Below are 57,671 nucleotides of genomic sequence, written 5' to 3'. Positions count from 1 at the left end.
GACGCGATCACAAGCATGCTGCTCCGTAACTTCGACCGTCCGGATGGGCGGTGGCGGCCGAACCGGCATGGCGGCAGAGAGGATCTGGAAGCGACAGCCTTTTTGCGGAAGTTGAATACGGTAGTACGGACGCAATTTCCCCATGCGCTTATGATGGCGGAGGAATCGCATGCTTTTCCGGGCGTGACGGTTCCGCCGGAGCAGGGAGGGCTAGGCTTCACCCATAAATGGAATATGGGCTGGATGAACGATACGCTGAAATATTTTGCCCATCGGCCTGAGGAAAGACGCAGCCATCACGGGCTGCTGACGTTCCCGATCTGGTATGCCTTTGACGAGAGGTATACGCTGCCGTTGTCCCATGATGAGGTCGTTCACGGAAAGAAATCCTTGCTGGACAAAATGCCGGGCAGCTACGAGGAGAAGTTCTCGGGTCTGCGCCTGCTGCTTGGCTATATGATGACCCACCCGGGCAAAAAGCTGCTGTTTATGGGCGGCGAATTCGGCCAGTTTATCGAATGGCGCGATGAGGCGGAGCTGGACTGGCTGCTGCTCGAATATGAGCAGCACCGGAAGCTGCACGACTTTGTCCGCACATTGAATCGTTTATATATAGAGCAGCGATCGTTATGGCAGCTAGACTCCTCGCCGAAGGGCTTCGAGTGGATCGACTTCCGGGACGAAGAACAAAGCGTTATCGTGTACAGGCGCAAAGGCAGAGCGAATGGGGAATCGCTAATCGTCCTCTGCAATTTTCATACGATCGCCCATACGCGGTACCGGATAGGAGTCCCGAGCCAAGGCGGCTATAAAATATTGCTGAACAGCGACAGCGCTGCTTACGGAGGGTTCGGGTTCAAGGAACAAGAAGCCGCGGAAGGGGCAGTCTTCCGGTCGGAGCCTGTTGTCTGGCATGGCCGCAAGCATAGCATTGAGCTTCCGCTTCCGCCGCTCTCGGTCGTTATATTGAAGCGGGAAAAGGAATCGCGGGCTGCCGTCCGCCTGGAGCAGGAGCCGCAATCCCTGCATAAGGAGCTTGCTCTTCCGGTACCGGGCAGCAAGCGCATAAGCCGGCAGAGGGAACGGACTGCAATGGTATAGAAGCTGGAAGCAAAGGGGAGAGGGAACTTGAAGGTATTGTTCGTGGGGGCGGAATGCGCCCCGTTTCTGAAGACTGGCGGGCTAGGAGATGTGCTTGGCGCGCTGCCTGCCGCACTTAAGCCGTTAGGAGTTGAAGCGCGCGTCATGCTGCCGCTCTACACTTCCATACCGGAGCGCTACCGCTCGCGGATGAAAACCATTGCAGAGATTCGGGTATCGGTCGGCTGGCGGTACGCGTATTGCGGAATCAGAGAGCTGGAGCAAGACGGCATTATCTATTATTTTCTCGATAATGAACAGTATTTCAAAAGAGGGTCCGCGTACGGCCATGACGATGACGGGGAGCGCTTTGCCTTCCTGTGCCGTGCGGCGCTGGAGGCCCTCCCCGCAATCGGGTACTGGCCGGATTTCATCCATGGCCATGACTGGCATACCGGCATGATTCCGGCGCTGCTGCGCCACCATTACAGCTGGCGCCAGGAATACGCGGGCATTAAGACCGTATTCACCATTCATAACCTGCAGTATCAGGGCAATTACCCGCCGCATGTATTAGGCGATTTGTTTGGCTTGCCGCCTCATTATTTTACGTATGATCATGTGGAGTTTCACGGATCGGTCAGCTTTATGAAGGCCGGCATCCAGCTGTCTGACCGGGTTACAACCGTTAGCCCTTCATACGCTTGGGAGATTACGACGCCGGAATACGGCTGCGGGATGGAGGGCACGCTGCGCGGCAGAGGGGACAGCCTGGTCGGCATCGTTAACGGAATTGACGACGTATTGTACAATCCGGCATCCGATACGCAGCTGCAGGCCCGATACTCGGCTTCTTCCCCGGAGGCCAAGCTTGTCTGCAAAACCGCTCTCCAGTGGGAGCTTGGCCTGCGCGAGGATGTTGAAGTTCCGCTAATCGGCATGGTTGGCCGGCTGACGGATCAGAAAGGGCTTCCGCTTGTACTGGAGCGGCTGGACGAGCTGATGTATACCGAAAATGTCCAGCTTGCCTTGCTTGGAACGGGGGATCCGCATCTGGAGCATCTGTTCCGCGAAGCAGAGCATCGTCACAAAGGAAGGGTTGTCTCTTATATCGGCTTTGACGACGGTCTCGCCCGCCGGATTTATGCCGGCTCGGATTTATTTCTGATGCCGTCGCAGTTCGAGCCTTGCGGAATCAGCCAGCTGCTTGCTTTGCGCTACGGCAGCCTGCCAATTGTACGGGAGACGGGAGGCCTGCGCGATACGGTGCATAGCTATAATGAATACACGGGGGAGGGCAACGGGTTTTCTTTTGCCCCCTATAACAGTTGGGACATGCTATACACGGTACGAAGGGCTTTAGCCCTGTGGAGGGACCAGGAGGTTCGCCAAAAGCTGTTAAACCGTGCTTTGCAGGGAGATTACAGCTGGAGCCGTTCGGCGCGGCAATACAAGGAGTTATACGAGGAGCTTTTGCCATAATAAATAGGGGGCCGGATTCTTCCGGCACCCCATTTGTATTTATTCGATTTTACGCCAGACAATCCGGTAGCCGTTAGGCTCGAGCCCGATAACAAGCTGGCCGTCAGGGTTGTCGATCGGCTCATCGGTTAAGGCATCGCGCCATCCGCCTTCGTTCATCGGATGCGACAGCTCGGCCGGCTCATCCGATCGGTTCATCCAAATCGTGAAATGCTCCTTGCCGTCCAGCCGCTCGTAAATAAGCGAGCCGCTGTCTTCTGCCGCCAACAGGATGCGGAAACGGCCGCTCCGAAGGGCGGCACGTTCCTTCCTTAGCGCGATTAGCAGCTTGTAGAAATCAAACAGCTCCCGGTTCTGCTCCTCCTCATTCCATACCATGCATCTGCGGCAATCCGGATCCTCCCCGCCTTCCATGCCAAATTCATCGCCGTAATAAACGCATGGCAAACCCATGGAGGTCATCATATAAACGACCGCTTGCTTCAGGCGCTTGGTATCGCCGCCGCATCGGGTCATAACGCGCGGGATATCATGGCTCGACAGCAGATTGAACAAGGTCTCGTTCGTCTGCTGAGGATACCGCATAAGCAGCCGGTTCATTTTCTCCGCGAATCGGGCCGGCGAGAGGGTACGGTCGGCGAAAAAGCTGAGCACCAGCTCCGTATACGGATAGTTCATAACCGAATCGAACTGGTCGCCTAGAAGCCAGCGCAACGAATCGCTCCATACTTCCCCAACAATAAAGGCTTCTTTATTAGCATCCTTAATGGCCGTACGGAAATCGCGCCAGAAGTGATGGTCGATTTCGTTCGCCACATCCAGCCGCCAGCCGTCGATTCCCGTTTCTTTCATCCAGTTCACCGCGATTTCGATCAGATATTTTTTCACATCCGGATTGGCTGTATTCAGCTTGGGCATATTGCCATAGAAGCCGAAGGTATCATAGTTCGGTATGCCGTCCTGAACCTCTACGGGGAAGCCGTTTAGATGGAACCAGTCTTTATATCCCGATTGCTCGCCCTTCTCCAGTACATCCTGGAAAGGAGAGAACTGTTCGCTCGCATGGTTAAACACGGCGTCCAGCACCACGCGAATGCCATGATCATGACAGACCTGGACCAGCTTATTGAGGAGCTCCTTGTCCCCGAAATGAGGATCAACCTCCCGGTAATCGATCGTGTCGTATTTATGATTGGAGGGCGAACGGAAGACCGGCGTCAAATAAACGGCGTTAACGCCCAGCTCGTTCAAGTGTTCGATGCGGTTCATAATCCCTTGCAGATCCCCTCCGAAAAAGGATTCTCCCTCCGGCTGCTCTCCCCATGGGCTAGTGCCTTCCGGATCGTTTGTCTTGTCCCCATTCTCGAAGCGATCGGGGAGAATCTGATAAAAGATCGCTTCCTTCGCCCATTCTGGGGCTTCGAACAAATCTATGGAATGAATGTAATGCGCTTCGAAATAACCGCCAGCCGGCGTAGGCTCCTCCTCGGAGAAGCCGTCTTCCGTCAGCCAGATTGTTTCTTCACCGCTATGCAGCCGGAAGCCGTAGCTGAATCGTTTGAATTCCGGCCGGATAACGGCTTCCCAATAATCATGCAGGCCATCGGCCGCAATGAGATCCATTTCGACTTCCTGGTAATGATGATCCCAATCATATTTATCTCCTGCGATTGCAACAACCCGCTCGACATCGCCGCGTTTGGTTTTAAGACGAAGATGGAACGTTTCCGGATCGTAGGCATACGCCCATCTGTGGCTGGGGGAATGATAGATGCTTTCTTTTTGCAAAACGGGTCATCTCCTTTTCTTTGCACTCCATTCAATCCTAATTAACCGCGAAGTAGCGACTCTGCACCGTCAATATAGACTGAGGTCCCGGTAATATGGCTTGCCTCGTCCGAAGCTAGAAACAGGACGAGATTCGCAACCTGCGCAGGCTGCCCGGGCCCATCCTCAAGCGGATGGCCGCCTTCCGGGAACTCCACGGGGATCCGAATCTCTTCAAGCTCCGGCTTGGGCTTTGTGGATTGATCGATGTTCGTCGAGATGGCCCCCGGACAAATCGCATTGACCCGGATGCCGTATTCCGCCAGTTCCAGGGCTGCCATGCGCGTAAAAGCGGTCTGGCCGGCCTTCGAGCTGCTGTAGGCGCTGAAGCCGAAATTCGAGAACACGCGGTTGCCGTTGATGGAGCTCGTTATGATAATACTGCCGCCTTTCTCCTTCAAAAGCGGGATCGCGTGCTTGACGGTCAGGAATGTCCCGGTCAGATTTACGTTGATCGTGGCTTCCCATTCTTCTTTGCTCATATGCTCAATGGGGGATATGGTGCCGTTAATGCCCGCGTTGGCAAAAACGATATCCAGCTGCCCGAAAGCGGAGATCGCCTTGCCGTATGCTTCGGCCATCGAATGCTCGTCCGAAATGTCGGCTTCGACGGCGATGGACTTGGCTCCGAACGCTTCAGCCTCGCGGCAGACGACGGCCAGCGTCTGCCGGTCCCGGTCAAGCAGAACAAGATTCGCGCCTTCCTCTGCGAACCGGATCGCGGCAGCTCGTCCGATGCCGGCACCGGCACCGGTTATAAGGGCAACTTTTCCTTCAATACGCTTAGTACTTGAGTAACGGGACATGTACATCTCTCCTTTTATGGCTTTTGCTAGTTAGTACACGGAATCCCGCCATCGTTAAACATTCAAAGGCTATTAAGGACGAAAATGGAGGGAAGTTTAAAAAGCCGCCCTCCATTCTAATTTTTTTGTGTTCGCGCCCGATAAGCGCTGGGTGTTGTTCCGTGCCATTTTTTAAAATGCGATGAGAACGCCTCGGGATGCATATCCAACTTGTTCGGCAATCCAGCTAAATGTGTATCGCCGCCCGCAACTCATGGATCTCCTTTCTGCTTGAGATTGTCATCCCTATTTAGTTAATAAAAAGGTATGTATAACTATTTTATTTTATAGGAAGCGAGAGATTTCCCTGCCATAATGAGAGCGATGCAACAGATCTTCATTGTTACAGGGGCTAATAGGCTAATGATAGGGTAGGGAATGAGTGGATGCTACATATCATTGGAGATTAATCGGGAGGCGGGATAAAAGATGAATATTAAATTTGGAATCCAATTGTACACATTGAGAGACCTGACAGTACATGACTTTAAAGGAACCTTGGAGAAGGTAGCCGCGCTTGGCTATGAAGGAGTAGAGTTTGCAGGCTACGGTGGAATGGAGGCCAATGGATTAAAAGAACTGTTAGATCGTTTGGGAATGGAGGCTGCAGGCAGTCACGTCAGGTATGAGAGAGCGTTAACATCGCTGGATGAAGAAATCGCGTATAACAAAAGGATAGGAAATCGAAATCTCATTATTCCTTATTACGACGGAAATAAGTTTAAAGAAGATAAAGAACGCGAGAAATTTTACGCTAATCTAAAAACGATGGGTCAGAAATGTGCCGAATCCGATATGCAGCTGCTGTATCACAATCATGAATTTGAGTTTACTATTCAACTAGATGATAAAACCATGTTTGATCATTTGTTTGAGAACGTGGATAACAAGCTGCTTCAAGCTGAGTTGGATTCATGTTGGGCATACCGTGCCGGATTTGACCCGGCCGCGGTTATTAGGCAATACAAGGATCGGATGCCATTGGTACACTTGAAAGATATGCGGAGAAGTAACGATGGACAAGTAATAACGGTAGAGCTTGGGCAAGGTGAAGTCAAGCTGAACCCCATTGTAGATGCCTCTATAGAATCTGGTGTCCAGTGGCTGATCGTCGAACAGGATGAATGTCAGGACGAGCCTCTCGCAAGTATCGCAACCAGCATGAAATGGATAAGAAACCACTACGGTTCAACAACACGATAAATTCCTATCAATCTCGAAAAAGTTGCATATCTAATGCCGCCTTCATTATTTAAGATGAAAGGGCAAGAACAAAAGTCCTAAATAATCAGGAGGGTTAAAAATGAAAGCAAGAAACAAAAAACTTGCGCTTGCGGTTCTTACGGTTACGCTTGCTGCATTATCCGCGTGTAGCAACACTAGCACAAATTCACGCCAGCCGGGAAATGCAAAGACAGAAAACAACCAAACTGAAACGAATTCTAACGATGGCTCTCTCACGAAGTATGCAAATCCCGTCACGTTAACAACCGCCAAAGTGTTAGAGGGAGATGTGAAGTTTAAAGAAGGCGAGAGCATAGACAATAACATCATTGATAAATCGATTGAGGAAGATCTGAATATTAAACTGAAATATCTGTGGACGGCTTCAAATACGGCAGAATTGACGGAGAAAATCAGGCTTGCCCTGTCAGCTAACCAAGAACTTCCGGATATGCTTGCGATTACGGACCCCCTTCTCATGAGCCAGTTGGTTCAGTCCGGCAAATATCAGGAAGTAGATACGGTTTTCGAGAAGTATGCCTTAGATAATTGGAAAAAGGGCTATGAGAGTTATCCGGAAGTTTGGAACGGAGTTACGTTTCAAGGCAAAAAATACGGGCTGCCGATGTTTAATATGGTTGGCCGGGGCAATGTCATGTGGATACGGGAAGACTGGTTGAAAAAATTGAATCTGAAGGCGCCAACGACAATATCGGAGCTAGAGTCCGTTATGGACGCCTTTACGAATCAGGATCCTGACGGCAACGGGAAAAAAGACACTTATGGTTTGGCAGTAACGCTAAAAGATATGGGAGTGAACAGCACGTGGCTTGGCAGCACGGATTTTGCGTTTGCGGCAGACGGTGTGGTCTCCTCTGATAACGTCTGGTTAAAGAAGGATGACAATACCGTGTACCAGCCTTTGCTTACACCGGAGGCGAAAGGCGGTCTCGGTAGACTGCAGCAATGGATGAAGAAAGGATATTTCCCGCAAGACAGCGGAATTTACGATAATATGAAGGCCGCTGAGCTATTCACGAGCGGCAAGGCAGGCATTACTTTTGGAGCCTACTGGTTATCCATCTGGCCGTTTCCGGATCTGAAGAAGAATGTAGCGGGTTCGGAATTCAAGGCATATCCGTACCCGACCGGAGAGGGCGGCAGCTATAAGGTAGCGATGGAAAGTCCTACAAACGGAGTGAATATTATGATTCGGAGCAATATCGAGCATCCTGAAGCCGTTATTAAATATTTGAACTGGTTCTTTAAAAACTATCTGGATCCGGACAAAGGATCAAAATATGAGTATGGCTTGGCAGAAGGTTATGATTGGGCTGTTGTCGACGGGCAGCCGACCAATGACAAGAGCAAGGTGCCAAATTATATGGATGCCGTACGGATTAGTGTTCCGAAAGATTTCCAACTTCCCGATGCGTGGATGGAAATGCTGCGAAAATTTACTGCCGGAGAAAAACCGGTTACCCCGATGGAAGTGAAACAATACGGCGGGGAGGACGCGAAGAGTCTCGAAGCGGCAAAGATCTTGTTAGACGATATCGACTCAGGACGACAATTGAAGCCGATCATCGGCATTCCGGTTACGCCTTCGATGATGACAAAAAACGCGATGCTGGATAAAATGCGCAAAGAAACGCTGACCAAAATCATTTATGGGGAAGCGTCCGTAGATTCGTATGATAAGTTTTTGGACGATTACGACAAAGCTGGCTATGGGAAAATAAAAGAAGAAGTAAACGAATGGTATCAGTCAAACAGTAAATAAAGGGTGGGCGAAGCTTGCGTATCATTTGCGAGCTTCGCTTTTTTGCTTATGTATTTGTCATCTACGCCACAAACTTCTATTAAAATCCAAAAGCTTGCATATATGGCGTGCGCGCTTCTCTTCTATAATTTCTAATGTAAGCATTTACATTTTTAGCGGGGAGGTGAAATGTAGGCAAGGATTAATAAGAAGTTAAATCATAATGAGAGGGTGTAACTCAGTGGTTTTTACAAAGTATAAAACGGTATTATTAGGTCTCGCAGCAGGAATGGCCTTTTTGACAGCTCATAATCAAGAAGCTGCAGCTGCGCGAGATCCATGGCTTCAGCCTTTTACGCAAACGAGTATCTGGAATATGCCTATCGGCTCAAACGCCGATTACCAGTCGGGAGGACATTTTCCGGCTGGCAGTTATGTCCATGCCGATCCCGAGTTTCACTTGAAAACATCCGCGGCGGATCCAGAGCGCAATATTTACGGTGTACCGAATTGGACCAGTCGGTGCAGTGATACAACGAATTCACAAGGTACAATTAATGTGCCCGACGATTTCATTGTTCCCGATGCCATAACGACGGGAGGAGTATATGAAACGCCAAACAACGTTGCGGCCTTTCTGAAACCGGACGGCCGGACGCTTATTCAATTGGAGCCGTTGACCCGCTGTACTGTTGGAGGTAATGTGTTTGGGTACCGATGGGCAGAGGATTTGGATATCCAAGGCGAGGGCATTGGAGGCACTCACTGGGGTTCGGGATTATCCGCCATTGGCGGGTCGATTCGTTATGGGGAACTGACGGGAAGCGCGCCAATTAAGCATGCTTTAAAGTTAAATGTATGGGGCAATTATCTGTATTATAATACTACCGATGCAACAAAAGGTTATCGATGGCCAGCGGACCGTTCCGATGCCGGCGCGCCAAATACTTACCATGGTACTAGCCCCAAAATTGAAATGGGAGCATTAATGGCCATTTTACCTACTGCTTCAGAGTCGTCACTTGGCCTACAGACAGAGGCTGGAAAGAAACTGTTCCATGCTCTTCAGGATTACGGCGCATATATTGCGGACGATACGGGTTGGGACGCTTATGCGTTTAGTCTTTCGAGAGAAGCGATGTTCGAATTCGAGGAAGTTTACGGATATTCTTTTAACCAAGGATCATCCGCAACGGGCGAAGCGAAGAAGTACTTTGATGATTTTAATAAATTAATAACGAGTCTTTACGTGGTGGATAACAATAGCGCTTTAAATGTCGGGGGAGGCGGTACCAGAAGAGCCCCTCTAGCGGACGCAACATTTGGCGCAATGGATAGCACAGCGCCAACAGTGCCGACTAATGTACAGATTACAGGAAAAACAACGAATTCAATCTCGCTTAGTTGGAGCGCAAGTACGGATAATGTCAAAGTCATGGAGTACGAGATTTATAATGGCAGTCAGTATCTGGGCTCTACTTATGGCAAGACACAGTATACCGCTTATAACCTAAATCCTAATACCAGCTATTCGATCAAGATCCGGGCAAAGGATACGGGGCTGAATCGATCGGCGTTTACCAACGCAATTAACGTGAGCACCTATGATGGATATTCGGAGAACTTCAATGATGGCAATGCACAGAATTGGTCATTGGGGTCAGGAACCTCCGTCGAATATCAAAGGTTGAAAATGACGAATTGGGGCGGGACAAACGAAGGTATTTACGACGGACGCAGCTTTACTGCGGGACAAACCGGCAGTAACGTGGTTTACCGGGTAAAGCTGCAAACGGATGGCGGAGACAACTTTGGCAAAACTCGCGTTTATTTTAATTACCAGGATAATGCCAATACCTATTATGTGCAATTGGGTGGCGGAACGAGCAACACGGTTGAGTTGTGCAAAGTTGTTGGTGGCGTAGTAACGACTTTAGGCACTTATGGAGCCTACGAAATTAAAAATAACGGATGGCCTACTATTGAGATCCGATATGAAAACGGAGGATACATTACCGTAAAAGGGATTCGCTCCGGTAACGCCACAACCCTATTTAATCGAGTACAAGACGGCTCGCTCATATCCGGGAAATTTGGCGTTGGCGTACTCAATACACAATCTTTTGCAGAAGACGTAGAGATTATCATAAACGAAGGTGTAACGGGGGGGAGCGGCGTTTCCCCATATTCTGAAGATTTTAATAGCGGTGCCGCAACAAATTGGATGCTTACATCAGCAGTAATCGATAATCAGAGATTGAAGCTTTCCAATTGGAGCGGCAGTTCTAGCGGTATCTACACAGGGGCATCTTATTCAGGCAGCTATACGTATAAGGCAGCCTTGCAGACCGATGCGGGCGATAATAATGGAAAGACGAGGCTTTATTTTAATTATGAGGATGCGAATAATACGTATTTTGTGCAATTCGGAGGTGGGACGACCAATACAGTAGAATTGAAAAAGGTAACCGGCGGGACGGAGACAACGCTGGCAACCTATTCCGGGAGCTATACGATTAAAAACTGGGACTGGCCAATCATTGAGGTTACTTACTCTAATGGAAGCATTACTGTAAAAGGGAATAGAGGCGGGACTGACACAATCTTGTTCGCTAATGTGACGGATTCCTCCCTTTCTTCAGGGAAAATAGGCATTGGTGCGCTATATGCGCAGTCCTTTGCAGATTCGGTCAGCGTGCAATAGATCAAAAAGAATAGACAGGTTGTAAGAACAGACAGGTTGTTCCTGTCTGTTCTTTTTTATTTACATATACTTGTTTTCATCTAGTGAACAAAACGTTATGAATGACGAAATCCTTTTCTATAAGCTGTTTTTGCAATTCCCTATAATTAATTAATATAAGACCTCAATAAGTTATAGCTAAAGGAGAGAACTCTAAGATGAGCACGAAATCGATTGCCGATCAATCTGGGAAGCGAATGAGGCAGTTATCTTTTCGGAGGAGCAACGGAATTTTGTACCTTATGTTGCTGCCGGCGGTTATCCTAACCTTTATTTTTTCGTATTTACCAATCGGAGGGTTAGTAATGGCTTTTCAGGAGTACCAGCCATGGCTCGGTTTCGACCACTCTCCATGGGTAGGGCTGGATCAATTCCGTATGATCTTCCAGTTCCCGGACGCCGTGCAAGTTATTTGGAACACGATTGTTATAGCCGGATTAAAAATTATATCAGGCTTGATTGTGCCTTTTATTTTCGCGCTGTTATTAAATGAAGTGAGGGTAAATGCTTTTAAGAGAACGATTCAGACGCTTGTCTATTTGCCGCATTTCCTGTCATGGGTCATTCTCGGGGGAATCCTGGTCGATATATTGTCGCCTTCCGGCGGTCTTTTCAATAGGCTTCTTGAGGCGCTCGGGATGCAGCCGGTATTTTTCCTAGGCAATGGCAACTGGTTCCGCGTGACGGTAGTCATTAGCGATATCTGGAAGGAGTTTGGATTCTCGACCATTGTTTATTTGGCAGCATTGGCGGGAATAAATCCATCGCTTTACGAGGCTGCCGAAACGGATGGAGCCAATCGTTGGCAGCAGACTCTATTCATTACGGTGCCTTCGCTTGTTCCGATGGCGATTGTACTTGGGACATTGTCTCTCGGCAATATTCTTAATGCCGGGTTTGACCAGATATTTAACCTATACAGTCCGCTTGTTTATACAAAAGGAGATATTATCGATACGTATGTTTACCGAATGGGGATACAAAGCGGCCAGCTGAGCTTCGGAACGGCATTTGGCCTTTTCAAATCGCTGGTTTCGACGGTGCTTATCGTTATTTCCTACCGTCTGGCCTATAAATACGGCAATTACAAGATTTTCTGACAAGGAGCGTCGGCATGTACTATAAAACAAAGGCTTACCGTGTCTTTAATGGCTTCAACATGATCTTCATAGGCTTGCTGGGACTTGCTTGCATTCTTCCGCTTGTTCATATCCTTGCCGTTTCTTTTAGCGAGAAGGCGGCAGTAAGCGGGAATTTGGTTAATTTCTGGCCGATTGGATTTAATCTCGATGCCTATGCAAAGACGATGGATAACAAACAGTTTCTCATTTCGCTTTGGATTTCCATCGAACGTGTTATCTTGGGAACGGCGGTTAGTATGGGGGTCGTCATTCTTGCAGCCTATCCTTTATCGAAAGACAGAGGAGTATTTAGAGGAAGAATGGCGCTTATGTGGTATTTCGTCGTCACCATGCTGTTCAGCGGCGGATTAATTCCGTCTTATATCTTGATTTCGAAGCTGCATTTAAATAATTCCATCTGGGCGCTTATTTTGCCTGGAGCCGTAAGCGTCTGGAATATGATTCTGCTGATGAACTTCTTCCGCAATGTTCCGCTGGAATTGGAGGAGGCTGCTCTCATTGACGGCGCAAATCATCTTCAGACGTTATGGAAAGTCTATCTGCCAATTTCAAAGCCTGCGCTGGCTACTTTGTCCTTGTTCACACTTGTTGGCCATTGGAATTCCTGGTTTGATGGACTCATTTATATGACACGCCCGGATAATTATCCGCTGGCTACCTATTTGCAAACCATCATTGTTAGCCATAATTTAAAGGATTTAATTACAAACGTGAATGATGTGGAGAAGTTAACGCAACGCTCCGTACAGGCTGCGCAAATTTTTATTGCAGCTATACCTGTCCTAGTCGTCTATCCGTTTTTGCAAAAGCACTTCGTTAAGGGAATGGTAATTGGCGCGGTTAAGGAGTAATTCACTGATTGAAAAAAGTACGCAATAACAGGAATAGGAGCGAGTTGTTAAATGACAACCTTAACTTTAATCAAGACGAATTTTTATTCCGTTTCCATTCATGAAGAAGCGGACAAGCTCTGGACGCTTCATTCGTTGCCAAGTGGGGAATGTATTGATTTTGAAGCGCCGCAAATCGAGTTGAACGGCGAAAGGATAAAGTGTCGGATATTATCCGTAACGAATATGTACGATTCCCCTCATCTTGCTGAAGGTATTAAGGAATATACATTCGATGGAGTCGTGGATAGTAATGCCATGCTTAAATTGCGTCTTGTCTTCCGAATTGCCGAACGCAGTCCAATTATCCGGTTTCGTTATGAATTGCATAGCTTGGTTCCTCAAGTGATGACGAAACGGACAGGACAGGAACAGCTTGTTTATACCAAAGTCTCTCTCAGCAAAATGCCCGTTGCCAGTGAGGTACGTTTCTCTGAATTTATTGAAATGGTGCACAGCTTCTGTTTGTCAGAGTTATCTTTAGGGGAGAGCGACTTTCATAACAATCGGAAAGTGATGGGGCCGCTGATTGCTGCCAATGGCGACAACGGCAGCTTCCTATTGGCATATGAGCATGGCTCCCAGGTGCCGGATGCTTTTCTTCATTTTGAGCTGGACGAACGGAGGGGACTTTCCTTAAATGCCGTCAAAGGCAATTATTTAGAGGGACAAATTCTGGACCACGACAACCCTTATTGCACAATATGGCTGCAAACGGCACTTGTGGAGGGGAATGAAGACCAGTTGGCTGAGCACTACAGGTTGTTTGCCTTGCGTGATTTCAGCTTGAATTCAGAAAGCCGCAAACCTTATATTTTCTATAATACTTGGAACATGCAGGAACGCTCCAAGCATTGGCATAAAGGAAAGTTTCTTGACCCTATGAGTCAGGAGCGGATTCTTGAAGAAATTGATGCAGCGCATGAGCTTGGTATTGAAGTATTTGTTATTGACGCAGGATGGTTCGAGAAGACGGGGGATTGGCAAGTGAACCGTGAACGGTTCCCGGATGGGCTGGATGTAGTCAAGCAACGGCTGGATCGTTATGGAATGAAGATGGGCTTATGGTTCGAACCGACTTCAGCCGCACTCTCGAGCCGTATGCTTGAGCGGTACAAAACAAGCCGAATGTCTCGCGGCGGAATATTAACTACTCCGCGCCCGGTGTGGGAGACCGAGGAGAGCTGCTATATGTGTCTGGTCAGCGAATACTGGGAAGGATTTGCCGAAGAACTGATACGCGTAATCCAAGAGACAGGGGCTTCTTATCTAAAATGGGATTGGATTGCCCAGTACGGATGCAGTGATCCGAACCATTGGCATGGCAATGACAGTCATAGCGAGGAGGAACGTTCAAATCGTTATGCTTTCTTGCTTGGCAGCTATATGACCAAAGTAGTAGACCGGGTTTGCGAGGTGTATCCGGAAGTAATCGTGGATTTTGACGTGACGGAAGGCAATCGGTATGTAGGGCTTGGATTTTTATCTTCAGGAAAATACTTTCTCATTAATAATGGTCCTTACTACCAGAATTATGATTTGCCAGGTGACTTAAATGACGGGAATGGGAATATCTTCTTTTATCCGGGACAGGCACGGGGATGGATTACGCGTACGCCGCTGAATTTGGACAAGTGGCTTCCTTCGGTTCTATTCTTAACCCATTACTATCCGGATGATCTTCCCGCTGGCAATCAATTGACATCGCTTGCTTCCCTTATGTTAGGGCATAACGGGATATGGGGAGAACTTGCGGGGGTATCCGTAAAGGGCAGGGAATACATGCGGCTATGGCTTGATCGGTATAAACAAATCAGGGACAGCATCACGATTAGTCCACCAATTGTTACCGGCGTTGTTGGAGGGAGCCCTGAGATTCACGAGAAAATTAATGAGGCTAACGGTAAAGGAATCGTTTCCCTGTTTGCTAGTTCAATAGGAACTTACAGCTATGTGACGCATCGCAAGGTGCATAGAGATGCCGCTGCATCGGCCGGGGTGAAATTGTCGTACACTGCGGAGGGACAGGCTTTCATAGAATTCACGGTTACCGAACCAGGCGCTGCGATCGTATTGTTTGGGATCCGTTGACGGTTGGACAGTCCGGCTTATGCCTGACTGTCCTTTTGTATCATAAATTAACTATTGCGGTACTCCTGAGGCGTTACTTGAAAGTGTTTCTTAAACATCTTAATAAAATAAGAGGTATTCTGATAGCCGATCCGTTCGCAGATCTCCTGGATTTTCAGATGGGTATTCTTAAGATAGTAAGTCGATTTATTCATCCTGAGCCTGTAAAGATAATCGCTTATGTTCTCGCCGGTCTCCAATTTGTAAAGTTTAGAGAGATAACCCGGATTTAAATAGACATGCTCGGCGATCGCCTGCAGAGATACATCTTCTGACAGTCTTTCTTCGACGAATTGCTGAACGCGAGTAATTATAGAAGTGTTTGTTGTAAGCTTGTCGGTTTCCATTTGCCGTTGGAGTAAATTCAGTATTTCCTCCGCCCAGCGATAAAATTGCTCGGGAGAGCGCCTCGCGTTCATATCCAGTTCAAGCGAATGCTGGCCTATTATATCCGCCAGCTGCTTCCCGTTCTTGTGAGATAAGTAATGAAAAGAAGAGAGTAAGAGATAATAAACCTCGTTTATGTGCTCTATGGAATTTGCCCAGCTTCCGAATAATTCAGAAACCATTGTTCTTAATTTCTCCGAAGCATCTTCCCATCGGCCTGCCTCTATTAAATGGGTGAGCAGGGGAGGTTCATACAAACTACGCAAGGATTGAATCCGGACACTTTCGGGTGACGTATTGACTGTCTTGAAGATACCAAATTTATCCCGGATTAGTTTGCGCATTTCATGCAGCATGGATTCATATAATTCATGCACTTCCCGCGGAAACTCTCCCGAATTGCTGAGTAGAATAGAGATATTCCCTTTCAAATAATGCTGTACATTATGCTGCAATTCCTCTGCCTTTAGTTCAATAAGCCGCTCCGTTTGAAGATAGGGGTCTTCGGATTTTTTCTGTTTAAGCAGGATAATGAGATAGTCGTGGTGATCCTTGCCCTGCCATAGCTCGAAGTCATTGGCCATCAATTCCCCGATTATATTACAAACGGCATATTCGAATAAGTGGATGCTTTCTTTATCGTAATCAATCAAATTGCCTTCCATTCGAATCATAAGCATTGAGAATCGGTCTCCGGAGGTATAGGGGATATCCAAAAGCTCCAGCTTGCCGGACAACTCGTTAGCCATACTTTTGCCTAAGAGCAGATCGTTCAACAAATTACTACGGAGCAACGGAAGATGCTGCCTGAGAGTATAGGAAGCCCGCTGCATGGAACTTACCTCCTGCCATTCCTCTTGAAGCCGGGCAATTAGTCGCTTAACCGCTTCTATTAATTCTTCGTCACGGACAGGCTTGAGCAAATATTCAAGTACTTGTGCCCGCAGGGCTTCCTTCGCATAATCAAATTCAGCAAAACCGGTTAATAGAATACATTTCGTCCGGGCTTTCACGGATCGGATTCGTCGAATAAGTTCCAGGCCGTCCATTCCCGGCATTCGAATATCACTAATTACAAGATCGATAGGAATCGATTGAAAGAGCTCCCACGCGTCCTGTGCAGAATAGGACGTATACACATTGGAGATGCCTAATTCTTCCCACGGTATTCGAATAGTCAATGCGTTCACGACAGATTCTTCATCATCTACAAGCAGCAGATTCATTGGTGTATCCCAGCCTTTACGTATTCATTAGGAATGTTGCCATCTTAATATGAACTGCATCCCGCCGGAGGTGGTCGAATGGATTTCAAGGCCTGAATTGGCGCCATACTGCAAAGCAAGTCTTTGATGAACATTCCAGACCCCGTATCCGCGGTTGTCATCATGTTCTTTGCTAAGGGTATCTCGCAGGGCTTCCAGCTTTTCTCTTGTCATGCCTCTTCCCGTATCTTCAATAATAATAGTATTCCAGTCATGTTCCCTGAAGCCTCGAATATGGATGGTGCCCCCCTCTGGCTGCGGTTCTATTCCGTGGATCACGGCATTCTCGACTATCGGTTGAACGGAAAGCCTTGGCAATGATTGCTTTAATAGATCTTCCTGAAGATCAATGTCGAACCGCAACCTCTTCATGCGCAGCTGCTGTATATTCAGATAGTTCCTGACAAACCTGATCTCCTCATCCACGGTAGCGTATTCTTTATCGGATTGGGTTGTATACCGGAAATATTCGCCTAGATTCAAGGACATGGCTACAACGGCTTCCTCATCACCCAATGTGGCCATATTCATAATGTAAAACAAACAATTATAAAGAAAATGCGGATTAATCTGCGATTGCAGCTGTTTGAGCTTAGCCTCTTTCGTATGCAACTGCTCAGCATAAACTTTTTCAATTAATTCTTGGATGTCAGCGGCCATATAGTTAAATCCTTCAAGCAGATAACCGAAATCAGAATCGCGGCGTTCCGGAATACGGACAGAGTAATCTCCGTTGCGGACCTTGCGCACCCCTTGAAGCAACTGTTTCATGGGCAATCGAATAAACCGGTATAACCACAGCGAAGCGGCAATGCCGAATACAACCAATGCCACGATAGATCCATAGAACAGATTGCGGCTTTTCGTTATGGGACTAAGGATTGCATGAATCGGGACAATATCAATCAGGTAGCAGTCCAGGCTTTGGAGCTTCAACGCGTTAAGCACGTAAGTGTCGCCGTCAAAAGCAACAATCTGGTTCGCTTTCACGTGATTAAGATTGTCGCCCAAATATTTTAACAGTTCATTGCTATATGGAGCCCCTTTTAAATTGTTCGAAAGAAACCCATGTCCAGGGTGATACAGCAGCGTTTCTCCATCTTGATTTCGGTTGTAGTTATCAAGCAAATCTCGAAGCGTATTCATTGAAAAGTAAATTTTCGTAATCTGCTGAACATTTCGAGCATCCGCCAAATAGGGATCGATAACGTAATGGGCGAAACGAAGAGCCTGGGTCCCATTAGCCGCAGGATTCAGTTCGAGAACCCAGGTCTTTTGTTCCAATAGCGGTAATTCTTCCAGATTTAGTGGATTGGCTTGTGCCAGAGTCTCCGGTACGACTCGTCCAACCTGCGGGTAATAGACAAGAATCCGGCTATCCCATTTGCTGGCTATTTGCTGAAGGCGCAATTTTTGTTCAACTGCATTAAGCGATGAAATCTCTACATACGACGAAAAGTCGGCTCCTACTTGCAGCGATTGAACCGAGTAGTCCCGGCTAATGACACTGGAGAGCATAACAAGACGCTGCGCTTCCTCCTCAATTTGACTATTAAAGAATGACAAACGATTCAGATTGAGCTGCTGAATTTGCGATTTAATAACATTTACGCTCGTATTATTGGAGTATCCGTATAAGATGACAATCGGACAGAGCAGAAGTATTAACATCACGAGAAGCTTGATGAAAATATTCGCTTTAACTGTTTTCATTCCTTGGCCCCCTGCAGAATTAGTGAATAAAAGAGTATGAATCTCCAAAATATTTTATTAGCATGAAGAACTGCATAAAGGAGCTGCTGTTATTTCTTTCTTTTTTTGTAGCAATGATGAGGGCATTATAGCAGAATTTTTTCAGATTGTGTGAAGATCTGACATGTATTTAGATTGCCGTTTCTTATGGTGAAACCAAGCTAAGAAAGATGAGGGAGAAGATAGATTAGATTCCTGAAGGCTTGATTCTTGTGTCGGGGCATCCTTAGCGGCATGATGACTTGAACGGGGATAATCGTAGGGGCGACCGTGATAGCCCATAGCTATAGGCTTTTTATGTTTTTATGTATGAACTTTCATGTCCGAGTTAAATGACACAAAAGTGTGCTCTTTGTATCTAATTTACACAAAAATAATTGCATTCCAGTGATTAACTTTTTTGTTAGGGATCGAGTCTTTTAATATTTGCCAGATAGGTATCGTAACATTTACGGTTTGGATGGGGATCCGCTTTTTCGTGACTAGCGGCATTTAATGAGTGGTGTCTCCATTAACACCAACTATACCATGCCAGTACGGGAACCGGGCGGAGGCTGGGGTATCACGATGAGAATAAAAGATCTGCCGTAATAATTAGTAGGTTTAAATAGATAAAATGTTCGTTTTAGTCAGCGGTTTTGGAGATTTGAGCAGAGCGCGATAATCGATACCGGCTTGCCGGCATTCCATAGTTTATTTTGAAAGCCGAGCAAAATTGCTCTAGAGACGAGTATCCGACCGTTTCCGCGATATGGCTGATTGTCATGGTCGTCGTGGTAAGAAAATGGGCAGCTGCGCTTAACCTGGCCATATTACGCTTTTGAGTAAACGTCATGCCGTAAAATTGTTTGATCGTTCTTTCCGTTTGTCTAACGCTTAAGCCCAATGTGCTCGCAAGCGCTTGTACGGTAATGAAGCGATACTGAGCCAGAAAGCTGTGTTCGATGGTGGCCAGTCGATTGTCGTCCCTCGTTTGCAGCGGTGTCGGCGAGACGGAGACGGCCGTCTGATCCCCCATATAATTCCGAATGAGCTTGATAACAATCTGTTCGAGAATGGTGCCTACATACCGGTGATATCCGATGGATTTGGAAGTCGTTTCGAATGAAAGCTGTTCGAACAGCGCCATCAAGTTTTGCGAATCTTGGCCGAACCAGAATGGAGTTTGCGCGAATGCTTCGGTCAAGATATCAAGTTCCCGATCCCGAGTAAGCTCGTGATCCAGCAGCTCGAAGCAAATACAGTATTCCGACATGGGATCCGATGGATTCGTGATCTGTTCATGGACGACATCAGGGCCTGTCATAAACAAGGTGCCGGGGATGATCGGATAACTGTGGCCGTTCGCAATCAACGTTCCTTGCCCGAGAGGAATAAAATGCATTTCATAGCTTCGTTTGCTATGGATGTGTTCCGGAAAAGAACGATAAAAAATGCCCAACTTGATATAGAGCACATTCAGTGCAAGCCCGCCGACTGTGATCTTCAGATTCGTATTTTCCAGGTGGATCGGCGGTAAATTCATGTTCCATTCGCTCCTCAGACCGATTATGTTCCCATTATAACAGATCTGCGAATTTGCGACATTTAGAGCGAGGATCTGTCGTTCTAGTGAATGCCGCTTTATAGGAGGTGATCGTTATAATAATAGTCAAACGAGGTGAAGGAGAATCATAGCATGATGAAAGATTCGAACTCTGTACGCCTGTACGAAAAAGGAAATTACGCCGGCACCTATACCGAGATTCCAGCTTCCAATCCCGGTCGGGCGTGGCGGGACGGAATGGTTAGCGGAAACGGAGAGAACGGGTACGTCACGTCCGGATCGCCGTATGCGGACACCTTTATTTTTCAATATATGTGGTTTAACTATCCTTCCAGAGAGCCGAGAGTGATTCCGGAAGAACTGACGGGGCAGCTTGCCGCGGCCAGGAGGAATGTTTTTCATCTTAACGATCAATGGAAGATTACTTTTCCGGACGGGACAACCAGGAAAAGAACCTTTTTGTACAGCTATCATCCGGGACATCAGCTCAGATTAAACGCCAAGAACAAGGGAAGCGTGTCCGGCTATGAAAGATGGACGAACTATGAGACGGCGGAAACCGGCGTCCGTTATTCCGACGAATGCGGCGAGTGGATCCGAACCTCGTTTACGTCCAGAGAAGACAATGTATCGATTACGAAGATCGCGCAATCGTCCGCCGGCGCCAAAATCAACATGATCATTTCCATCGATGACATATCGGGCATGTACAAAGCGCGGGACGGGGCGTCCGAGCTGACGGCGCTCCAATACAAGAAGCTAGTTGACCCGAATGCTACCTATATCGCGCAGGTTGCCCATTACCCGTCCTACCCGGGCAGCGAGCTGATCGACGGAGGATACGCCGGTCTGACCCGGGTTGTGGTCGTTAACGGAACCCAGAAGAGAGTGCTGCTCGCGGACACGAATGAACCAATGAATGTCGGAGAGGAACGGAATCCGGCGATTCAAGTGACCGATGCCGAAGCCGTCTATTTAATCACGCAATCGAACCGAACATTCGATATGGGCAAAATCGATGATTTTGCAGGCATGACGCGATACGAGGTCGTTGACGGTCTGTTCCAGAATACGAATGCTGTCGCTAAAAAATATAAGGACGTTTCCGGCAAATTCGATTACAATGCGGCCCTTGCGCCTCATGCGTTAAAACAAGCCGCGGAATTTAACGCCGTGCGTTTTTCTCTTGCAGGCGACGAGGACGACAAGATTGCAGACAATGTAACGCTGATCAACGCGCAGAAAGCATCCAAATCGAGAATCCATCATGCTTTTATGGAACAGGTGTACAACCAGGGACGCTATGCCTTGATTTGCTGCAGCGGCTCAAGCGCGCCGCGATTGTATGGCATGTGGACCGGAGAGTGGAATCCAGGCTGGCGCGCCATCTATACCCTTGACGCCAACGTGAATTTGCAGGTCTCTCCCATGAATACAGGCCATATGACGCATGCCCAGCTTGGGTATATCACTTTCTTCTTGAGAAATACGCCCGATTTTGAATACAATGCGCGAATGGCTTACGGGATGCATGATGCGCTTCAGGTGTCGGTCAATTCGGACATCGACCGCGGGATGCACGTGGAATACGACAATGACTACCCGTTTCAATATTGGAACGCGGGGGCAAGCTGGTGTCTGCTTCCCATCTTCGAGTATTGGCAGTGCTACGGCAACCAACAGATCCCGATCAACAATTATATGAGAATCCACGAACTGAAGCCTATTCTCAGCGTACGGGATGGGGGGCTGACGGATGGAGAATTCGAAAAGCTGCTCGAAAAGGGATATCTGGATTTGGAAAAAGATATTTTGCTTACGCTGTTGACCAAGCAGGCCAATTTCTGGGAGCAGTTATGTACGCCGGAGTACTATACCGATGTAAACGGCAAAGCGTGCTATGAGCAAGGCAAGTCGGTGCTAAATCCAGGCGAGAAATATCTGCTGATCCCTGCCTATTCGCCGGAGAATAACCCGATCGGTTACAACAGCACGCTTACGGCCAATGCCACCATGGATATTTCGGCTGCGCGGGACGGACTGCATATGGTCATAGCCGTGGAACGAGCGGTCAAACGCGACGGATACGAAGCAGCAGTCGACCGGTGGGAGTCATTGCTGGAGCTGCTGCCGGACTACAAGATGGACAAGGACGGCGCTTTGCGCGAATGGGCGATGAACGAATATACGGAGAACAACAACCACCGCCATTTGAGCCATCTCTACCCGGCATGGCCAGCATACGAGACGCAGAACGATGCGGAGCTCACGAAAGCCGCCATTACCGCGGTGGAGAACCGAAACAAATACAATACGTCGGACGCCACGGCGGGGCATGGTTGGATGCACAAGGCGCTGGTCTCTGCGAGATTAAAGGACGGCAACGAAGTAGCCGCTTCCCTTCTGCCGATGATGACGGATTCCGGTTATTACGCGTCGCTGATGACGGATCATGACACAAACAGAAGATGCGATACTTATTGCACAGATACCTTGTTCGGTACTATGGGAGCCGTTAATGAAGCGCTGCTATTCTCCAACACCGGTGAAATTGAGGTTCTTCCGGCACTGCCCTCGGAATGGCATTCGGGGTCCATTCATGGGTTAATGGCAAGAACCCGGATGGAGGTCCGAGCTTTAACATGGGATCTCTTATCCAAAACGGTGAGCGTTACCTTGAATTCCATTGCTAATTCCAATGAAATCAAATTAAAATTGGGCATCCCTTGGACAAAAGCCACGGTCAACGGAAGAGAAGCAGCGGCTCTTGAAGGGGGAGCCGGCAAACATCTTCACTTGTCGCTGAATTCCGGCATAGACGTTACAGTCGAATTTACATTATCCGATTAACGGGATAGATCGAGCTTGTTAGAGGAGGAGGCTAATGAGTAAGATTTGGCTTCGAAAGATGATCTGGTCATACATCCCGCTCTTTCTGATCGTTTTTTCTTTTTTGCTTTTCGTTTTTCTTCGGGTAATCGTGGACCAGAACCGAAAGAATGCGAAAGAGTCCAGCGAGGTATTCACAGCCCAACTGCTGCAGTCGGTCAATGTTTCCTTGAAAACGGTGGATCATATGGTGATCCGCGAGCTTCTGAACAGCAAGTTGCTGGCCGGTTATTTCGAAGACAGCGGAACCGGCAGCGTTTATTTAAACTATGAGGTTCTGGAGCGTCTCAACGAATTGAAGCGGGAAGTGCCGTTGATCGATTCCTTCTATTTGTACCGATACAGCGACGGAACCATTCTTTCGGGAAATATGCGGAAAAATATCGATATATTCGAAGACCGGGCGTTCGCTCGGTCCGTTTCCGGTTTCCATAACGGGCCTCTTTGGACCGATGTACGGGAGTATCGCGAACTCTCTTTCCAGAACACGAAGCGCGTCGTCAGCCTCGTTCATGAGGTTCCGGTCAGCTCCGGATCGAAAGGGATTATCGTGGTGAATATCGATACTTCTTCCATTCGGGCAACCGTATCCTCTCTTTACGACGAAGCCAACACTTACGTGAATATTTTTGGCCGGAACCGGCAACCGATTTATATCGGTAATTTGGAACCGGACCGCAAAGTAATGGCCAGCTTAACGTCCGATTACACCGGCTGGACTGTAGAAAGCGGGATGAACAGCGGACTGCTGGCCCAGTCAACATCGGCATTCTCCAGCGTTTGGTTTGCAGTCGGTGTACTTGTGTTTGTCGGCGGCCTTATACTCACCATCTATATTACACGGGCGAACTACAAGCCTCTTGAAGAGCTGGTGGTGAAGCTGAACCATTCGCTGTTCGACGGAAACGGCTCAGCAGGCAGCGTATCACTCGATGAGTTTGCCTTTATTGAATCCGCTATCAATAATTTTGCTGCACAGTCGAAGCTTGTAGAGAGGGAATTCAGCGAGACGGCCATCCTGAAACGCAAACATGCATTCAGCATTCTGATCCACGGCCATTACGAGAATGGAGAATTGTCGGAGACTCCTGTCGAGGACTTGCAATTGCCGGCATTCCATATGCTGAAGGCGATCGTGATCGAGGTCGACAATGCGGAGCAGGCATTCTTTACATACAGCGGCCGGGACCGCTCGCTATTCAAATTCGTCGTCAGCAGTGTTGTCAACGAAATGATTCAGCAGCCGGATACATCCGTCTGGCTGGAATGGACATCTCCTACCCATTTGTCCGCTGTTATTTTCCAGAATGGTCAAAAGGACCTCACATCCGTCTATGAATCGATTGTCGACTGGATTGCCAAAAATCTCAAGTTCACCGTTACCATTGGAGTCGGTCGTGCAACATCCCGTATTGAAGATATTCGTTCTTCCTATGAAGAAGCTTGCTCGATCCTGCATTTCAAGGCCGTGCTTGGTACGAACCGGATCATCCGGTACTCGGACGCCGAGCACCAGCAGCGTAAGAATGAGCATGAGCATCTTCGCGTGATTCACGAGATCTCGTCAGCCTTTCGCCTTGGGGAGGAGCAGTGGAAGACCCTATATTGGAAGCTCTTCAACAATATTCGCGCGGATAAACCTAGGAAAGCCGAGATCGTCAAACTATTAGATTATTTGCTTGCCTACCTGGGGCTTCATCACTCGAACGGGTCCAAGGAGGAAAACCAGATTGTCAGGCAGGCGCTCGAAGACGTTCGCGTCAAGATGGAGACATTCGATACGCTGAACGAACTGAGCCAGACGCTGTTCGCGGTGCTGGACGAATGCAGCAGACAGCTGCAGGAATTGCGCTCGCCGCGAGCCTACTATACCTTATTGCAGGACATCAAGGAGTGCATAGAGAACGAGTACGCAAACCCGAATCTGTCGCTCGATTTCCTGAGTGATAGATTTTCTGTCAACTCCAAATACCTAAGCAGATTATACAAAGAAACATTCGGCGAAAATTTCCTGGACTTCCTGGCTTCCGTAAGGATTGGGAAAGCGAAGGAGCTGCTTATCCACAGCGAGGTTCCGATCCAGGAGGTGGGCGAGAAAGTGGGATACCCCAATTCCGCGACCTTCCGCCGCGTGTTCCGCAAGATGGAGGGACTGCCGCCGCAGGATTATCGCAGTCGAATGCAAGAGTAGGAGCCCGATTGCCCGGAGGTGGACACAGTGATCAGAAGTCGAACGATTGTATTATCCGTAATGGTTACGGCTGCAATCGCGCTGATAAGCTGTATGATATGGATCATTCATGAAAGGGGCCTTTCGGCCGGCGGATCCCTGAATCGCGGCACGGAGACGGTCATCCGTAAACCGGGTGAATTCCCTATCGCCGACAAGCGCGTGAAGCTTGAGGTATTGGTGGGCTCCGACCTTACGAAAGAGGAATTGGAGAATAATTGGTTCACGAAATATGTGGAACAAAAGCTCGGCATTGATCTCCAGTTCGTTATTGCCAAAGAGAGCGAACTGGACAATGCGGAAGACATGTTGTTTGCAAGCGGGGATTACCCGGCGGTCATTCTCGACGGCAGTCTTACACCCGATGAACAGGTGCGATATGGACAGAGGGGCATCTTTCGCCCGCTGAACGGCTTAATAGACCAATATGGCGACCGTCTGAAGGAGATTTTCCGCCAAAATCCGGATTTAAAGAAGTCGATTACGGCTCCCGACGGAAATATTTACGCGCTTCCATCAGTAAATGAATGCTTCCATTGCTGGTATGCGCAAAAGCTGTGGATCAATACGTCGTGGCTAAATAAGCTGAACCTGGAAATGCCAAAGACGACGGAGGAGCTCTACCAGGTGCTTCGCGCCTTCAAGCTGAAGGATCCGAATGGAAACGGGCTCCAGGACGAGATTCCGCTCAGCGGAGCGATGAACAGCTGGCATACGGAAATCACGGGATTTTTGATGAGCGCCTTTATTTATAACACAGACACCAATTACTTCTATGTGCGTGACGGCACTGTCGGAATGGCTGCCATCCAGCCGGAATGGCGGGAAGGGCTTGCCTATATCCACAAGCTGTTCCGCGAGGGATTGATCGACCCGGAAGTATTCACCCAATCCCTTGACGGGCTAGTGGAGACGGCATCTCGCAAAGATAATGTGCTTGGCGCGGTCACCACGGGATATGCCCGGATGGTTTTCGATAGCAACACCGGCAGCCGGAGCGGCAATTATGAGGCTGTCCCGCCCTTGATCGGTTCTTCCGGTTATCAGACTGCCGGATACTTCAGCTCATTCGACCGCGCGAACTTTGCAATCACCGATAAAGCAACGGATGCCGAAGCGTCTGCCGCTCTGCGCTTGGCCGACTTCCTCATGACGGAAGAGGCGACTATCCGCAACGAGTGGGGGCCGGAGAACAAGTGGTGGCGGAAAGGACGGCCGGGGGAATACGACGAGCACGGAAGGCCCGCAAAATATTGGCTCGATCCCGAATTTTCCAGTTCGTCCGCACAGAACGACGTCTGGGCTCAGATGGGCCTGCTCTATCGGGATCGGGACCTGCGGGAGTCGTGGGCCGTGACGGAGAGTCCAGGTTCGTTCGTCGACTATGAGCATCGGCTTTATGAGGAGACGCTGCGGAAGTATGCGGGCAAGGAACCGGATGAGGTCTATCCGGACTATATCTTTATGGATACATCCTCAGCCGAGGAAGCCGCCCGATTGAAGGCTCCAATCGATGAATATATTCAAACAAACCTGGTTCAGTTCATTACGGGCGTGAAGGATACGGTTGCCGATTGGGACGATTATGTCACCGGGCTGAAGCAGTTGAAACTCGACCGGTACATGGAGATCCATCAGAACGCTTACGATGCCTATAAACAAAAATGAGAAAACCTCTATCGAGGCCTCTCGACGATGAGCGACCGCGTCAAATAGGTAGGTTTTATCGCCAAATAGAATTTCAGTTTTCGACTGACATCGAAACTTATAAATTCTATTGTGGTAAGAACAGGCCTTGGTTCAGAACATCCTTCTGGATCAGGCTTTTTTATGTTTTGAAGAATACTGATCGGTATGCGAAAAATGAGCGGTTCCTTAAATTCATACGAATGTAAGCGCTTTTAGAAATGTGCTCGGCAGTAGATTTCTGTCCGTTGACGGTCTCGGCCGGAGTTCGCTATCGTTAGGCCAGTCAGGTTGAATCTACCGCAAGGAAAGGGCGTGGTCGGGTAAATGAAAACCAGTGTTATGGATGCGCGCGGCAAGTACAAGAGAAGCGGATTGCCGTCCGCCAGGAGGATGTGGAAAGGGGTCAAACGGCATTGGCAGCTGTACCTGCTCATTATTGCTCCAATGGCTTATATTGTGATCTTTAAGTACATTCCCATGTACGGCGCGCAAATTGCGTTTCGGGATTACAGCGTCATTAAGGGATTTACGGGCAGTGAATTTGTAGGACTCAAGCACTTTCAATCGTTCTTTCAATCGCCAAACTTCTGGCTGCTGATCAAGAACACGCTCGGCATTAGCTTGTACTCATTGGCCGTCGGCTTTCCTGCTCCGATTATTCTGGCGCTGGCCCTTAATGAGATCAAGAGCATGACGTTCAAGAAGACCGTCCAGACGGTAACCTTCGCACCCTTTTTCATCTCGACCGTCGTTATGGTTTCCATGATCATTATTTTCCTCTCTCCGCGGCTCGGCTTCGTGGATTACATTGTTCGCGGGCTTGGTTTCGATTCTATCAACTTCATGGGCACGCCGGGTTATTTCAAGAGCATCTATGTCCTCTCCAATGTCTGGCAGGGAATCGGATACGGTGCCGTCATTTACCTGGCCGCGCTAGCCGGCATCAATCCCGAGCTGTACGAAGCGGCAAAGGTAGACGGCGCTTCACGATTGCAGAAGATACGGCATGTCGATTTGCCGGGCATAGCTCCGGCGGCAATCATCCTGCTGATTCTAAGCGTCGGCCAGATTATGAACGTCGGCTTCGAGAAGATTTACCTGATGCAGAATCCGCTTAACGTCAGCACTTCGGAAGTCATATCCACTTATGTGTATAAGATGGGTCTGCTTGGAGCGAACTTCAGCTTCTCGTCTGCCGTCGACCTATTCAACTCCGTCATCAACCTGATTCTGCTCATTACCGTCAATTCGATTGCCAAACGCATTTCCGATAGTAGTCTGTGGTAAAGGAGGAACGATATTCATGAACCGTGTAAACGCAATACGCGAATCGGTCCGCGACAGGATATTCCTTGGGTTTATTTACTTCTTTCTCTTCTGCGTGCTTGCCGTGGTCATTTATCCGCTCATTTTCATCCTCAGTTCCTCGTTCAGTTCGCCGCAGGCTGTCGTCAGCGGACGGGTCTGGCTGTGGCCGGTAGACATAAGTCTGATGGGTTATAAGGTAATCTTCTCTAATCCGGCCATTCTGACCGGCTATATCAATTCGTTCATCTATACCGTGCTTGGCGTAATGATAAACATTGTCATGACGGTGGCAATCGCCTATCCGCTGTCTAAGTCGACGTTCGTGGGACGTAATGCGATCATGATGATTCTCGTCTTCACCATCCTGTTCAGCGGTGGACTGATTCCGACGTATCTGACCGTCAAGGCGGTTGGCATTCTGGATACGAGGTGGGCCATGGTTTTGCCCGGAGCGTTAGCTGTCTTTCAGGTCATCGTTGCGCGGACGTTTTTCCAGTCTACCATTCCGAAGGAACTAGGCGAAGCGGCGGAGCTTGACGGGTGCTCGGATATCGGGTTTCTGTGGCGAGTCGTCCTGCCGCTCTCGAAGGCCATCCTGGCCGTACTGATCTTGTTCTACGCGGTAGGCAACTGGAATGCTTACTTCGACGCGCTGATCTATTTAAAATCACCCGAACTGTATCCGCTTCAGATCATTCTGCGCAACATCCTTATTCTTAATAGCATTGATGCCTCTTCCCTCGTGGACGCCAATCAGATGGCCGCAAGACAGGGGCTGCGCGATCTTTTGAAATTCTCGCTTATCGTGGTTGCGACGGTCCCTATTCTTTGTATCTATCCGTTCGTCCAGAAGTTTTTCGTCCAAGGGATCATGATCGGCTCTATCAAAGGGTAGCGGGAAATCGCGTAGAAGGGAGGTGAGGCCGAAAGCGGGCAAGAAAAACGGAAGATAGCAGAATGACGCAAACTGAGCAAAGGAATAAAAAGGAGGAGTCATCTTGGAAAAGAGACGAAAAATCGGAATGGCCGTCAGTCTCGCGTTGATAATCGCCCTGCTCCTGAGTGCATGCAGCGGGGGCAACAACAATACGGGAAATAGCGGAGGCGGCGGAGCCGCCAACGCCGAAGGCGAGCAGACTTTGGATGGCAAAGGCCCGGTTACGCTGGATGTATTCCTGTCATTATCTCCACGCATTGAGGATATAAAAACAAATGCCGTTACCAAGTATATCGAGAATAAGCTGAATATCAAATTCAAATTCGATGCTGCGCCGAGCGCGAGCGCAGGGGATAAGAAGAAGTTGATTATGGCCAGCGGCGATTACCCTTCCGTGTTCCTTTCCGGCGATTTCACGCAGTCCGAACAGATCGATTACGGCCAGCAGGGCGTGCTGCTTCCGCTGAACGATCTGATCGACCAGTACGGCAGTGAGATTAAAAAAGCGTTCGATGACGATCCTGATCTCAAAACGGCCATTACGGCGCCGGACGGCAATATTTACGCGCTCCCGCATGTGAATGATTGCTTCCATTGTTGGTACTCCCAGAAAGCATGGATCAACAAGGCGTGGTTAGACAAGCTTGGATTGCCTATGCCAAAAACGACGGACGACTTCTATAACGTTCTCAAGGCGTTCAAGACGGGGGACCCGAACGGCAACGGCAAAGCCGACGAGATTCCCTATTCCGGCGCCATTGGAACATGGCATGGCGTTCCTTCAAACTTCCTCATGAATGCGTTTATTTATGACAATGACGAGGACTTCTTCAACATGAAGGACGGAAAGGTTGATCTTTCCGCCAATAAGCCGGAATGGAGACAAGGCCTCGAATATGTGAACAAGCTGTACAGCGAGGGACTTATCGACAAGGAATCGTTCACGCAAAACGGTGACGCGCTTTCGCAGGTAGCCAACCAAGTTGGAGATAACGTGCTAGGCGTCATCGCCGGCGGCATTCCTAGTCTGTACTTCAGCCTTGCGGCCGACCAAACACGCCACAAAGATTATGTATCCATTCCTCCATTGACGGGTCCGAACGGCATCGCATATACGGCTTACTATAAATCGTATGGAAACGGGCAATTCGCCATTACGAACAAGGCGTCGAAAGAACAACAGATTGCGGCGATCAAGATGGCGGATTACATGTGGTCCGAGGATCATGCGATCACGAACGAATACGGATTGGAAGGAAAGTACTGGGAAAAGGCTCCTTCAGGAACCGTTGACGTCCGAGGCAGACCGGCGAAGTATAATCTTAAGCCCGAGTACTTCGATATGGTCTCTTCTACTACAAATAATGATACGTGGGATCAAATGGGCATCACGCGCCGGACGCGCGATATCCGCGAATCCTGGGTAGCTCCGAAAGATCCGATGACGCAGGAAGGGTATGAGTACAGACTGTTCCTCGAAACGCAGAAAAACTACGAGAACAAACAGCCGAAAGAGACCTTCCCGCTCGGTATCTTCATGGAAACGGCGGATGCCAAGGAAGTTAACCAATTGAAGCCGCAAATCAATGACTACATCCGCTCGAATATGGCGCAGTTCATAACCGGATCGAAGAAGCTTACGGACAATGAGTGGAACGCGTACGTGAAGGGCTTCGACGGCTTAAAACTGAAACGCTATCTGGAAATTTACCAGAACGCGTACGACAAAATGGCAAAGTAACGGAGATCATGCCTAGACAACCAATTAGGAGGTTTTTCATTTGCTGAAGACAGAAATTGCTAAGGGTCCCTACGAACCAACCTTTGATTCCTTGCGGACGTTCGAATGCCCGGACTGGTTCAGAGACGCTAAGCTTGGCATCTGGTCGCACTGGGGCGCTCAATCGGTCCCGATGTACGGAGACTGGTACGCGCGCAACCTTTACGTCGAAGGCTCTGAACAGTACCGCTATCATGTCCGGCACTACGGACATCCGTCGCAATTTGGCTACAAAGACATCGTGCAGCTGTGGAAAGCCGAGAAATTCGATCCCGAAGAGCTGATGGACTTGTACGCAGCGGCAGGAGCCAAATACTTCGTAGCGCAGGCGATGCACCACGACAACTTTTTCAATTACGACTCCAGGATCCATCGGTGGAATTCCGTGAACATGGGTCCGAAAAAGGATATCGTCGCGCTATGGAAGCAGGCTGCGGTGAAACGGGGACTGCCGTTCGGGCTGACCGAACATCTTGGCGCTACGTTCAGTTGGTTCCATTGGAACAAAGGGCAGGACAAGGAAGGACCGTACAAAGGCATTCCCTATGACGGCAATGATCCCGAGTACGAGGATCTGTACCTGCCGAACCGCGAGCATCACGACCCGGGCAAGAAAATGTACGATCTGGACCCGTGGTATACACCGAATCAATGGTGGCATCAGCGCTGGTTCGATATCGTAAAGGAAGTCATCGACCTGTATCAACCGGATCTACTGTACTCGGACGGCGTGGTGCCGTTCGTCAACACGTGGGACAAATCGGATTTTAATCCTGATCATCCTGATTACCAGACTGGGCTGCACGCAGTCGCGCACTTGTACAACACAAGCGCTTCGCTTAACGGCGGCGTAAACAGGGCGGTATATAACCAAAAGGACCGCAAGAAAGAGATTTACAGCATTGGCGTGATGGATATCGAGCGCAGCCAAGAGCCCGATATCAAACCGGAACCGTGGCAGACGGACACCTGCCTGGGCGACTGGTTCTATAATGTAAAATCCGTCTACAAGAAGCCGGGGCATGTCATCGAGATGTTTGTAGATATCATTGCCAAGAACGGCAATCTGCTGTTGAACATTCCGCAGAAGCCCGATGGCACGATCGACGATGAATGCAGGCACATCTTGAAGGAAATGGCGCGGTGGATTGAAGCCTGCGGGGAGGGGGTATATGGCACCCGGCCGTTCCGCGTGTCGGGCGAAGGCGGCACTCGCGTCGTTATCGATCACTTTAAGGAAGACAAGGCGGAGTGGACCGCGTCGGATTTCCGGTTCACGCAGAAAGGCAGCACGGTCTATGCGTTCCAGATGGCTGTGCCGCAAGACCGTCTTGCCGTAATCCGAACATTCGGCTCGGAGGAGAAGGTGAAGAACGTGCGGCTGCTCGGTGCCGGAGAAGTGCCGTTCCAGCAATCGTTCGGTGCGCTCGTCGTTTCGCTGCCGGAGTCACTGCCGACGGAATACGTCAATTGCCTTGCCATTGAAATTTAAACATAGGCTTGAATGGAGAAAAGAGCAACGAATGCGTTTGCTCTTTTCTTTTTGACCATAATAGAATTTATAAAATTTTGAGTCACAAAAACTGAAATTCTATTCTGGCGATAAAACCTTCCTCTACACGCGGTCGCTCTTCTTCGAAAGGCCTCGATAGAGGTTTTCTCACCAAGATTGAGTTCAAATCGCATCAGGATACGCTGCAGCGTGTTTTTGAACAGGTTCAAAAACCATCAAATCGGCGTTTTGATAAAACGAGAACTTGAACACTCATAGATATGCTATTAAAGTGAAAGGGAAATGGCTTCGAGGAGGAGAGAAGGGTGTTGCTGGCAAACGATCGACAGTGGGTCAGCGATGTTATCGCGAAAATCACGGCAAAAATGGACGTGGTGAGCGAAAGATCGCAATATAAAATTCCCTACACCACCATTAACGGTTCGCATGACCATCGACCGGATATGAAACCGGGCAGCGATCCGGCGGACGGAATCAGTTGGTGGACGAACGGTTTCTGGGGCGGCATGATGTGGCTGATGCACCACGAGACGGGCAATGAAAAATATAAGGACATCGCGGTTCGCTCGGAAGAGCTTCTTGATGAATGCTTCCATAGCTTTTTTGGCTTGCATCATGATGTCGGATTTATGTGGCTCCCGACCAGCGTGGCCAACTATAGAGTAACGAAGAACCCGGAATCGAGGAAGCGGGCGCTGCACGCGGCGAACTTGCTCGCCGGTCGCTTTAATCTCGCCGGGGGCTTTATCCGCGCGTGGAATGATCTGGAGGGGACGGATACCCGGGGCTGGGCTATCATCGATTGTATGTTGAACATTCCTTTGCTTTATTGGGCTACGGGAGAAACCGGGGATCCACGTTACAAGCATATCGCCATGCGTCACGCGGATACGGCAATGTCCGCATTTGTTCGGGCAGATGGCTCTGTCAATCATATCGTCGAGTTCGATCCATACGAGGGTTCGGTCTTACGCACCTACGGCGGTCAAGGCTATGAGGACGGCTCCTCATGGACTCGCGGACAATCCTGGGGACTGTACGGCTTCATGATGAGCTTCACGCATACTGGGAGACAGGAGTATTTGGATACGGCGAAACGAATTGCGCATTATTTTATCGCTAATATTCCTGAAAACGGTATCATTCCAATCGACTTCCGTCAGCCGAAGGAGCCGGCTTACGAGGATTCAACGGCGGCTGCAATCGCTGCATGCGGATTAATCGAGATTGCAAAGGCTGTTCGAGAACATGAAAAGGATTTGTATTTAAACGCCGCTCTGAAACTATTAAAGACGTTGGATGCTTCATGCTGCGATTGGAAGCTGGAGGTGGATCATCTCCTTATCAACGGTTCTGCAGCGTACCATAATCCGGATCGACATACGCCTATTATTTATGGCGATTATTATTTCATGGAGGCTATTTTCAAGCTGAAAGGAAACGATTTGTATTTATGGTAACGTATGATGAGCCTACGTTAGGAGGAGAACTTCGTGAGCTATTTAAAGATTTGGGATGCGCCAGCAGGGGCGGTTGGCCGGGATGATTTTGAGGTAAGCGTCCGCATCCCTGGAGGGAATTGGGAGCCGCTTTTCGTGTATGAAGCGAAGGTGGATATGCACAATGTTAGGCAGGCCTCCATGTCTTACTTTGACATGGAGGGAACGGTGGAGGTACGGGTCGAGAGCCGGAAGGGGCTTATTCACCAAGCTGTCATCCGACCGCTCTCGAAGCGGATCCCGTTCGAAGTGGAAGGTGCAGCCGTTACCTTCCGCTTGGAAGAACCGTGCAAACTGTCTATTGAAGTGAACGGGGACCGATTTGGCAATTTGCATCTTTTCGCAAATGCACCGGAGGAAAATCCGCCGAACCCGGATGACCCGAATGTGTTGTTCCTGAAGCCAGCCATTCACAGAATGGAGGATATTCAACGTTTGGCGAATCTTCCGCTGCCTGGGGGAGCGGCACCGGAGGTAATTTATTTCGGGCCAGGGATGCATTATCTGGAGGAGACGATCTTCCGCATTCCGTCCGGGAAAACCGTCTATATTGCCGGCGGCGCTATAGTTGTCGGTTCCCTTGTTTGCGATCATGTACAAGATGTCACCATACGCGGCAGAGGTGTGATATATTTATCTGACTTCCACCGATTCTCCGCCTTTCGGGGCGTTAGGATTATGTTCTCGCACCATATTTCGGTGGAGGGTATCGTGCTGCTCGATCCGCCGCATTACAGCATTTACATCGGCAAGTCCGAGCATATCCGGATCCGCGATTTCAAATCCTTCAGCACGCGGGGATGGTGCGACGGCATCGACATGATGTCCAGTTCGCATATAGAGATTGAGGATGTGTTCCTGCGGACGTCCGACGATTGCATTGCCGTATACGGTAGCCGCTGGGATTATAAAGGGGATTCGCGCTGCGTAAGCGTCAAAGACTCCGTCTTATGGGCCGACGTTGCACATGCAATGAATATCGGCGGACACGGGGACTACCGCCGGGGCGGTGACTTGATCGAGGATATCCAGTTCAGCAATATCGATATTTTGGAGCACCACGAGCCCCAGCCCGGTTATTGGGGGGCCATGAACATTAATGTTGGCGATAATAACACGGTGCGGAACGTCACCTATGACAACATCCGTGTGGAGGATTTTGAACTAGGCCAGCTTGTGGACATCCGTATCGTGTGGAATGAGAAATATAACCCTGTTGCCGGTAAACGCATTGAGAATATTCATTTCCGGAATGTGACCTATAACGGAAAAAATGAACATAAAAACCGCATTTACGGATTTGACCGGGAGCGGACCGTGGATGGTGTCACCTTCACCAATTTGCGCATTAACGGCGAGTTGATCCTGGATGCGGAGCAGGGGCATTTCGACATTAATGAGCATGCGTACGGCATTCAATTTCTAAAGTGACCAAAGGACGGTTCAGGGCGAATTGGGGGACTGGATTACAAGACCGGTTTCCCAGGTCGTTCTCCCAATAGATATAATGAGGGGGTAGCCAAATGAAAGTAGAACGTGTGGGGGGAAGGCTAACACGCCTCTTTAGAAGGGATACTTTATTAATAAAAATCTTATCGTCCTATTTCATAATTGTTATCGTTCTATTATCTGTTTTTTCCTTTGTCTTGTTTCGCACCTACAGCAATAAAAGTATAGAGCAAATCAGTCAAACCTCTGAAAATTTCATTTCGCAATCTTATTATATTGCAGATACAATGCTCATAAATGTCTATTATAACTTTTATCAGTTATTTAATAATAGTATGGATAATGATCTTAATTACGGTTTGTATGTTAATAAACCAGATCAATTTGCCATCAAGATGTATTAAAGAAATTAAAGCAATATGTGAAGTCAAATCCGCTTATCGGCTCCATTTATATTTATAATTCAAAGGCTGACAGGGTATTATTCAGTATATCCGAGGTAGGAGAAGGGATTCAGTCAACAACGGATTTTTTGGATCAAGATATAATTCGTATTCTGAGGAATAAGGAACATAACGTTTCGAATGAATATTTTACAAGAAAAGTGGATTATGTAATAAGTAATAACAATGTAAACGAAAATTTCTTGACCCTGGTTCTTGCAAACACTTCAAATACGGGTGAAGTTGAATCGTCATTAGTCATTAATTTAAATCAAAAAATACTGCAGCAGATGGTTACCAATGGAAGTGCCGGAGATCTCAATCAAGTATTGATCATGTATAAAAACGGAAATGTATTATCCCATGATGACACTTCCATGATTAATAAAAATCTTGCCAATGAAAGCTTTGCGAAACAAATCATGCAGTCCAACAATGAAAAAGGCAGTTTTACAACGAAGATTAACGGTAAGGAATCATTGGTCAGCTATGTGAAAGCAAAGCATTTAGGCTTAATATTTATAGGCATTGGCGAATATAGCAAGCTATTATCGTCGGCCTATTCCATGCAGAAGACATTATTGTTTTTAACCGTTATTTTTATGCTTGCGGGAATCCTTTTAGCTGTCTATTTTACATCAACCATCTATAATCCCTTCAGAAAATTGCTTCATAAATATAGACTGGATTCAAACCGTTTATTGAATGATAAGAAGAAGACCTTATTAAGTAAAATAGTTAATGGGGAACTGGACGAAAAAATCTTCGACAAAGAGTATAGGATGGAGTGCGGGGTAAGTCTGGACGCTCCGTTCTTTTTGACCCTTGTCCTTAAAATGGATTCTCTTGAAAAGGTTCTTTCAGGCAAATGGTCGAAAGACGTCAGATTGGTTAGATTCGCCATTATTAATATTGCATGTGAATTTTTTAGGGAAAAAGGCTTTAAGGTAGAGGGCGTTGATAACGGAAATGACTATGTCAGTATTATTTTAAATGTCAATCATAGAAATGACGAGCTTTTGGATAACCTGCTCGATACGGTAAAGGAAATGCAAGACAAAGTAGAAAAATATTTGAAGATCTCCGTATCTGCGGGAATAGGGGACATTGTAGAAGGGATTGAAGGAATAGGCAAATCCTTTCAAAATGCGCTGGCAGCTTCGAATTATCGAATTATATTCGGCCGAAAAGCAGTCATACAATATGGCGAAATCGCTCAGCGAAATGATAATGATCTCCAGGAATATCCTTATGATATTGAGAAGAGAATGATTGAAGCCATAAAAGAAAGCCATTTAAGAAAAATTGACGCAAGCCTTAATGAGTTTTTTGAAAGGCTTGCTTTATTTAGCGCGGATGTCATCCAAATAACGGTGCTGCAGTTAGCCGTGTTGCTTACAAGGACGCTAAGCGGTATCGCCAAGACGAGTATAGAGAATGGAGAATACAGCATAAAGGTACTGGTGTCCGAGATTCAAACCTGCGAAACGTTGGAAGAAATAAAAACGTATCTCTATTCACTCTGCTTCAAAGTTGTAGAGACCAAAGGCAATGATTCTAAAGAAAATGTAAAAACCGTGATTGCGAATAAAATTAGAGATTATGTCAGGCAGCATTATAATAGTATAAACCTATCAACGGATACAGTGGCCAAGTATGTAGAGCTGTCACCGAATTACGTCAGGTCTATTTTCAAAGAGATAACGGGTATATCCTTGTCGGATTATATTACGCAATGCAGGATGTCGGAAGCACAGAGGCTTTTAATTGAAACGAATGATCCTGTCAGCAGGATTGCCGAATTGGTTGGGTATCCAGAGAATAGCAAGCACTTCTTTACCGTATTTAAAAAACACTTTGGCAGAACCCCGGAAAATTATAGAATGAGTATCCAGAATGATGAGAGTCCAAAAGCAAACTTCGAATGGTAAAGCGGAACAGAAAAAGAACCGACAGCATCCACGCTGTCGGTTCTTTTTCTGTTGTAAACCGCCTGAGTTCAAATAGCATCGGGATAAGCTGCAGCGTGTTTTCGAACAGGTTTAAAAACCATCAAAGCGGCATTTTGATAAAACGAGAACTTGAAGACTCATGCAGGCGATATTAGAGTCAGAAGGGAAAAGGCTTTCCGTATTTCCACGACGCGAGCCGAGAGATTTTTTTAGCATACGGGGGGATGATCAATATGAATGTTGCTTTGAGCAGCAATAAAGCGGACAGCGTTGTTAAGAAGAGAAAAAAGAGCTTCCTATCAGATGTAAAACAAAATTTCTATTTGTATTTATTAGTTTTGCCAGGCATTTTATATTTCGTGATTTTCAAGTACCTGCCAATGGTAGGGATCATCGTAGCTTTTCAAGACTTTAATACGGTAAAAGGGCTTTTTAAAAGTAAATTCGTTGGTCTGAAAAATTTCGAGTATTTCTTCACTTCAAAGGATTGGCTTGTTGTAACCTGGAACACGTTGTATTTAAATCTGTTGTTTCTTATTACCGGTTTGTTTTTTTCGATCCTCATTGCCATTGTGCTGTCTGAAATCAGCTCCAAGTATTTTAAGAAGGTGACGCAATCGCTTGTCATCTTGCCGAATTTTATATCCTGGACATTAGTTTCGATGTTTGTTTTTGCGTTATTATCGACGGATGTAGGATTAATTAATTCCGTTTTAAAAGCGTTGGGCTTTATTCAGGAAGGACAGGAAATCAATTTTTATGCCAACCCGAGTCTATGGGCCGGAATACTGGTTGTTCTAAAAATATGGAAAACCGCAGGCTTCGGTTCCGTTGTCTATCTGGCTGCTATAGCGGGCATTGACCAGGAAATCTATGAAGCAGCCAAAATGGACGGTGCCAGCCGTATGCAGTGCATTACAAAGATTACTTTGCCGCAGCTTAAAACGACAGCAGTACTGTTGACCTTGTTTGGCATCGGAGGCATCTTTCACGGGGATCTTGGAATGATCTATGCGATTGTAGGCGATAACCCTTATTTGTATGACACGACCGATGTTATTGACACTTATGTATTCAGAATGCTGAGACAAATGAATGACATGAGCATGTCTACTGCGATCGGACTTTATCAATCCTTCGTAGGTTTTGTCATCGTCTATATAACCAATTATCTTGCCAAGAAATATGATTCGGATTCCGCTATTTTTTAAAAATATAAGAAAGTATAGGTTTTCATTATACTATGCTTATATTTCATTCGCGAAACGTATGCTGCTCCTCCAAGGGACGGCGCAGCCGTTTTCACTTGAGGAAGGAGATAAACAAATGAAAAACAGCTTGGAAAATAAAGCATTAGATCTATTTTCTTATCTGTTCATGGCTTTATTTTCAATATTTTGCATTGTGCCTTTTATCCTTATTTTCTCAAGCTCCATATCAGACGAAAAATCCGTACGATTGACCGGCTTTGCTCTTATTCCTAAACAATTCTCGTTATTTGCTTACGAGGTCATATTCCAGGATAACGCCATATTCAGCGCTTACAAGACAACGATCATTTTCACGGTTGCGGGTACGATCCTTTGCCTGATCATTACCAGTGCGATGGCTTATGCCATTTCCGTGAAAACGTTTACTCACAGAAACAAAATCGCCTTTTTCGTCTATTTTACGATGCTGTTTAACGGAGGTTTGATACCTACCTACCTTCTTATCTCCAAGTATTTAGGTTTAAGCGATAATATCTTGGTTTATATTTTACCGGCCTTGGTTAACCCGTTTAATATGTTTCTGTTAAGGAACTTCTTCAAGCAAATACCGGATTCGCTGGCGGAGTCCGCCAAAATAGACGGTGCGAATGACATCTATATTTTATTTAAAATCATCCTTCCGCTAGCAAAACCTGCATTGGCAACGATCGGATTGTTTTATGGACTCGGTTTCTGGAACGAATGGTTTACAGCCACTCTATTTATTTCCGATAAGGATCTGTATTCTTTGCAATATCTGATCATGAAGGTATTGAGAGAAGTAGACTTTGCAAATCAATTGAATCAAATGCAGGGAATTACAGTTGCTAATTATGTCGTTCCAACCAATACGGCCAAAATGGCTACTGCCGTAGTCACTGTAGGTCCCATCATTTTTGTGTATCCATTTCTGCAAAAGTACTTTGTTAAGGGATTAGTAGTTGGAGCTGTTAAGGGCTAAGCCCGCGAGAGCGGTTTAGTATATAGGATTGAATAGTAAAAGGGAGGACTAAAAATGAACAAAAAGTTTGTTGTATTACCGATTGCTGCAACCATGCTTGCCGCGTCAATCGCCGGATGCAGCAAGGCATCAAACGAGCCGAGTGAAAGCACTGCGCCTACCAGCAACACGGCAGAAAGTACAGCGCCCGCAACAAAGGATCCGGTTACGCTTAATATTCGTCTGTTCGGGACCGAAAACGGGATGTATCGCGATGTCGATCCCGTCATTAAGGAGTTTGAGAAACGGACGAAGGATACGCTTAATACGACCTTGAATCTTACCTTTACATCGCCTGCCGACTATGGTCCAAAGCATGAATTATGGATCGCATCGGGAGAGGACATCGACCTCTTTAACCCGTGGTCAAAGGATAAATTCGCCAGAGACGGCGCATTGGCGGATTTAAGCGAATACTTTAACAACCCCAAATATCCCGGGCTTCAGAAGGCTTTCTCAGAAGAGTATATCAATGATAATAAGATGAATGGCAAACTCTATGCCATTCCGCTTACAAACGCTTTCATGGATATGGAAGGTGTCTGGTATCGGAAAGATTTGTTGACCAAGTATGGAATGAAGGATATAAGCAGCTATGATGATTTGTATAACTTCCTTGAAAAAGTAAAAGAAAACGAAAAAGACATGACTCTGTTCGGGAATTATGGCAACACTGCATTCTTCAAGCTATTTACGGATATCAATGCACAACAGCTTGAAGGGAACGTATTTCCATTTATCGGCGGCTCAAATCCGAAGAAAAATTTCGTTTACGTTCAAATCGCAGATGATGGAAAATCCGTCGCGGGTGTGGCGGCTTATGGAGATCCGGCATCCGAATGGGCGAACATTAATCCTAAGTACGGTCTCGATTATTTGATGAACCAGTTTAACCAAGCGAAGCGGTTTAACCAATTTATTCCGGCAGATACCATGACTGCTGCGACTGGAACAGGAAAGCCTGCCGCTGCGGGATACGCAACATTAAATGGTTTCAAGGGAACGGAAGACGCAGCAAAAGCCATTGATCCAAATGCGGAGCTTGGTTTCTGGCCGATTTCCAAGAACAATCAAGAAATGACACCTGGAACACAATCTACGGATGGCAAGGCATGGAATTTCATTGCCATACCTGCTTCTTCTAAAAAAATTGATAGAGCAATGGAATTCCTGGATTGGATTTTCTCCAGTCAGGAGAACAATGACTTATTTACGTACGGTATAGAAGGTAAAAACTGGGAGCCTGTAGGAGATAATCAGTGGAAGATTCCGGATGGAGTCGATCCGACCAAAAATTACGCTTTCCCTGCCTTCGAGTTGACTTGGAATCCGAATTTCCATCGAATTCCCGCAGGATTGCCGGAGCAGATTCAACACTATTATGAATATCAATTTAAGCCGGATACCTATAAGAAAAATGTATTGGCAGGATTTACATTCGATCAAGAGCCTGTAAAAAATGAAATCGCCAAATGCACCACTGTTATGGATAAGTATCTTCCATTCTTATTGTCCGGTTTCGGCGACGTTAATGATAATTTGTCGAAGATGAATAAGGATTTGAAAGCTTCGGGCGTAGAAAAAATTAAAGAAGAATTGAAGAATCAAATCAATGCCTTCCTTGCTCAAAAGAAGTAAAACGCTCTGAGGCCCTATCGCAATGAATGAGGAGCACCTGTCGATTCTGGTAAATCAGATCGGTAGGTGTTCCGATCTCAAGATCGTTGCCGGCTATGTGAATCTAATATAAGTCAAAGGAGTTTTTTTTGAAAGCGCTTTATATTTCTTCGATATGAAAGGAGATTACTGATGAAACAAAAGGGAAAACGATGGCTGCCCTTTATTACAACCATTGTGCTGCTGGCACAGATGGTCCTTATCGTTCTGCCGGGTACAGTCAAGGCAGAAACAACATCGATTTTTACGGATTATTTGCCGACGATTACGCAGGTTACCGATGATGCCGGCTTTATCCATCCCGGAGTAGGACAGACCAAGGAGCTTCTTGACAATGTTAGGTCGAAGATAAGGGCAGGCGCACAACCCTGGACGTACTATTTTAATTCTATGTTGCTCCCAACACCCGAGGCTTCAAGAACGATTGGTTCAAGCAACAGCAGAGACGGTGTGACAGTACTCAACGATAATTTCGACAGTCAAGGTATTGAAGGAAGGTTTATTGCAGACGGCCTGAAGGCATATACACAGGCGCTGATGTATTATATAACCGGTGATGACGTATACCGTGCCAATGCAATGATGATTATCCGTATTTGGGAACAGATGGATCCTGCGAAATACAAGTACTATACAGATGCGCATATTCACGCAGGAATACCTCTTAACCGAATGCTCATGGCAGCTGAGATTCTAAGGTATTCAAGCACTCAAACCGAAGCGCTGGCTTGGACAGATCAAGATACTGCGAATATTACCAACAATCTTATTGTTCCGGTAACCGAAGTATTGCTGCATGATCAAAACCATTTTATGAACCAGCATAATTATCCGTTGATAGGAGCGATATCCGGTTATATCTTTACCGGCAACCGCGATAGATACAACGAGGCCGTGGAATGGTTTACCGTTAACCGTACAGCTAACGATCAAGGCTTTAACGGATCGATTAAGGCGCTGTTCCGGTGGGTTACGGAGGAACAGCAACCGGGAACGAAGGTCGGGGAAGGAACACCGGTAGAACCTCACGTTCAACATATGGAGATGGGCAGAGACCAAGCGCACGGCGGCGGCGACTTAACCAACGCGGCTATCATAACCCGTTTGATCCATGCCCAGGGAACCAAAGTAGATCCGGTAGTCGGAACCCCGTCTACAGAGGACAATGCAGTAGACATCATGGAGTTTCTGAATAATCGACTTTTAGCGGCAGCCGATTATTTCTGGCAGTTCATGCTCGGTTATGACACGCCATGGACACCGCAGGCATACGCCATTACGGGCGGCGACCCAGATAACATTGGTATGGGAGGATATATAAGAGATACCTATAATAGTATCTCAACTGGTTATAAGGGAAGATTTGGGACGGCTAACTTCTGGGATTTTTATTCCTACTATACGTATATCAAACATGAGGACGTATCCCAGCTTGCACCGCACTATTACGAAGCCTTCACCAAGAAACTCGTACCATCTGTAGGCGGATGGGGAAATAAGGATGCAGGAAATGATTTCTGGATCTATTTGCCACCGGAGGCGGAGGCTGACGCGGCGAAGTTTATTCCTCAGGATCAAACAAGCGGCACTACCTTGCATCTCGAGGATCGCTACACGAGTCTTGACAACAATACGGCTACTCTGCAAGAGGGCGATACCCGCTTCATCCGATTTCATGCAACGCAAGAAGGAAGTAAAATTGCTGTGCTCAGTTTTGGAGGCGTTGCAGGTTCAGGTACGGGACCCTTTGGATTCAAGATTCGTACCAATGGCGTAAGCACATTGGATGCGCTAGATTCGACCATTACCCTTCCGGATACGAAGGGGGCGTGGAAATATGTAACTCTTTCTGGGTCGTTTAGCGATTTTCTCTATATGACGGTAAAAGGAACGCCGGGTGTTACTGTCGATCTTGACTCCGTTGATACGGCGGCAGGTACGAATCTGACACCGCCGGTATTCAAAGCAGGAAGCTCGGATTTGAAGATTTATACCTATGTAGGAGCGTCCGTGAGTGTGGATTTGTCTGCTACGGATGCAAGCAGCACGGATGTGATTACGTATGAGCTTCAGAATAATTCCAAAGAGCTTCCGTTAGATACCCATACAGGCGCATTTACCTGGCAGCCTACAGAGGCAGGAAACTATACCGTTGTCCTCGCGGCAACGGACGGCACTACCGTTTCAGCCAAAAATGTTGACATTATCGTAAGCAGCGACCGTACTTCGGCAGTACAAGCCATCATTGCTTCCTATGATCAAAACCAAGCTTACGTGGAAGCAACGCTGGGCCATTTCCAAACGGTCTATAACGACACGTTGAGTGTGATTAACACTGCGTCCGAAGCGGAGTTCGATATGCAGTTGCAAGCTCTGAGGGCTGCAGTCGATGGTTTGGAATTAGTGACGCCTTTATCTGATCACGGAATGTTATGGTACAAGACTGTAGCTTGGTCCACCTTTGGTAAAGATGCCGTTTATGTAAATGATGGTGATTGGGAAAGCGGCGCTTGGTTTGGTCTGGCGCAGGGGTCACCGCCGCACTTGTACCATATACTGGATTTTGGTCCCGATTATAAGGTTTCAGCTACGAAGTTTGGGTTCAAGAGCAATATTTTCGTCGATCGTCTCGCCAACTCTACGGTATATGGATCCAATGATAAGATGAACTGGACTCGTCTGACACCTGGCGTCACCCAGTATACGCAAGCTTATCATACCCTTGATGTAGATCCTGCCTACCAAAACGAGAAATACCGTTATATCAAATTGGAAATGATCAAACCGCTGCCCGACGTACTTCATAATAGTGTGGTTAATCTCTTGGAAATGCGCGATTTCGACATCTATGGAACGCGTTACGAAATTGGCAACAAGCTTCAATCGGTTTCCTTAAGTTCGGATCAAGCTCTTAACGGCAGGGTTGCACTAGGCAATACCATTAAAGCAACCATCAAGGCCAAAGAAGCGATCAGTAACCTGACGGTTAAAATTCAAGGCCAGGATGCCACAGTCAGTACGACGGACCATATCAACTGGACGGCTACGGCAATTTTGACCGGACAAGATCAAACCGGCGATGTGAAAGTTAGTGTCAACTATACCAAGCAGGACGGAACGAACGGAGATACTCTGTATGGCACAACCGATGGTTCCAAGCTGTTCGCTGCCGATGATTCGGATTTGATTACGAATGCGGCCAGCCTCGCCAATTTGGTTGGTTATAGCTCGGCAGATGCGTTAAAACAAGCGAGTTATCTATTTGACAACAATGTAAGTACGAGTTCCGAGTTCCGGTTGAACGGCTCCGGAGCGGGAAGCTACATGACCTTTGACTTCAGGGAAGGCAATCAAGTGACGCTTTCGAATGTGGAACTGCTTGCAAGACAAGATCAAGTTGCCCGACTAGGCGGTGCAGAGGTTCAGGGCTCCAACGATAATACGACGTGGACGACTCTCACCAATGGAGCGGCATCTACCGCGGATTGGCAAATGTTGAACGTTAGCAATACGACAGCGTACCGTTATATCCGAATTTACAATGCGAATACGTGGTACGGCAATATGGCGGAAGTAAGACTCCATGGCGTTGTGAAGTCCCTGAGCAAGATCGCGTTGTCTTCGATCAGTTCGGGGCAGAGCGTCAAAGGCAGGATTGTTCCAGGCAGCACGGTCAAATTGGATTTCACATCTAAAGAAGCGATCAACAACGTCAATGTCACGATTCAAGGCCTGGCCGCGACGGTTACTTCTGCGGACCATATCAACTGGATCGCAGAGGCGACCTTGAATCAAGACGTGGCAACAGGCACAGTAAATTTCGCCATTAATTACAGCCAGCAGGATGGAGCGGTCGGATTCCCTATTCACAGTACTACAGACAACTCGACACTGTTCCTTGTTGATGAGTCGGATTTGATTGGCAATGTAACAAGTATCGCCAATTTAATTGACTCAACTGCAGGCAGAACCGCGGCAGCGACCCTGCAACAGGTGAATTATCTGTTTGACAACAATGCAAATTCGAGTTCCGACTTCCGTATTGGAAGCAACAACTCCGGCAACGGAAGCTATATCACCTTTGACTTTAAGGAAGGCAATCAAGTTACGCTTTCGAATGTGGAACTGCTTGCAAGACAAGATCAAGTTGCTCGAATAAATGGTGCAGTGGTTCAGGGCTCCAACGATAATACGATCTGGACGAATCTCACTGCAGCTGCGGTATCTAACCCGGACTGGCAAACCTTGAATGTCAGCGGCAATGTCCCGTATCGTTATATCCGAATTATCAATGGCAATGCGTGGTTTGGCAATATGGCCGAGGTGAGATTCCACGGAAAAGTTGAAAATCTGATTAGAATCCAATCGGCTTCGATCAGTTCGCCTCAAAGTATTGTAAACAGGATCGTCCCCGACAACACAGTAAAACTAGCGATAGTAGCCAAAGAGCCAATTAAAGACGTAAAAGTCGCGATTCAAGGCGAGGATGCAGTTGTATCTTCGACTGACAATATCAACTGGACGGCTACGGCGACCTTGAATCAAGGCGTGGCAGCAGGGCCGGTGAAATTCACCATTAATTACAACAAACAAGACGGAACGGCAGGGTATCCGGCTACTCAAACGACAGACAACAGTTCTCTTTACCTTGTTGATGAGTCGGATGTGATTAAAAATGTCACCAGCATCACAAATTTGATTGATTCCACTTCTGGAAGAACTGCCGCACAAACCTTGCAGCAGGTGAATTACTTGTTTGACAGCAATGCAAGCACGGGTTCCGACTTCCGTATTGGAAGCAACAACTCCGGAACGGGAAGCTACATTATCTTTGACTTTAAAGCTGGCAATCAAGCTACGCTTACGAGTGTAGAGCTGCTCGCAAGACAAGATCAATATTTTGCAAGAATCAACGGTGCAGTGATCCAAGGCTCCAACGATAATACGACCTGGACGACACTCACCAAAGCGGCGGTAGCTACTCGGGATTGGCAAGCCTTGGCGGTCAGCGGTAAAGTACCATACCGTTTCATCAAAATTGTCAATCCAAACGCTTGGTTTGGAAACATGAATGAAGTGAGATTCCATGGGGCAGTGAAAGCGGCGGACGTGACGCCTCCGGTCACAACGGAGGATGCTCCACAGGGTTCGGTTGTCGTAGGTACAACGATAAACCTCAACGCTACAGATGACAGCTCAGGTGTTGCGGCAACTTATTACACCCTTGACGGCGGCACGCAGCAAGCCGGGAACACGGTTACGTTAACCACCGATGGAGCGCATACGATCGCTTATTGGAGCGTAGACTGGGCAGGCAATGAGGAACAGCATCACACGCTTACAGTAAACATCGACGATGTTACTCCACCTGTTGTGGCCGGCTTGTATGCAGATATTACAGTGCCGACCAACAAAGATGTTACAGTGACGATCTACTATCCGCTTGACGCGGCGGTGAAGGAGTACAAAGTGGGCGATAACGGTGAATGGACCGTTTACACTGCTCCTGTAACGGTTTCCGACAACGCAACCGTGTATGCAAGAAGTGCGGATGCCGCAGGCAACGTCTCGGAAGCGGCGAGCTACACGGTCGGCAACATCTATAAGACAGCACCCTCGGACGCGGTCTTCACAGCTGACATTACAGACCCGACCAACGGCAATGTTACCTTGACGATCAGCTATCCGGACAACGCGACGGTCAAGGAGTACAAAGTCGGTGAGAACGGCACATGGAAGGCGTACGAATCACCCGTCACCTTATCCGACAATGTGATTGTCTATGCACAGAGCAAGGACATTGTGGGCAATGTTTCGAATGTGATCAGCTATACCGTCAGCAATATCGACAGGACGCCGCCCGAAGACGCCGTATTGTCCGCCGACATTACAGCGCCGACGAACCGGGATGTGACCGTAACGGTCACTTATCCGGTCGATGCTGCAGTGAAGGAGTACAAGATTGGCGAGGCCGGCTTATGGACCGCGTACGGCGCTCCTGTGGTTATCTCTGACAACAGTACGATATATGCAAGAGGAACGGATGCGGCGGGCAATGTCTCCAACATCACTCCATATGAGGTTGGCAATATCGACCGTATGCCGCCGGCCGACGCAATATTGGCGGTAGATACCACCGCCTTGATTAATCAAGGTGTCACCGTAATGATCGCCTATCCGGACGATGCGGCGGTGAAGGAGTATAAAGTGGGCGATAGCGGCCAGTGGACAGCATATACGGAACCCTTTGTTGTACAGGAGAATGTTACGGTATATGCGAGAGGAGCGGACGCTGTAGGCAATGTTTCGAATGTAACCAGCGCTGTAGTAAGCAACATTTGGAAGAATGCTCCTGTCACCACGGCAGCATTAAGCCCTGCTCAACCTAACGGCAAGAACGGCTGGTATACAACGGATGTTACCGTAAGCTTATCGGTATCCGCCGATCCAGCCGGAGGGGCTGTAATAACGGAGTACCAGATTAATGACGGCGAGTGGATGGTATATACGGGATCTATTCCTTCCTTTGGCGATGGGGTTTATAAGCTCGGTTACCGCAGCAAGGATAAAGCCGGCAATGTAGAACAACTCAAGACGATTGCGTTTCAAGTGGACAAGGCAGCTCCTGAATTAACGGCCCAGTTGGACAAGACGATGATTTGGCCGCCGAATCATATGATGATACCGATCAATGCCACTCTAGTTTCGAGCGACGACGGTTCAGGGATCGAATCGGTAGTGTTGACCTCCATCACGAGCAATTTTCCGGATAGCGGCAGAGGCGGCGACATTCAGGCCAATTTCGGCACAGATGCCACTTCATTCAGCTTGCGTGCGGAAAAAGGAAGCATCTACACGATCACGTATACGGCTACCGATAAAGCGGGCAACAAAAAGGCAGTAACGGCAACCGTAACGGTGCCTCATGATCAATCAGGCATTCATTGATTAGAACTCTTTTATCGGAGGAAGGCTCAAGAGCCTTCCTCCGATAGAGAGAGAGCGAATCGGGATGGTTGAGGGATTGGTAGGATTCTAGCACAAGCTTTAAGGAGACTGGTCGATTATAAAAACGCTTACAAATGCATAATCATCAAAGCCCCCAATCGAATCTTCGTTAAATTGGGGGCTTCTTCTTGAAAACGGATAGAGAAGGGGATAAACGCCGACGCTGCGGATCCGTATCCCGACGGACGAGTGGATGATTTCCGCATTTATGACCAAGCCCTTCCTGCTGACGAGATCGATGCCCTTGCGGGATTGTAACAGGCGGGATAGCAAGACCACGAGGATAACGAAGTGGTATTGAAGATGTACAACGATCAGGTAAATTCAAAGGCAAAGGATGGCTAGGTTATGGAAGTTAACTACCATTTATTATCGAAGAAGGGTGCTTGGGGGGATCAGGGGGATGGCACCTATGTCAATCCTGTCTTGCCCGGCGATTATAGCGATCCGGATGTCATTCGGGTCGGGGATGATTATTACGGCATCTCCTCTACTTTGCATTGCTCTCCGGGGATGGCGGTGCTGCATTCCAAGGATCTTGTGAATTGGAGCACGATCGGACATGTTGTTCAAGATTTGACAAGCATTGGCCCGGAATACAATTACGATCGCATGAATCGTTATGGCAGAGGGGTCTGGGCCGGCGCCATCCGATTCCATATGAATAAATTCTGGGTCTATTTTTTCACGCCCGACGAAGGATTGTTTATGAGCACGGCTTCCGATCCCGCTGGACCTTGGGTGCCGCTTCATAGGGTTTGGGAGGTCACTAGCTGGGATGATTGCTGCCCATTCTGGGACGATGACGGACAAGGCTACCTGGTTGCCACTCATTTTGCCGATAACTATAATATCCATTTAATTAAACTTAGCGAAGACGGCAAAGAGCTGCTGCATGACAGCGATAGGATTATCCATCAATACAAAGGGAGCGAAGCCAATAAGCTCTACAAAATAAACGGGGTTTACTATTTCTTCCACAGCGAGGTGCGAGCTCAGCAAGGCGGTGAAGCCCGAGTTGTCATGATGTTAAGGGCAAGGCATATTTATGGTCCCTATGAGGAAAAGGAAATTATTCATACGCACGGAAAGGAAATAGACCGGGAGCCGAATCAGGGCGGACTGGTCCAGACGGTTTCCGGGAAGTGGTACTTCATTAGCCATCAGGGAACGGGCGAATACGAGGGTAGACCGCTTCACTTGCTGCCCGCAACATGGGTGGACGGATGGCCGATCATTGGAGAAGATACGGACGGCGACGGAGTCGGAGAGATGGTATGGGGAGGCAGGAAACCGATTAACGGGCATCCCGCAACGGTTCTTTCGACCTACGACGATTTTGATAGGGCTGATCTTAAGCCTTATTGGGAATGGAATCATCAGCCAAGAGCAGATAAGTGGTCGTTAACGGAACGGCCCGGCTATTTGCGCCTGTACGCGTGCCCAACTATCGATAAGAACTTTTTTAAGGTTTGCAATGTCCTATCACAAAGAGCGTTTAGAACCGGTCAGAATGCGGCAACGGCAAAAATAGAAATCGGCTGCATGGCGGACGGGCAAGAAGCCGGAATTTGCCATTTTGCGCTAACCTATTGCACGATTGGCGTACAGCAACGGAACGGGACAAGGATCCTGAAGTTTAATCATTCGGGTACGGTAGAATGGGGTCATGAATTAAAGGGTTCTACCCTATGGTTAAGGTCTGTATGGAACGTAGACGGAATCAGCCGGTTTGAATATAGCGTCGATGGCGTACAATTCACGAGCTTTGGAGACGCGTATCAGCTGGGATGGGGGAATTACAGGGGCGACCGGATGGGGTTATACAGCTATAACTGCGAAAGTGAGCAGGGATATATTGATGTAGACCATTTCTATTATGAGGTTGCGAAGAGTGGAGAATGAATCAAAGGAGATTTCTTGCAATGAAATTACAATATAATCGTGCATCCGCTAAGTGGACCGATGCCTTGCCAACTGGCAATGGTCGCTTAGGTGCCCTGATGTTCGGCGGGCCGGAAATGGAACGTATCCAATTAAATGAGGATACCCTCTGGTCTGGCGGTCCCCGTAACACGGATAATGGGCAAGAAGGAGAAAATTCACTGCTGAAATTCTCTCTCATTCTGGAGGAATCTGCCGGGTATACTCTTCTGTTCCACTTCGAGTGGAATCAGAAGACATCATATTCGCGATAAAGACGGATGAGCAAGGAATTCTGACATTTGAGACGAACCCACAAGGCAGCTACCGGCTGAGACGATAGCTCTTTTCAAATTGCTTTCAGGTGTCACGCATTTTTCGTGATGGCTTTCGAACATACATTATCGAGGGAGTGGAGAAGGAATGAAATCGCCATTGTTTAGAGACCCCATCTATGACGGTGCGGCAGATCCTACAGTCATCTGGAATCGACAGACTAAGGAATGGTGGATGATCTATACGAACCGCCGGGCAACGCAGGAAGGCCCGAAATTCGGATGGGTGCATGGCACCGATCTCGGTGTTGCTTCTTCATCGGATGGCGGATCAACCTGGTTATACCGCGGAATCCTGGAAGGACTCGAAACAGACTGGGGTAGAAATACGTTCTGGGCGCCTGAAATCATTTGGCATGACGGGCTGTACCATATGTATGTCACATACGTTCACGGCGTACCGGAAGATTGGACGGGCAAGGCTCGAATTCGGCATTATACAAGTTCCGACCTTATTCGTTGGAAATTCCAGTCCACGCTTGGCATTAGTGAGGAGAACGTGATCGATGCCTGTGTGTACCAGCTGCCTAACGGCATGTTTCGAATGTGGTTTAAGCAATGGAATCATACCTATGCTGCCGAGAGCAAGGATCTGTATCATTGGCAGCCGATTGGTCCGGTGATAGCAGAAAGAGGCCACGAAGGGCCGAATGTTTTCCGCTTGGGCGGCTATTATTGGATGATCGTAGATGAGTGGCGCGGTCAAGGCGTGTATCGCTCAAATGATCTTGAGAAGTGGGAACGCAACGGCCTCATTCTCGATCAGTCCGGCAGACGCGAGGATGACGGAACGATCGGCCTTCATGCGGATGTAGTTGTGCAAGGAGATGAAGGATATATTTTTTATTTTACTCATCCTGGCCGTATTCATGGGCACAATGAAGATCCGAACAGTTATGAATTGCGCCGTTCCTCCATTCAGGTTGCCAAGCTGGAGGTTGTGGACGGAGTGCTGATCTGCGACCGCGACAAGGAGTTTGAGTTGAATCTAGAAGCGGATGATCGATAAGATTGAGGGAACCTCCTCTAACTCGATCCTGGTATTTTTATGGGATATCATGCAAGCTAATCTCATCGGATCATTTACTAGTTTGATTTGGCAAGCGGGTCTAAATGCGCTCTCTGTCCTTTCTTTCGTGCAGGGGGCGATTTTTATTTAAAGCAATGCTCAATCGTGTTCCCCGAGTCGTTGAATAGATGGAGGTCACTATCATGCTACTTTTTGTCCTTTAAATACAGGTTTTAGTGTTATAACATCGACTATAATCCCTATTGGAGGAGAAGAAATGTAGGATATCAGGTGCGATTAGAATAATCAGTCAGCACGAGGGAAATGCGGGTTTAATATGGACGCCGATTGAAACTCTTATTTTAAGCTCATTGAAGCACGATTCTGGTATTTTTCGGGACAGTGGCTCACAATTTGTTATAAAGAAAGCTGCAAAAGATCAATAATCGATTAGGAGGAGTCATAATGGGAAACGTAAGCATTCGATTCGATCGGTTTCCGGGAGGGCTACGCAAGGCGGTCGTACTTAGTTTTGACGATGGCCGCGACCAAGACAGGAGACTGGTACAGGCTTTTAACCGGTACGGGCTCAAAGGAACGTTCCATCTGAATTCCGGCAAATTCGGCCAGGAAGGATATATCAATGCCGAAGAAGTGGCGGGCTTATATCGCGGCCACGAGATTTCGGTCCATTCCGTCACTCACCCGTTCCTGGAGCAGTCTCCGGATGAACAGATCGCGGAGGAGCTGATCACGGACCGCCGTAATTTGGAAGCGATTGCGGGATACCCTGTACGCGGCATGAGCTATCCGTTCGGCACCTACAACGACCGCGTCGTGCACGCGCTGCCGGTGCTCGGCATCGAATATGCCCGCACCGTCCAGAGCCACGGCGGCTTCCACATGCCGGATGATCCGTTGAGATGGCATCCGACCTGCCACCACAAGGACATGGTCGGGAAGGCGGAACAACTTCTGTCGTCCAAGCCATTTTTTAGTCGGATGGAGCTATTGTTCATTTGGGGTCACAGCTACGAGTTCGACCACGATGACAACTGGGAGCTGGTAGACAAGACGGGAGAGCTGCTTGGCAGCGAGGAGTCGGTCTGGAAAGCGACGATGAGGGACATTGTATCCTATCAGAATGCGCTCAAAGCTCTCCGTTTCTCGGTTGATCGAAGCATCGTGCATAATCCGAACGCCCTTGAGGTGTGGGTAAGCGCAGACGAAGAAGTCGTCCGTATTGCGGCAGGCGAAACGAAAAGGCTGCGATAGCGAGTGATCGTTCTCCAAATAACAAAATGATGGAAACCGCTGCGCCGCTGGAGATCCAACTTATGGGCAAAAGCAGCAAGCGGTCGAGCTGAGGGGCACGTATAGGAGCCTGTACAAGAGTCGAGCGTCGGCCCCGATGTAAGCTTGGATCCCTGTGCGGTTGAAATCGTCGAGTTAGATGATGAGTTTGGAGGAGTCCCCATTGCTTAGACTGTTTAGAACGAATCCGCTTCGCAACCGTTCTTCAATTGATGAATTACCAAATTCTAGGGTTTGAAGAAAGCGCAAGCGTTGAAGAGTTCAAAGCGTTTATGGGCGGGTACGGAATAAGTGAAAAAGAATAAGTCCTTGGCATGATTATGGAATAGCTGAAAATGATCGGTTTCAAAAAATCCCGATTAAGAACCTTGTTATATCAAGGTTCTTTTTTAGTTTGTACGTAATTTCTTGTTGTTTTATGAACGTGAATAGAGCAGCCTTCCGTTTTGTGATGAATCATTTATAGTTTTGTGACTTTTTCGCCGCTTCTTTTGAGATACTCCTTTGTTACGCTTTCAAAGTGATAAAGTTCACATGCTTCGCTGAAACAATTCAAGGAGGATGAATCAATGTTATCGGTTCAAATCGTGCTTTTTGACGGCTTTGATCTGCTCGATGCCCTTGCGCCCTACGAGGTATTTTGTGTTGCTGAGATGATAACGGAAAACGCGTTAAGCCTAGAGCTCGTTACCGCCGAGGGGCCAAGATCCGTGCCAAGCGGCACGAACGGTTTACAAATCGAGGCCGGCGGCCGACTGGATCCGGAGCGCCCGGGCATTATTCTCGTACCCGGAGCATCCGGTCCCGTCGAAGGAGACGGCCCCGATTCGGTTCCGTCTATTCTGGGACGGACCGTCCATACGGCGTTACCCGGCATGCTCGGAAAGGCGCTGGAACAAAAAGACGTCGTCGTCGCAACGGTATGCGGCGGGTCCCTGCTGCTGGCTATGGCGGGGCTGCTTGAAGGCAGACCGGCAGTAACGAATCATCTGGGCATGGAATTACTGGGTGCAACCGGGGCGGTTCCTGTTCCGGCGCGCGTCGTGGATGACGGCAACCTGGTTACCGGCGGCGGCGTCACGTCGGGAATCGATGCGGCTCTCTATCTAGTTGAGCGCGAGTTTGGACCGCGCATCGCGTACGAAATCGAGCAGTTGTTCGAATATGAGCGGAGGGGAACCGTCTGGCGGGCGACGGGTATGGCGCCAATACCACTGACGGGCGGCAAGCCGCGGAAAGCGGAGAAGCAAGCGGCGATCGAATATGGCGCCACGACTGGCAAGACTCAGCAAGAATTCGCGTTTGATGGAGATTGGGATACGACGATTGCTACGCCGGTCGGGAAGCTGCAGGTTAGGCTATCCATTGTTACATATCATGGCGTCGTCCACGGCAAGGCCGTACAAGGGAACGAAACGGTTGATTTTGTGGACCCGGTTCTACAGGGCGACAAGCTAGGCTGGCTGCTGAAAATCACAAAGCCGATGCGCTTAAATCTGAAATTTGAAGTGGCTGTCGACGGTGATCGCATGACCGGGGTCGCGAAGGCCGGAATGCTGCCGGCATCCAAATTAACAGGCAGAAGAATCCCATGAAGAGACCGGTAACATGGTATAGCTGCTGCTGATTATTCCGGAAATTTTCATTAGAACGGTCGGCAGCCCCCGCTTTGTTTAAACAATCCGATGAGTGCTTTTGACTTCTTACCGTTTGCATATCTAATCAACATGAAAGGATTTGGTGTTAACAATGAAAAAGATGCTTGGATTGCTCTTGTCGCTGACACTCATTCTCGCGCTGGTTGCTCCTGGAGCAAGCGCAAAAACAAAAAAGGATCAGGATGCGGTCAAGGACAAAAACAACCGGCGGGAAATTCGGAGGATGCCATTCCGAAGATACTTGGAAAGGCTGCGAATTCACGATTAACCGAATTGATGCATCAGGCGTTTAGCAATAAGGAAGCGACGGTGGCTACCGTATGCGGAGGCTCATTGCTGCTTGCCATGAAAGGGCTGCTCAAGGACAGATATGCGGTTACCAATGAGTTGGGCATGAATGCGTTAAAGGCACTCGGCGCCAATCCGGTTGATGCAAGAATTGTGGAGGATAATCCCCGTCTTGTGAGCGGAGGCGGCGTAACTTCCGGACTCGACATAGCCTTGTACTTGGTCGAGCGCGAGTTAGGTCCGCAAATCGCGAAGGAAATCGAAAATTTATTCGAGTATGAGCGAAGAGGCACGGTGTGGAAAGCGGAAGACATGAAGCCGGTCGACTTTACGTTTAAAGGTGCACATTAAGGGGTTGCGTCAACGCAGAAAGCAGTCCAAACTAACAATATCTGAACACATATGAAGTTTTGGCTTGAAATCTGCATGAAGCTATCGGAGAACAATAGCTAGATAGCTAGAACGATTTCAACTGAGACATAAAGGCAGCATAATAATTGAGAGGAGACTTTAAGTGAGCGCAAACAATGAAGAACTCCTATCTTATTTACAGAAGAGATTATCACATCTTAAGAAGAAAAAACGGGTTCATTTTTTTAAAACTAGTGAATCTCTATATATGAAACAAGGTAAAATTGAAGAACTCGAGGATATTATTAAACGGTTAGAAACTGGTAACTTCGATTATAAAGATTATGATTGAAACTTTAAGCTAACGTAGGAACGATAGTTAAATAATAAAACAGTTTATGACAAAAGTTGTCACTATTAGTGGTTACACTATCAGAGAAAGATCAATCCTAAAGGTTGAAGGAGCTGTTAACTATGGAAGTGCAACTGAACCCGTATATTATGCTGGACGGAGACGCTCGTGAGGCAATCGCCTTTTACGAGCAAGCGTTGGAAGCGAAGGTGGTATTCAAGCAGACCTTCGGCGAAGCTGGACAAGAGGTGTCGGAGCAGGCGAGGGACCGAGTGGCCCATGCCGTCCTGAAGATCGGAGGAGCGGTTCTGTTTGTCGCCGATACGGACCCCGGGGTCCGGTTCGCGCAGGGCAAGCAAGTAAACATCTGCATCACCGTCGCCGATAAGGAGCAAGCCCAGAAGTATTATGAGGCGCTGAAAGAGGGCGGACAGGTCGATCACCCCCTGCAGGAGGTCCACTTCAGTCCCGCGTACGGGATGGTAACCGACAAATTCGGCGTCACCTTCCAGATTTTCACGCAGAGGGCGTAATGGTGGGTTCGCCTTGAGGAGAACAATAGCTTAATGTAACAACGAAAGGGTATCCCATAAGTCATTAAAATGACGGTGGGACACCCCTTTTTTATCTGGGCTAAACAGCTAGACTTCGCATCAAAAGTTTTTAAGATCGCCGGAGGAAGCTCAGAAAAAGCAGGCCGGCTTATGAGGAGCTTAGCCGGGAATTCTTTTGCCGGCGCTTTGAAGATTTGGGACGCCTTCCTTCCTCTCCTTGGACATGGATTGCCAGAGAGAATAGCCCAGCCAAGCCTGGGCCAGCCCAACAGGCACCGCCAAAAACCGATCGTACGGATGATGGACCAGCGAAGACAAGGGAAGAGGCAGAAGCGTTCCTAAGGCAAGCAAACCGGCCGCCCAGCGCGACAGGATGCGGGCGCGGAAGGATGCGATGCCAAATAACAGGCCGCCGAGCAAGTACAGGATGCCCGTCAACATATAAGTAGTTTCAAGGGCTCCGAGGTACTCGCCGGAAGATCCCCCGGCTATCGCCAAGATGCTCTCCTCAAGCTTTGGAGACTCGGTTACGAGCGTCGGAGAAATAAGGGCTTCGACGAATTGAAAAGCCATCGTAAGGGCATAGAAGAGGCTTAGCGTGAAATAGCCGATCAGACCAAGCCAGCCGGTCTCTGCCGCTTGCCTGGCGTAGATCCCCGTCAGGCCGAGCAGGCCGAGGAAGCACATGGCTATGCCCAATAAGTGAACGAGGACCCACCGATCGGTGTTGACGGATGAAAGAATGTCCAGCGGATGGATCGTTTGAATGACGACAAACAGGATCCCCGACAACATAGCGGCTACGCTGGCGAAGCGGAAAAGACGCGAAACTACTGTGATTTTACTCTCTTTGTTCATGGGTTCGTCTCCTTCTTTTTTTGAATGACCGATACTAATGCAAGGCCGAGATCCCGTATTTTTCTCAGCATGCCATGCAAGGCGGCCTGGTCGGCCACCGGGCCGTAAAGGACGGTTGTTCCGTCGCTCTCGTGCGTAAGGCTCATCCCTTCGAACCAATAAGCCCATCTGGCATCCAAGTGCCCCTTCACGCAAATCTCGTAAAATCCGTCGTGTCGGCTTTCCATTGACCCTTGCGTCTCACTCATTATTCACCACCTAATCTCCCTCCTGCGGATTCGACTCCTGTCTACGCGTGTTCTTGCTAGATTCAATGATAAGTGTTCATGT

General features: G+C 48.0%; 38 protein-coding genes (1 of these 38 only partly in view). 31 read left to right on the top strand and 7 right to left on the bottom strand.

Going from position 1 to position 57,671, the window contains the following annotated elements:
* Both glgB and glgA read left to right on the top strand, forming a co-directional pair.
* Positions 1-1,101, top strand: partial view of a 1,4-alpha-glucan branching protein GlgB gene (gene glgB, locus WFK81_RS24915; RefSeq protein WP_336789374.1) — the 3' portion only. It extends 930 nt beyond the left edge of the window; 1,101 of the gene's 2,031 nt are visible here — the last part of the coding sequence; its start codon lies beyond the left edge, outside the window; its stop codon occupies positions 1,099-1,101.
* Between the two features lie 27 nt (positions 1,102-1,128).
* Positions 1,129-2,562 carry a glycogen synthase GlgA gene (gene glgA, locus WFK81_RS24910; protein ID WP_336789373.1) on the top strand — a complete coding sequence of 478 codons (1,434 nt, stop codon included), beginning with the start codon at positions 1,129-1,131 and terminating at the stop codon, positions 2,560-2,562.
* A gap of 39 nt (positions 2,563-2,601) precedes the next feature.
* On the opposite strand, the gene WFK81_RS24905 is transcribed toward glgA, so the two are convergent.
* Positions 2,602-4,350: an alpha-glycosidase gene (locus WFK81_RS24905; protein ID WP_336789372.1), complete on the bottom strand. Its 1,749-nt coding sequence runs from the start codon at positions 4,348-4,350 to the stop codon at positions 2,602-2,604.
* Between the two features lie 41 nt (positions 4,351-4,391).
* Positions 4,392-5,195, bottom strand: coding sequence for an SDR family oxidoreductase (locus tag WFK81_RS24900; protein WP_336789370.1), 804 nt, complete (start codon positions 5,193-5,195; stop codon positions 4,392-4,394).
* 468 nt (positions 5,196-5,663) lie between these two features.
* Here WFK81_RS24900 and WFK81_RS24895 point away from each other — a divergent pair, with 468 nt between their 5' ends.
* The 6 genes from WFK81_RS24895 (at position 5,664) to WFK81_RS24870 (ending at position 15,086) form a co-directional block, all read left to right on the top strand.
* Positions 5,664-6,437 (top strand): sugar phosphate isomerase/epimerase family protein, encoded by a 774-nt coding sequence (locus WFK81_RS24895; protein WP_336789368.1) that lies wholly within the window; start codon positions 5,664-5,666, stop codon positions 6,435-6,437.
* Positions 6,438-6,537: 100 nt separating this feature from the next.
* Positions 6,538-8,241, top strand: coding sequence for a sugar ABC transporter (locus WFK81_RS24890; protein ID WP_336789366.1), 1,704 nt, complete (start codon positions 6,538-6,540; stop codon positions 8,239-8,241).
* Between the two features lie 220 nt (positions 8,242-8,461).
* A complete protein-coding gene (locus WFK81_RS24885) occupies positions 8,462-10,924 on the top strand; it encodes a fibronectin type III domain-containing protein (RefSeq protein WP_336789364.1) in 2,463 nt (820 codons plus the stop codon).
* Positions 10,925-11,160: 236 nt separating this feature from the next.
* Positions 11,161-12,063: an ABC transporter permease gene (locus tag WFK81_RS24880; protein WP_336789482.1), complete on the top strand. Its 903-nt coding sequence runs from the start codon at positions 11,161-11,163 to the stop codon at positions 12,061-12,063.
* A 14-nt stretch (positions 12,064-12,077) separates the two neighbouring features.
* Positions 12,078-12,956, top strand: a complete 879-nt coding sequence (locus WFK81_RS24875) for a carbohydrate ABC transporter permease (RefSeq protein ID WP_336789362.1) — start codon at positions 12,078-12,080, stop codon at positions 12,954-12,956.
* Positions 12,957-13,007: 51 nt separating this feature from the next.
* A complete protein-coding gene (locus WFK81_RS24870) occupies positions 13,008-15,086 on the top strand; it encodes an alpha-galactosidase (RefSeq protein WP_336789360.1) in 2,079 nt (692 codons plus the stop codon).
* Between the two features lie 47 nt (positions 15,087-15,133).
* On the opposite strand, the gene WFK81_RS24865 is transcribed toward WFK81_RS24870, so the two are convergent.
* The 3 genes from WFK81_RS24865 to WFK81_RS24855 form a co-directional block, all read right to left on the bottom strand.
* Positions 15,134-16,738: a response regulator gene (locus tag WFK81_RS24865; protein WP_336789359.1), complete on the bottom strand. Its 1,605-nt coding sequence runs from the start codon at positions 16,736-16,738 to the stop codon at positions 15,134-15,136.
* Positions 16,739-16,765: 27 nt separating this feature from the next.
* On the bottom strand, positions 16,766-18,490 hold the full coding sequence (locus WFK81_RS24860; protein WP_336789357.1) for a sensor histidine kinase: 1,725 nt from the start codon (positions 18,488-18,490) through the stop codon (positions 16,766-16,768).
* Between the two features lie 664 nt (positions 18,491-19,154).
* Positions 19,155-20,054: an AraC family transcriptional regulator gene (locus WFK81_RS24855; RefSeq protein ID WP_336789355.1), complete on the bottom strand. Its 900-nt coding sequence runs from the start codon at positions 20,052-20,054 to the stop codon at positions 19,155-19,157.
* A 153-nt stretch (positions 20,055-20,207) separates the two neighbouring features.
* Between WFK81_RS24855 and WFK81_RS24850 the strand changes: the two genes are divergently transcribed.
* The 23 genes from WFK81_RS24850 to WFK81_RS24740 all read left to right on the top strand — a co-directional run bounded on the left by WFK81_RS24850 (position 20,208) and on the right by WFK81_RS24740 (position 56,462).
* Positions 20,208-22,925, top strand: coding sequence for a glycosyl hydrolase family 95 catalytic domain-containing protein (locus WFK81_RS24850; RefSeq protein WP_336789354.1), 2,718 nt, complete (start codon positions 20,208-20,210; stop codon positions 22,923-22,925).
* 34 nt (positions 22,926-22,959) lie between these two features.
* A complete protein-coding gene (locus WFK81_RS24845) occupies positions 22,960-25,155 on the top strand; it encodes a helix-turn-helix domain-containing protein (protein WP_336789353.1) in 2,196 nt (731 codons plus the stop codon).
* Between the two features lie 27 nt (positions 25,156-25,182).
* Complete coding sequence (locus WFK81_RS24840; protein ID WP_336789352.1) at positions 25,183-26,862, top strand: extracellular solute-binding protein; 1,680 nt, start codon at positions 25,183-25,185, stop codon at positions 26,860-26,862.
* 360 nt (positions 26,863-27,222) lie between these two features.
* A complete protein-coding gene (locus tag WFK81_RS24835; protein ID WP_442956099.1) occupies positions 27,223-28,170 on the top strand; it encodes an ABC transporter permease in 948 nt (315 codons plus the stop codon).
* Between the two features lie 16 nt (positions 28,171-28,186).
* The gene (locus WFK81_RS24830) at positions 28,187-29,086 is read left to right on the top strand and encodes a carbohydrate ABC transporter permease (protein ID WP_336789350.1); all 900 of its coding nucleotides are present in this window, start codon (positions 28,187-28,189) and stop codon (positions 29,084-29,086) included.
* A gap of 103 nt (positions 29,087-29,189) precedes the next feature.
* Positions 29,190-30,869 carry an ABC transporter substrate-binding protein gene (locus WFK81_RS24825; RefSeq protein WP_336789349.1) on the top strand — a complete coding sequence of 560 codons (1,680 nt, stop codon included), beginning with the start codon at positions 29,190-29,192 and terminating at the stop codon, positions 30,867-30,869.
* Positions 30,870-30,909: 40 nt separating this feature from the next.
* Positions 30,910-32,400, top strand: coding sequence for an alpha-L-fucosidase (locus WFK81_RS24820; protein ID WP_336789348.1), 1,491 nt, complete (start codon positions 30,910-30,912; stop codon positions 32,398-32,400).
* Between the two features lie 326 nt (positions 32,401-32,726).
* Positions 32,727-33,881, top strand: a complete 1,155-nt coding sequence (locus tag WFK81_RS24815; RefSeq protein ID WP_336789347.1) for a glycoside hydrolase family 88 protein — start codon at positions 32,727-32,729, stop codon at positions 33,879-33,881.
* 33 nt (positions 33,882-33,914) lie between these two features.
* The gene (locus tag WFK81_RS24810) at positions 33,915-35,351 is read left to right on the top strand and encodes a glycosyl hydrolase family 28 protein (protein ID WP_336789346.1); all 1,437 of its coding nucleotides are present in this window, start codon (positions 33,915-33,917) and stop codon (positions 35,349-35,351) included.
* Between the two features lie 92 nt (positions 35,352-35,443).
* Positions 35,444-35,773: a hypothetical protein gene (locus tag WFK81_RS24805; RefSeq protein ID WP_336789345.1), complete on the top strand. Its 330-nt coding sequence runs from the start codon at positions 35,444-35,446 to the stop codon at positions 35,771-35,773.
* Between the two features lie 17 nt (positions 35,774-35,790).
* Positions 35,791-37,743, top strand: a complete 1,953-nt coding sequence (locus tag WFK81_RS24800; RefSeq protein WP_336789344.1) for a helix-turn-helix domain-containing protein — start codon at positions 35,791-35,793, stop codon at positions 37,741-37,743.
* Between the two features lie 254 nt (positions 37,744-37,997).
* Positions 37,998-38,975, top strand: coding sequence for an ABC transporter permease (locus WFK81_RS24795; RefSeq protein WP_336789342.1), 978 nt, complete (start codon positions 37,998-38,000; stop codon positions 38,973-38,975).
* Positions 38,976-39,090: 115 nt separating this feature from the next.
* A complete protein-coding gene (locus tag WFK81_RS24790) occupies positions 39,091-39,975 on the top strand; it encodes a carbohydrate ABC transporter permease (protein ID WP_336789340.1) in 885 nt (294 codons plus the stop codon).
* A gap of 54 nt (positions 39,976-40,029) precedes the next feature.
* Positions 40,030-41,652 (top strand): ABC transporter substrate-binding protein, encoded by a 1,623-nt coding sequence (locus WFK81_RS24785; RefSeq protein WP_336789338.1) that lies wholly within the window; start codon positions 40,030-40,032, stop codon positions 41,650-41,652.
* Between the two features lie 171 nt (positions 41,653-41,823).
* Complete coding sequence (locus tag WFK81_RS24780; protein WP_336789337.1) at positions 41,824-48,639, top strand: OmpL47-type beta-barrel domain-containing protein; 6,816 nt, start codon at positions 41,824-41,826, stop codon at positions 48,637-48,639.
* Positions 48,640-49,047: 408 nt separating this feature from the next.
* Positions 49,048-50,604, top strand: a complete 1,557-nt coding sequence (locus WFK81_RS24775; protein WP_336789336.1) for a glycoside hydrolase family 43 protein — start codon at positions 49,048-49,050, stop codon at positions 50,602-50,604.
* A gap of 20 nt (positions 50,605-50,624) precedes the next feature.
* Positions 50,625-50,897: a glycoside hydrolase N-terminal domain-containing protein gene (locus WFK81_RS31020; RefSeq protein ID WP_442956097.1), complete on the top strand. Its 273-nt coding sequence runs from the start codon at positions 50,625-50,627 to the stop codon at positions 50,895-50,897.
* A 148-nt stretch (positions 50,898-51,045) separates the two neighbouring features.
* Complete coding sequence (locus WFK81_RS24765) at positions 51,046-51,966, top strand: glycosyl hydrolase (RefSeq protein ID WP_336789335.1); 921 nt, start codon at positions 51,046-51,048, stop codon at positions 51,964-51,966.
* A 465-nt stretch (positions 51,967-52,431) separates the two neighbouring features.
* Entirely contained in the window at positions 52,432-53,241 is an 810-nt protein-coding gene (locus tag WFK81_RS24760; RefSeq protein WP_336789333.1) for a polysaccharide deacetylase family protein, read from the top strand.
* Positions 53,242-53,849: 608 nt separating this feature from the next.
* Entirely contained in the window at positions 53,850-54,875 is a 1,026-nt protein-coding gene (locus tag WFK81_RS24755; RefSeq protein WP_336789332.1) for a DJ-1/PfpI family protein, read from the top strand.
* Between the two features lie 154 nt (positions 54,876-55,029).
* A complete protein-coding gene (locus tag WFK81_RS24750; RefSeq protein WP_336789331.1) occupies positions 55,030-55,206 on the top strand; it encodes a hypothetical protein in 177 nt (58 codons plus the stop codon).
* An 8-nt stretch (positions 55,207-55,214) separates the two neighbouring features.
* Positions 55,215-55,577, top strand: coding sequence for a DJ-1/PfpI family protein (locus WFK81_RS24745; RefSeq protein WP_336789329.1), 363 nt, complete (start codon positions 55,215-55,217; stop codon positions 55,575-55,577).
* 474 nt (positions 55,578-56,051) lie between these two features.
* Positions 56,052-56,462 carry a VOC family protein gene (locus tag WFK81_RS24740; protein ID WP_336789328.1) on the top strand — a complete coding sequence of 137 codons (411 nt, stop codon included), beginning with the start codon at positions 56,052-56,054 and terminating at the stop codon, positions 56,460-56,462.
* A 180-nt stretch (positions 56,463-56,642) separates the two neighbouring features.
* Here WFK81_RS24740 and WFK81_RS24735 read toward each other — a convergent pair whose 3' ends face one another.
* Positions 56,643-57,341 carry a hypothetical protein gene (locus WFK81_RS24735; protein WP_336789327.1) on the bottom strand — a complete coding sequence of 233 codons (699 nt, stop codon included), beginning with the start codon at positions 57,339-57,341 and terminating at the stop codon, positions 56,643-56,645.
* Positions 57,338-57,589 (bottom strand): hypothetical protein, encoded by a 252-nt coding sequence (locus WFK81_RS24730; RefSeq protein WP_336789325.1) that lies wholly within the window; start codon positions 57,587-57,589, stop codon positions 57,338-57,340. Before WFK81_RS24730 ends, WFK81_RS24735 begins: the two co-directional genes overlap by 4 nt.
* Between the last annotated feature and the right edge of the window lie 82 nt (positions 57,590-57,671).

Source organism: Paenibacillus sp. MMO-177, assembly GCF_037147795.1.
Lineage (GTDB): Bacteria > Bacillota > Bacilli > Paenibacillales > Paenibacillaceae > Pristimantibacillus.
Note: the sequence above shows the minus strand (reverse complement) of the source record. Positions and strands in the feature narration are given on the sequence as shown.

What these genes read in the sequence shown, in the direction of transcription:
- WFK81_RS24900 (WP_336789370.1), bottom strand. Translation starts at nt 5,195, where the DNA reads ATGTCCCGTTACTCAAGTACTAAGCGTATTGAAGGAAAAGTTGCCCTT.
- WFK81_RS24895 (WP_336789368.1), top strand. Translation starts at nt 5,664, where the DNA reads ATGAATATTAAATTTGGAATCCAATTGTACACATTGAGAGACCTGACA.
- WFK81_RS24890 (WP_336789366.1), top strand. Translation starts at nt 6,538, where the DNA reads ATGAAAGCAAGAAACAAAAAACTTGCGCTTGCGGTTCTTACGGTTACG.
- WFK81_RS24880 (WP_336789482.1), top strand. Translation starts at nt 11,161, where the DNA reads ATGAGGCAGTTATCTTTTCGGAGGAGCAACGGAATTTTGTACCTTATG.
- WFK81_RS24875 (WP_336789362.1), top strand. Translation starts at nt 12,078, where the DNA reads ATGTACTATAAAACAAAGGCTTACCGTGTCTTTAATGGCTTCAACATG.
- WFK81_RS24870 (WP_336789360.1), top strand. Translation starts at nt 13,008, where the DNA reads ATGACAACCTTAACTTTAATCAAGACGAATTTTTATTCCGTTTCCATT.
- WFK81_RS24865 (WP_336789359.1), bottom strand. Translation starts at nt 16,738, where the DNA reads ATGAATCTGCTGCTTGTAGATGATGAAGAATCTGTCGTGAACGCATTG.
- WFK81_RS24860 (WP_336789357.1), bottom strand. Translation starts at nt 18,490, where the DNA reads ATGAAAACAGTTAAAGCGAATATTTTCATCAAGCTTCTCGTGATGTTA.
- WFK81_RS24855 (WP_336789355.1), bottom strand. Translation starts at nt 20,054, where the DNA reads ATGAATTTACCGCCGATCCACCTGGAAAATACGAATCTGAAGATCACA.
- WFK81_RS24850 (WP_336789354.1), top strand. Translation starts at nt 20,208, where the DNA reads ATGATGAAAGATTCGAACTCTGTACGCCTGTACGAAAAAGGAAATTAC.
- WFK81_RS24845 (WP_336789353.1), top strand. Translation starts at nt 22,960, where the DNA reads ATGAGTAAGATTTGGCTTCGAAAGATGATCTGGTCATACATCCCGCTC.
- WFK81_RS24835 (WP_442956099.1), top strand. Translation starts at nt 27,223, where the DNA reads ATGGATGCGCGCGGCAAGTACAAGAGAAGCGGATTGCCGTCCGCCAGG.
- WFK81_RS24830 (WP_336789350.1), top strand. Translation starts at nt 28,187, where the DNA reads ATGAACCGTGTAAACGCAATACGCGAATCGGTCCGCGACAGGATATTC.
- WFK81_RS24805 (WP_336789345.1), top strand. Translation starts at nt 35,444, where the DNA reads ATGAAAGTAGAACGTGTGGGGGGAAGGCTAACACGCCTCTTTAGAAGG.
- WFK81_RS24795 (WP_336789342.1), top strand. Translation starts at nt 37,998, where the DNA reads ATGAATGTTGCTTTGAGCAGCAATAAAGCGGACAGCGTTGTTAAGAAG.
- WFK81_RS24790 (WP_336789340.1), top strand. Translation starts at nt 39,091, where the DNA reads ATGAAAAACAGCTTGGAAAATAAAGCATTAGATCTATTTTCTTATCTG.
- WFK81_RS24785 (WP_336789338.1), top strand. Translation starts at nt 40,030, where the DNA reads ATGAACAAAAAGTTTGTTGTATTACCGATTGCTGCAACCATGCTTGCC.
- WFK81_RS24780 (WP_336789337.1), top strand. Translation starts at nt 41,824, where the DNA reads ATGAAACAAAAGGGAAAACGATGGCTGCCCTTTATTACAACCATTGTG.
- WFK81_RS24775 (WP_336789336.1), top strand. Translation starts at nt 49,048, where the DNA reads ATGGAAGTTAACTACCATTTATTATCGAAGAAGGGTGCTTGGGGGGAT.
- WFK81_RS31020 (WP_442956097.1), top strand. Translation starts at nt 50,625, where the DNA reads ATGAAATTACAATATAATCGTGCATCCGCTAAGTGGACCGATGCCTTG.
- WFK81_RS24765 (WP_336789335.1), top strand. Translation starts at nt 51,046, where the DNA reads ATGAAATCGCCATTGTTTAGAGACCCCATCTATGACGGTGCGGCAGAT.
- WFK81_RS24760 (WP_336789333.1), top strand. Translation starts at nt 52,432, where the DNA reads ATGGGAAACGTAAGCATTCGATTCGATCGGTTTCCGGGAGGGCTACGC.
- WFK81_RS24755 (WP_336789332.1), top strand. Translation starts at nt 53,850, where the DNA reads ATGTTATCGGTTCAAATCGTGCTTTTTGACGGCTTTGATCTGCTCGAT.
- WFK81_RS24750 (WP_336789331.1), top strand. Translation starts at nt 55,030, where the DNA reads ATGAAAAAGATGCTTGGATTGCTCTTGTCGCTGACACTCATTCTCGCG.
- WFK81_RS24745 (WP_336789329.1), top strand. Translation starts at nt 55,215, where the DNA reads ATGCATCAGGCGTTTAGCAATAAGGAAGCGACGGTGGCTACCGTATGC.
- WFK81_RS24740 (WP_336789328.1), top strand. Translation starts at nt 56,052, where the DNA reads ATGGAAGTGCAACTGAACCCGTATATTATGCTGGACGGAGACGCTCGT.
- WFK81_RS24735 (WP_336789327.1), bottom strand. Translation starts at nt 57,341, where the DNA reads ATGAACAAAGAGAGTAAAATCACAGTAGTTTCGCGTCTTTTCCGCTTC.
- WFK81_RS24730 (WP_336789325.1), bottom strand. Translation starts at nt 57,589, where the DNA reads ATGAGTGAGACGCAAGGGTCAATGGAAAGCCGACACGACGGATTTTAC.